The organism is Ensifer sp. R-19, assembly GCF_049905105.1.
In the GTDB taxonomy this organism is placed as follows: Bacteria; Pseudomonadota; Alphaproteobacteria; order Rhizobiales; family Rhizobiaceae; genus Ensifer.
The window spans coordinates 3,187,969-3,244,073 of sequence record NZ_CP184569.1 but is presented as its reverse complement, the minus strand read 5'-3'; the positions used below and the strand labels follow the sequence as shown (position 1 = coordinate 3,244,073).

At 63.1% G+C, this 56,105-nt stretch carries 53 protein-coding genes (2 of these 53 only partly in view); 25 read left to right on the top strand and 28 right to left on the bottom strand.

Going from position 1 to position 56,105, the window contains the following annotated elements; translation table 11 throughout:
- From ACN9MO_RS15760 to ACN9MO_RS15730, 7 genes are all read left to right on the top strand, one after another.
- Positions 1-154 carry the end of a siderophore ABC transporter substrate-binding protein gene (locus ACN9MO_RS15760; protein WP_110880657.1) on the top strand. The gene continues 776 nt to the left of window position 1, outside the view, so only the last 154 of its 930 coding nucleotides appear in the window; the start codon falls outside the window, past its left edge; it ends in the stop codon at positions 152-154.
- A gap of 1,182 nt (positions 155-1,336) precedes the next feature.
- Positions 1,337-2,137 (top strand): helix-turn-helix transcriptional regulator, encoded by an 801-nt coding sequence (locus ACN9MO_RS15755; RefSeq protein WP_057254501.1) that lies wholly within the window; start codon positions 1,337-1,339, stop codon positions 2,135-2,137.
- A 564-nt stretch (positions 2,138-2,701) separates the two neighbouring features.
- Positions 2,702-3,742 (top strand): UDP-glucuronic acid decarboxylase family protein, encoded by a 1,041-nt coding sequence (locus ACN9MO_RS15750; protein WP_082641249.1) that lies wholly within the window; start codon positions 2,702-2,704, stop codon positions 3,740-3,742.
- A gap of 1 nt (position 3,743) precedes the next feature.
- Entirely contained in the window at positions 3,744-4,727 is a 984-nt protein-coding gene (galE, locus tag ACN9MO_RS15745; protein WP_112995965.1) for a UDP-glucose 4-epimerase GalE, read from the top strand.
- On the top strand, positions 4,724-6,718 hold the full coding sequence (locus ACN9MO_RS15740) for a glycosyltransferase (RefSeq protein WP_112995963.1): 1,995 nt from the start codon (positions 4,724-4,726) through the stop codon (positions 6,716-6,718). Before galE ends, ACN9MO_RS15740 begins: the two co-directional genes overlap by 4 nt.
- Before the next feature lie 48 nt (positions 6,719-6,766).
- The gene (locus ACN9MO_RS15735) at positions 6,767-7,282 is read left to right on the top strand and encodes a DUF995 domain-containing protein (RefSeq protein ID WP_057254503.1); all 516 of its coding nucleotides are present in this window, start codon (positions 6,767-6,769) and stop codon (positions 7,280-7,282) included.
- A gap of 18 nt (positions 7,283-7,300) precedes the next feature.
- Positions 7,301-8,260: a glycoside hydrolase family 26 protein gene (locus ACN9MO_RS15730; RefSeq protein ID WP_057254504.1), complete on the top strand. Its 960-nt coding sequence runs from the start codon at positions 7,301-7,303 to the stop codon at positions 8,258-8,260.
- Between the two features lie 141 nt (positions 8,261-8,401).
- Here ACN9MO_RS15730 and hppD read toward each other — a convergent pair whose 3' ends face one another.
- Positions 8,402-9,514 carry a 4-hydroxyphenylpyruvate dioxygenase gene (gene hppD / locus ACN9MO_RS15725; RefSeq protein WP_057254505.1) on the bottom strand — a complete coding sequence of 371 codons (1,113 nt, stop codon included), beginning with the start codon at positions 9,512-9,514 and terminating at the stop codon, positions 8,402-8,404.
- Between the two features lie 131 nt (positions 9,515-9,645).
- Here hppD and ACN9MO_RS15720 point away from each other — a divergent pair, with 131 nt between their 5' ends.
- Positions 9,646-10,125, top strand: a complete 480-nt coding sequence (locus tag ACN9MO_RS15720) for an Lrp/AsnC family transcriptional regulator (protein WP_057254506.1) — start codon at positions 9,646-9,648, stop codon at positions 10,123-10,125.
- 4 nt (positions 10,126-10,129) lie between these two features.
- Here the strand turns inward: ACN9MO_RS15720 and ACN9MO_RS15715 are convergent, their stop codons facing one another.
- A complete protein-coding gene (locus tag ACN9MO_RS15715; protein WP_112995962.1) occupies positions 10,130-10,600 on the bottom strand; it encodes a MarR family winged helix-turn-helix transcriptional regulator in 471 nt (156 codons plus the stop codon).
- A 166-nt stretch (positions 10,601-10,766) separates the two neighbouring features.
- Between ACN9MO_RS15715 and hmgA the strand changes: the two genes are divergently transcribed.
- The 5 genes from hmgA (at position 10,767) to purU (ending at position 15,833) form a co-directional block, all read left to right on the top strand.
- Positions 10,767-12,134: a homogentisate 1,2-dioxygenase gene (hmgA, locus tag ACN9MO_RS15710; RefSeq protein ID WP_058325309.1), complete on the top strand. Its 1,368-nt coding sequence runs from the start codon at positions 10,767-10,769 to the stop codon at positions 12,132-12,134.
- On the top strand, positions 12,131-13,000 hold the full coding sequence (locus tag ACN9MO_RS15705; protein WP_112995961.1) for an MBL fold metallo-hydrolase: 870 nt from the start codon (positions 12,131-12,133) through the stop codon (positions 12,998-13,000). The genes hmgA and ACN9MO_RS15705 overlap by 4 nt, the downstream gene beginning before the upstream one ends.
- A 69-nt stretch (positions 13,001-13,069) precedes the next feature.
- Positions 13,070-14,086 carry a fumarylacetoacetate hydrolase family protein gene (locus ACN9MO_RS15700; RefSeq protein WP_057254510.1) on the top strand — a complete coding sequence of 339 codons (1,017 nt, stop codon included), beginning with the start codon at positions 13,070-13,072 and terminating at the stop codon, positions 14,084-14,086.
- A gap of 29 nt (positions 14,087-14,115) precedes the next feature.
- Positions 14,116-14,754: a maleylacetoacetate isomerase gene (gene maiA / locus ACN9MO_RS15695; RefSeq protein ID WP_058325307.1), complete on the top strand. Its 639-nt coding sequence runs from the start codon at positions 14,116-14,118 to the stop codon at positions 14,752-14,754.
- Between the two features lie 194 nt (positions 14,755-14,948).
- Complete coding sequence (gene purU / locus ACN9MO_RS15690; RefSeq protein ID WP_057254512.1) at positions 14,949-15,833, top strand: formyltetrahydrofolate deformylase; 885 nt, start codon at positions 14,949-14,951, stop codon at positions 15,831-15,833.
- Positions 15,834-15,942: 109 nt separating this feature from the next.
- Here purU and ACN9MO_RS15685 read toward each other — a convergent pair whose 3' ends face one another.
- From ACN9MO_RS15685 to ACN9MO_RS15660, 6 genes are all read right to left on the bottom strand, one after another.
- Complete coding sequence (locus tag ACN9MO_RS15685; RefSeq protein WP_113132240.1) at positions 15,943-17,124, bottom strand: acetyl-CoA C-acyltransferase; 1,182 nt, start codon at positions 17,122-17,124, stop codon at positions 15,943-15,945.
- Positions 17,125-17,169: 45 nt separating this feature from the next.
- The gene (gene lpdA, locus ACN9MO_RS15680) at positions 17,170-18,564 is read right to left on the bottom strand and encodes a dihydrolipoyl dehydrogenase (protein ID WP_112995958.1); all 1,395 of its coding nucleotides are present in this window, start codon (positions 18,562-18,564) and stop codon (positions 17,170-17,172) included.
- Positions 18,565-18,571: 7 nt separating this feature from the next.
- Positions 18,572-19,855: a dihydrolipoamide acetyltransferase family protein gene (locus ACN9MO_RS15675; RefSeq protein WP_113132241.1), complete on the bottom strand. Its 1,284-nt coding sequence runs from the start codon at positions 19,853-19,855 to the stop codon at positions 18,572-18,574.
- A gap of 1 nt (position 19,856) precedes the next feature.
- Positions 19,857-20,870, bottom strand: coding sequence for an alpha-ketoacid dehydrogenase subunit beta (locus tag ACN9MO_RS15670; RefSeq protein WP_112995957.1), 1,014 nt, complete (start codon positions 20,868-20,870; stop codon positions 19,857-19,859).
- A gap of 1 nt (position 20,871) precedes the next feature.
- Positions 20,872-22,104, bottom strand: a complete 1,233-nt coding sequence (locus ACN9MO_RS15665; protein ID WP_425985535.1) for a 3-methyl-2-oxobutanoate dehydrogenase (2-methylpropanoyl-transferring) subunit alpha — start codon at positions 22,102-22,104, stop codon at positions 20,872-20,874.
- Between the two features lie 419 nt (positions 22,105-22,523).
- Entirely contained in the window at positions 22,524-23,855 is a 1,332-nt protein-coding gene (locus ACN9MO_RS15660; protein WP_112995956.1) for an NAD(P)/FAD-dependent oxidoreductase, read from the bottom strand.
- 186 nt (positions 23,856-24,041) lie between these two features.
- Between ACN9MO_RS15660 and ACN9MO_RS15655 the strand changes: the two genes are divergently transcribed.
- Positions 24,042-24,437: a winged helix-turn-helix domain-containing protein gene (locus tag ACN9MO_RS15655; protein ID WP_113132264.1), complete on the top strand. Its 396-nt coding sequence runs from the start codon at positions 24,042-24,044 to the stop codon at positions 24,435-24,437.
- On the opposite strand, the gene modC is transcribed toward ACN9MO_RS15655, so the two are convergent.
- The 3 genes from modC to modA all read right to left on the bottom strand — a co-directional run bounded on the left by modC (position 24,434) and on the right by modA (position 27,165).
- The gene (gene modC, locus ACN9MO_RS15650) at positions 24,434-25,507 is read right to left on the bottom strand and encodes a molybdenum ABC transporter ATP-binding protein (RefSeq protein WP_113132242.1); all 1,074 of its coding nucleotides are present in this window, start codon (positions 25,505-25,507) and stop codon (positions 24,434-24,436) included. The two genes, ACN9MO_RS15655 and modC, sit on opposite strands and share 4 nt — an antisense overlap.
- Positions 25,504-26,205, bottom strand: a complete 702-nt coding sequence (gene modB, locus ACN9MO_RS15645) for a molybdate ABC transporter permease subunit (protein WP_058325301.1) — start codon at positions 26,203-26,205, stop codon at positions 25,504-25,506. The genes modC and modB overlap by 4 nt, the downstream gene beginning before the upstream one ends.
- A 168-nt stretch (positions 26,206-26,373) precedes the next feature.
- Positions 26,374-27,165, bottom strand: coding sequence for a molybdate ABC transporter substrate-binding protein (gene modA / locus ACN9MO_RS15640; protein ID WP_112995954.1), 792 nt, complete (start codon positions 27,163-27,165; stop codon positions 26,374-26,376).
- Between the two features lie 225 nt (positions 27,166-27,390).
- Here modA and ung point away from each other — a divergent pair, with 225 nt between their 5' ends.
- The 6 genes from ung to ACN9MO_RS15610 all read left to right on the top strand — a co-directional run bounded on the left by ung (position 27,391) and on the right by ACN9MO_RS15610 (position 32,572).
- Positions 27,391-28,098, top strand: coding sequence for a uracil-DNA glycosylase (gene ung / locus ACN9MO_RS15635; RefSeq protein ID WP_057254522.1), 708 nt, complete (start codon positions 27,391-27,393; stop codon positions 28,096-28,098).
- Positions 28,099-28,193: 95 nt separating this feature from the next.
- A complete protein-coding gene (cobF, locus tag ACN9MO_RS15630; RefSeq protein WP_112995953.1) occupies positions 28,194-28,964 on the top strand; it encodes a precorrin-6A synthase (deacetylating) in 771 nt (256 codons plus the stop codon).
- A 110-nt stretch (positions 28,965-29,074) separates the two neighbouring features.
- Positions 29,075-30,442 carry a precorrin-3B synthase gene (gene cobG / locus ACN9MO_RS15625; RefSeq protein ID WP_162733579.1) on the top strand — a complete coding sequence of 456 codons (1,368 nt, stop codon included), beginning with the start codon at positions 29,075-29,077 and terminating at the stop codon, positions 30,440-30,442.
- Positions 30,443-30,444: 2 nt separating this feature from the next.
- Entirely contained in the window at positions 30,445-31,077 is a 633-nt protein-coding gene (locus ACN9MO_RS15620) for a precorrin-8X methylmutase (RefSeq protein ID WP_058325298.1), read from the top strand.
- Positions 31,074-31,811, top strand: coding sequence for a precorrin-2 C(20)-methyltransferase (locus tag ACN9MO_RS15615; RefSeq protein ID WP_112995951.1), 738 nt, complete (start codon positions 31,074-31,076; stop codon positions 31,809-31,811). The genes ACN9MO_RS15620 and ACN9MO_RS15615 overlap by 4 nt, the downstream gene beginning before the upstream one ends.
- Positions 31,808-32,572: a precorrin-3B C(17)-methyltransferase gene (locus ACN9MO_RS15610; protein ID WP_113132243.1), complete on the top strand. Its 765-nt coding sequence runs from the start codon at positions 31,808-31,810 to the stop codon at positions 32,570-32,572. The genes ACN9MO_RS15615 and ACN9MO_RS15610 overlap by 4 nt, the downstream gene beginning before the upstream one ends.
- On the opposite strand, the gene ACN9MO_RS15605 is transcribed toward ACN9MO_RS15610, so the two are convergent.
- Entirely contained in the window at positions 32,551-33,336 is a 786-nt protein-coding gene (locus ACN9MO_RS15605; RefSeq protein ID WP_093233582.1) for a cobalt-precorrin-6A reductase, read from the bottom strand. The genes ACN9MO_RS15610 and ACN9MO_RS15605 overlap by 22 nt on opposite strands.
- Here ACN9MO_RS15605 and cbiE point away from each other — a divergent pair.
- Positions 33,305-34,546, top strand: a complete 1,242-nt coding sequence (gene cbiE / locus ACN9MO_RS15600; protein WP_112995949.1) for a precorrin-6y C5,15-methyltransferase (decarboxylating) subunit CbiE — start codon at positions 33,305-33,307, stop codon at positions 34,544-34,546. The two genes, ACN9MO_RS15605 and cbiE, sit on opposite strands and share 32 nt — an antisense overlap.
- A 122-nt stretch (positions 34,547-34,668) precedes the next feature.
- Positions 34,669-35,430, top strand: coding sequence for a precorrin-4 C(11)-methyltransferase (gene cobM, locus ACN9MO_RS15595; RefSeq protein ID WP_058326882.1), 762 nt, complete (start codon positions 34,669-34,671; stop codon positions 35,428-35,430).
- A gap of 57 nt (positions 35,431-35,487) precedes the next feature.
- Here the strand turns inward: cobM and mnhG are convergent, their stop codons facing one another.
- The 11 genes from mnhG to ACN9MO_RS15540 all read right to left on the bottom strand — a co-directional run bounded on the left by mnhG (position 35,488) and on the right by ACN9MO_RS15540 (position 48,535).
- Complete coding sequence (mnhG, locus tag ACN9MO_RS15590; RefSeq protein WP_058326881.1) at positions 35,488-35,859, bottom strand: monovalent cation/H(+) antiporter subunit G; 372 nt, start codon at positions 35,857-35,859, stop codon at positions 35,488-35,490.
- Positions 35,856-36,137 (bottom strand): K+/H+ antiporter subunit F, encoded by a 282-nt coding sequence (locus ACN9MO_RS15585; protein WP_057254530.1) that lies wholly within the window; start codon positions 36,135-36,137, stop codon positions 35,856-35,858. Before ACN9MO_RS15585 ends, mnhG begins: the two co-directional genes overlap by 4 nt.
- Positions 36,134-36,619: a Na+/H+ antiporter subunit E gene (locus ACN9MO_RS15580; RefSeq protein ID WP_057254531.1), complete on the bottom strand. Its 486-nt coding sequence runs from the start codon at positions 36,617-36,619 to the stop codon at positions 36,134-36,136. The genes ACN9MO_RS15585 and ACN9MO_RS15580 overlap by 4 nt, the downstream gene beginning before the upstream one ends.
- Positions 36,620-36,622: 3 nt before the next feature.
- Complete coding sequence (locus ACN9MO_RS15575; protein WP_112995948.1) at positions 36,623-38,239, bottom strand: monovalent cation/H+ antiporter subunit D; 1,617 nt, start codon at positions 38,237-38,239, stop codon at positions 36,623-36,625.
- On the bottom strand, positions 38,232-38,579 hold the full coding sequence (locus ACN9MO_RS15570; RefSeq protein ID WP_057254533.1) for a Na+/H+ antiporter subunit C: 348 nt from the start codon (positions 38,577-38,579) through the stop codon (positions 38,232-38,234). Before ACN9MO_RS15570 ends, ACN9MO_RS15575 begins: the two co-directional genes overlap by 8 nt.
- Positions 38,579-41,485: a monovalent cation/H+ antiporter subunit A gene (locus ACN9MO_RS15565; RefSeq protein WP_162728101.1), complete on the bottom strand. Its 2,907-nt coding sequence runs from the start codon at positions 41,483-41,485 to the stop codon at positions 38,579-38,581. The genes ACN9MO_RS15570 and ACN9MO_RS15565 overlap by 1 nt, the downstream gene beginning before the upstream one ends.
- A gap of 330 nt (positions 41,486-41,815) precedes the next feature.
- Positions 41,816-44,455 (bottom strand): bifunctional diguanylate cyclase/phosphodiesterase, encoded by a 2,640-nt coding sequence (locus ACN9MO_RS15560; RefSeq protein WP_112995947.1) that lies wholly within the window; start codon positions 44,453-44,455, stop codon positions 41,816-41,818.
- Between the two features lie 135 nt (positions 44,456-44,590).
- Positions 44,591-44,776, bottom strand: a complete 186-nt coding sequence (locus ACN9MO_RS15555) for a DUF3008 family protein (RefSeq protein ID WP_112995946.1) — start codon at positions 44,774-44,776, stop codon at positions 44,591-44,593.
- 83 nt (positions 44,777-44,859) lie between these two features.
- Positions 44,860-46,479 carry a cisplatin damage response ATP-dependent DNA ligase gene (locus ACN9MO_RS15550; RefSeq protein ID WP_112995945.1) on the bottom strand — a complete coding sequence of 540 codons (1,620 nt, stop codon included), beginning with the start codon at positions 46,477-46,479 and terminating at the stop codon, positions 44,860-44,862.
- Positions 46,480-46,482: 3 nt separating this feature from the next.
- A complete protein-coding gene (locus tag ACN9MO_RS15545) occupies positions 46,483-47,493 on the bottom strand; it encodes a ligase-associated DNA damage response exonuclease (RefSeq protein WP_112995983.1) in 1,011 nt (336 codons plus the stop codon).
- Between the two features lie 88 nt (positions 47,494-47,581).
- Positions 47,582-48,535, bottom strand: coding sequence for a nucleoside hydrolase (locus tag ACN9MO_RS15540; RefSeq protein ID WP_112995944.1), 954 nt, complete (start codon positions 48,533-48,535; stop codon positions 47,582-47,584).
- 262 nt (positions 48,536-48,797) lie between these two features.
- On the opposite strand from ACN9MO_RS15540, the gene ACN9MO_RS15535 reads away from it, so the two are divergent.
- Positions 48,798-49,457 (top strand): hypothetical protein, encoded by a 660-nt coding sequence (locus ACN9MO_RS15535; RefSeq protein ID WP_112995981.1) that lies wholly within the window; start codon positions 48,798-48,800, stop codon positions 49,455-49,457.
- Positions 49,458-49,554: 97 nt separating this feature from the next.
- On the opposite strand, the gene lysS is transcribed toward ACN9MO_RS15535, so the two are convergent.
- Positions 49,555-51,051, bottom strand: coding sequence for a lysine--tRNA ligase (lysS, locus tag ACN9MO_RS15530; RefSeq protein ID WP_110880641.1), 1,497 nt, complete (start codon positions 51,049-51,051; stop codon positions 49,555-49,557).
- 10 nt (positions 51,052-51,061) lie between these two features.
- Positions 51,062-52,519, bottom strand: a complete 1,458-nt coding sequence (gene gltX / locus ACN9MO_RS15525; protein ID WP_065375436.1) for a glutamate--tRNA ligase — start codon at positions 52,517-52,519, stop codon at positions 51,062-51,064.
- A 259-nt stretch (positions 52,520-52,778) separates the two neighbouring features.
- On the opposite strand from gltX, the gene ACN9MO_RS15520 reads away from it, so the two are divergent.
- The gene (locus tag ACN9MO_RS15520; RefSeq protein ID WP_057254541.1) at positions 52,779-53,126 is read left to right on the top strand and encodes an ArsR/SmtB family transcription factor; all 348 of its coding nucleotides are present in this window, start codon (positions 52,779-52,781) and stop codon (positions 53,124-53,126) included.
- A 224-nt stretch (positions 53,127-53,350) separates the two neighbouring features.
- Entirely contained in the window at positions 53,351-53,731 is a 381-nt protein-coding gene (locus ACN9MO_RS15515) for a VOC family protein (protein ID WP_112995943.1), read from the top strand.
- Positions 53,732-53,969: 238 nt separating this feature from the next.
- Here ACN9MO_RS15515 and ACN9MO_RS15510 read toward each other — a convergent pair whose 3' ends face one another.
- The 3 genes from ACN9MO_RS15510 to ACN9MO_RS15500 all read right to left on the bottom strand — a co-directional run.
- The gene (locus ACN9MO_RS15510) at positions 53,970-54,719 is read right to left on the bottom strand and encodes a TerC family protein (protein WP_110880638.1); all 750 of its coding nucleotides are present in this window, start codon (positions 54,717-54,719) and stop codon (positions 53,970-53,972) included.
- 112 nt (positions 54,720-54,831) lie between these two features.
- Positions 54,832-55,671 (bottom strand): AraC family transcriptional regulator, encoded by an 840-nt coding sequence (locus ACN9MO_RS15505; protein WP_058325329.1) that lies wholly within the window; start codon positions 55,669-55,671, stop codon positions 54,832-54,834.
- A gap of 111 nt (positions 55,672-55,782) precedes the next feature.
- On the bottom strand, positions 55,783-56,105 hold the final stretch of the coding sequence (locus ACN9MO_RS15500; RefSeq protein ID WP_373419944.1) for a TetR/AcrR family transcriptional regulator. It continues 346 nt past the right edge of the window; 323 of the gene's 669 nt are visible here — the last part of the coding sequence; its start codon lies beyond the right edge, outside the window; its stop codon occupies positions 55,783-55,785.

The window sequence follows — 56,105 nt, the reverse complement described above, 5'->3', positions numbered from 1 at the left end:
ATTGCTCGACAACGAACTGGTGCGCCAGACGAAGGCCTGGAAGGACGGCCACGTCGTCTACCTCGACTCCGCCAAGCTCTATCTGACGGCCTCCGGCCTGAAGTCGCAGCAGGATATCGTCGACCAGCTCACGCAGGCACTCGAGAAGAAGTAGGGCTCGGGCGGCAGCGCTCGCTGAGTGCGATGTGATCGGACGGCCGCGAACATATCTCTCGCGGCCGTTTCATTGTTCAGGGAGACCCGACAGGAGGAGCAGATCATGCTGAAAGCGTCCAGCGGCTTCCTTTCGGGAAGAGCTGAAGGCACTCGACTGGAGTGAGAGCGAGAAGAGGGCTTGACGGGCGAGGAGCCGTTTCAAGGACGCTGAGACGGCGTTTTTGGGGTAAAAGTTAAAAGGGGAGCCAACACCAAATACCTTTAGATCTTACGGTATTTTTCTGGGTTGGCTCCGTTTTTGAGGAATAAACAATATTGTAACTTGATTTATATCGCTTTCATTAAAATACATTTCGAATTTTATGCTTTTTTTAAATGACAAAGCGGAACGAAATCCGCAATCAATCAATGTATTCTTTACGCTTACTCTGGTTTACGCTTACGCCACGCGCTGGGTTGAAGGGCATTAGCGGATTAAGATCCTCCGAAACCCAGGCTGTTTTCGTTCATACTCAGGAACGAAACGCCAATGTGACTCCAAACGCGGGCGCGCGGAAGCTACCAATTCTGGTTAGTGGTTTGTAATTATTGGCTGTTTGTGGCGTAATCCGCAGTCCCAAGCCGTTGTTATGGCGTTAAGATTCGCGCCTGCCAGCGCGACTGTGGGCACCAAACATGCGGTTGTGTGCCCCGCTTCCTCGCGCGAACGGTTGACCCGCTTCGCCCGAAGCGCAAATTTACTAGCTCTAACGAAGTATTATTAGGTATATCGACCTCGCGAAATGAGTAGGCGATACCGGGAATACCTCGGCAGCTAATCCGTTTTCTCGTCTCGGAAGGGTTGCGCCTCGCGGAAATGGATGGCCCGTCGTGTGCGGCGGAACGGCGATCGCTGCCATCTTGATAACGTTTTTCACGCCCCCAATAAGGGGGTCGATCGCAGTGTAACCCAAAGATGGTTCGATTTATAACGATTTAAGAACGCTTATGAAGCGCCTCTAATCCTTTTGGGTTGTTTCGTAATGAAGATCTTTACGTTACATTAGCTATCGCGAATTTTCCCGGGGCGGGAAGATATCGTGATGCATAGTGGTTCCGAATAAATTTTCTGAAAGTGTGGTGCACAGCGGGAAAAACGCAGCACCCATAAAAACAAATGGAAAAATCCTAGGAGGGCGTAATGTATCCGGGAAGCTCCAGCGTTGGTGATTTTGAAGAAAACAACAAGGCTTTATCGCAGAAAAAAAAGATTGTCATGCTTGCCAAGATCGATCTGTTTGCCGAGTGCCTGATGCAGGCGGTCGGCTCGCGGTTTCAGGGGCACGACATCGTCTGCTTTTCCGATCCGGACAATCTGTTGGACGGCAGTCTCGTCGACGTGACGTTGATCATGCTCTACCGGATGCCGGCCAAGTCCTTTCCAGCAATCTTGCGGACGATCCACGAGTTCCACCCCAAGACCTCGATCGGTCTGGTGGTGGAGAATGCCGACGAGCTCGATCCGTCGATTGCCGGTTTCGTTGAAGAGCGGTTGATCCATGGCGTTCTGCCGTTGAACCTCAACCTGGACGTCTGCCTTGCGGCCATCGATCTACTGATGAAGGGAGGCGAGCACTTCCCAGCCGCCTTACTGCGACGGCTTTCGCCCGAGCCCTTCGCTGCGAGCAGTCTCTATGGCCGGCGGGCAGAGCTGTCCGGATCCGGTCCGGCCGCAGGCGCAGGTCGGCGCAAGCGCGATGCCGGACCTGACGGACTGACGACCCGCGAAGTTCAGATCCTCGATCTGATCTGCAAGGGAACGCAAAACAAGATCATCGCGGATCGTCTTGGATTGTCGGAAAATACCGTCAAGGTTCATGTCCGCAACATCTACAAGAAGATGAACGTCCGCAACCGCACGGAGGCGGCGTCGCGTTACTTCACCAACGATGCGGCGGCCGAACGGGGTGGCGACACGCTTTCGTCGCGCTGGAAGAACTAGGCTCGAAGAACTAGGCTCGGCAGCGTCGGCCAAACACTTCATTTCTGTGCCTCGACGTGGTCGAGAGCGCAGATGTTGGTGTTTGGATATCGTCTGTGAGGCCCCGTTTGCCGCGTTCCCGTGATCTGGTCTGTGGCGAAGCGTGGTCGCCACGGCGGAACACGCGACCGGCATCCGCATGACGGTCTACTCCCCTGAGAATGGCAATGTTTCTTGAGCGATCCGATAGCCCGCTGTGACTTCAAGATGGTTAACAAGGTATTAGATGATTATGTTGATTGGATTATAATGTAACTATTCGTGATTATGTTTCCGATTATTTTATTCCTATTTCAGATTACATTATATCAATCCTTATTGTTTTAGTTGACGCGCTAATGGTTATTTGATAATTAACTAATATTGAAATTGAAGATAAGTAGATTTTCGGATGAATTGTAGAATTATAGTTCTGTCGGGTTGTGCGTGAATTTGTAATAAAGAACAAAATCCTTATTATATTTCCATTGGCAGCCCGTCTCCAATCACCATGAGAAATGGTGTGTACAATAATTGGAGGTGTGTATGCGAAAGGTCGTTCCGGGGCCGTTGTCTGTCGTCGGGCAACGGGAATTTCTAAAGAAGATTTCAGGAATACCAAGGAGAATTCTAGTAACAGGTGGAGGCGGGTTTCTTGGCTCTCATATTTGCGAAAGACTTCTTTCTCTAGGTCATACGGTTATTTGTCTCGACAATTTTTCAACCGGACGGCGTGAAAACCTCTCTCATTTGGTGCAGAACCCGCATTTCCACATCATCGATCATGACGTTCGCAAACCCTATCTGATTGACGCCGACGTCATCTTCAACTTTGCCTCTCCCGCATCGCCGCCCGACTATCAGGCCGATCCGGTTGGCACTCTCATGACGAACGTCCTTGGCGCGCTGCATGCACTCGAAAATGCGCGCGCCACCGGCGCCACGGTCATCCAGTCCTCGACTTCGGAAGTCTACGGCGATCCGCTCCTCAGCCCGCAACGCGAGGTCTATTTCGGCAATGTCAATCCGATCGGCCCGCGTGCCTGCTACGATGAAGGAAAACGGTCGGCCGAAACCCTGTTCTTCGACTACCACCGATCCCATCGGGTCAAGATCAAGGTCGCGCGCATCTTCAATACCTACGGTCCGCGCATGCGTCCGGACGATGGCCGGGTGATCTCCAATTTCGTCGTTCAGGCCCTGCTCGGCAAGGACCTGACCATCTATGGCGACGGGCAGCAGACCCGGTCCTTCTGCTATGTCAACGACCTGATCGACGGCTTTCTCCGGCTTTCGGTCTCGGCGGATGACTGCATCGGCCCGATCAACCTTGGCAATCCTGGGGAGTTCACCGTTCTCGAACTTGCGCAGATGGTGCGGTCTCTGACCGGGTCGCGCTCGCGCATCGTTCACCAGGCGGCGGCCGTCGACGATCCTCGCCAGCGCCGTCCCGATATCTCGCAGGCGCTGACCGAACTCGCCTGGGAGCCGAAGGTCATCCTGCGCGACGGGCTTGAGCGCACTATCGCCTACTTCGAGGAGCGCCTCAGCGCGGCCGATCGCGCAACGGCGGGACAGGCGGTATGAGATGTCCCGCGTCGTACTCGTCACCGGCGGTGCCGGCTTCATAGGAAGCCACACCTGCAAACGCCTTGCCCAGCAGGGTTTCGTCCCCGTCGTCTATGACAACCTGTCGACGGGACATAGGGCCAACGTACGCTGGGGTCCCCTCGTTGAAGGCGATCTCGAGGATACGGAACGGCTGGCAACGGCCGTCCGGACGTTCCTGCCTGAATGCGTGATCCACTTTGCGGCTTCCGCCTATGTCGGGGAATCCGTCGAAGACCCGGGAAAATACTACCGCAACAACGTCGCAGGCAGCATCGCGCTGCTCGAAGCCTGCCGCGCGACCGGGCTGGCACGCATCGTGTTTTCCAGTTCCTGCGCCACCTATGGCGTGCCGCAGCGGCTTCCGATCACCGAGGATACGGAACAGTTTCCGATCAACCCCTATGGGCGCACGAAGCTGATGATCGAGCTGATGCTTGGCGACTATGCGCGCGCCTATGATTTCCGCTCCGTCGCGCTGCGCTACTTCAACGCCGCAGGCGCCGATCCGGAAGGACAGCTCACGGAACGGCACGATCCCGAGACGCATCTCATACCGCGTGCCCTGATGGCGGCGGCCGGCGGGATCGAACGGCTCGACATCTTCGGCGACGACTATGCGACGCCGGATGGAACCTGCATTCGCGACTACATTCACGTGACCGACCTTGCCGACGCCCATGTCGCGGCCGTCAACTATCTGAATGACGGCGGCGAGGTACTGCGCGCCAATCTCGGCTCCGGACATGGAACCTCGATCCGGGAGGTTCTCGAAGCGATCGATCGCGTTACCGGGCGGCAGGTTCCCGTGCAGATGTTGCCGCGTCGCCCGGGCGATCCGCCCGTGCTCTATGCCGACACCAGCCGGGCGCGGCAGCAACTGGGCTTCCGGCCGGCCTTCTCGGATATCGAAACCATCATCCGCACGGCGGCGCCGGGTTTCGGGCTGGAGGTGTGGCGATGAGCTGGGCAGCCACAGTCGATGGATTTCGGCGCTATGCCGATCTCGCGCGTGCGGGGCCTGTCAGGCCGCGTCTGACGACGCTGTTTTCCGGGCGCTTGCAGATACTGAACATGTTGGGGGTTACCGCGTGGTTCGCGGCCTTCACGTATTTCTGGTGGTGGTGGCTCGATCCGGCCCATGTTCTGGACTGGCCGTCCTACGTCCTTATCACCGTCGTCGTCGGGTGGATCACCCTGCTGCCGGTCTACTTCATCACGATCTTTTCCGGCGCGAAGGTGGCCACGGTGAGCACGGGGCCGGTGCCCCAGGGGCGGATCGCGATGGTCGTCACCAAGGCGCCGTCCGAGCCGTTTGCCGTTGTACGCAAGACGTTGCAGGCGATGCTGGACCAGACTGGCTGCGACTTCGATGTGTGGCTGGCAGACGAAGACCCGTCGCCGGAAACGGTTTCCTGGTGTGCGGCCCACGGGGTTTTCATCTCCACGCGAAAGGGTTTCGCCGAATATCATCGCGCCGCCTGGCCGCGCCGCACGCGCTGCAAGGAAGGAAACCTTGCCTATTTCTACGATCACCACGGCTATGACCGCTACGATTTCGTGGCGCAATTCGACGCCGATCACGTGCCCGAAGCCACCTATCTCGTGGAGGTGCTGCATCCCTTCAACGACCCGTCGGTCGGCTATGTCTCGGCGCCGAGCATATGCGACGCGAATGCCGCGGCAAGCTGGTCGGCTCGCGGGCGGCTTTACGCGGAGGCGAGCCTGCATGGCTCCCTTCAGGTCGGCTACAACAATGGCTGGGCGCCCCTATGCATCGGTTCCCACTACGCCGTGCGGACAAAGGCCCTGAAGCAGATCGGCGGATTGGGGCCGGAACTCGCCGAAGATCATTCGACCACGCTGATGATGAATGCCCATGGCTGGCGCGGCGTGCATGCCCTCAACGCCATAGCCCATGGCGACGGGCCGGCGAACTTTGCCGATCTCGTGGTTCAGGAGTTCCAGTGGTCTCGCAGCCTCGTCGCGATCCTGCTGAAATATTCGCCTTTGTATGTGCCGAAGCTGCGGCCGCGGCTGCAGTTCCAGTTCCTGTTTTCGCAACTCTGGTACCCGCTGTTTTCGTGCTTCATGGCGCTGATGTTCCTGATGCCGATCGTGGCGCTGTTGATGGGGCGGGCCTTCGTTGACGTCGACTATCCCGATTTTCTGCTGCATTTCGTGCCTTTGTCAGTGGTTCTGGTCGTGCTCGCCTATTTCTGGCGTTCGACCGGTACGTTCCGGCCGCACGACGCGCGGGTGCTGAGTTGGGAGACGGTCCTGTTCCTGTTCGCGCGGTGGCCCTGGTCGCTGCTCGGCTGTCTGGCGGCGGTGCGCGATCACCTGACCGGCTCGTTCGTCGATTTTCGCATCACGCCGAAAGGCGGCGGTGCCGCGGCTCCCCTGCCGCTTCGGATATTGATGCCCTATTTCGTGCTTTCCCTGATGTCGGCGCTCGCCGTCTGGCTGATTTCCGATGCCGGAACGGCACGCGGCTTCTACGTCTTCGCCGAGATCAACGCCCTCGTCTATGCCGGGCTCGTGGTGGTGATCCACGTTCGACACGCCCGCGAGAACGGGCTGCCGCTTATGCCGCGTTCGACGATGACCGCAATGACGGCCGGCTCTCTGGTGCTGGTTTCGGTGCTGTCGGCCCAATCGGCGGTGCGTCACGGCGCCGAGGCAACGGAGGCCCTGTCGCATGGCTTGGGTTTCGTGACCTTCACCGAGGCGAAATACACGGTCGCCGGCGCCGGACACGGTACGAAACTCAGGATCGTTCGCTTCCATTTGCAATGGAAAGGCTTTTCTCAGCCGCCCGAGAGCGGGGCGCGGATCGAACCTGCCGTATCACGGGCCACCTCTAACAATGCCGGAAGAAGGAGTGTCAGTGAAACGAAGTACCGGGAAACCAGGACGACAAAGAAGGTCGGCCGATACTACGTGCCGTCATGACGGCGGCGAACAGTCGAGTGTGTAATCTCCAATGTGAGGAGAAAGTGGATGAAAGGGTCGATAAAAGTCATGGTTCTGCCGCTGTTGCTGCCGGTTGCAGCCGCTGCGGTCTACTTGGGCGCCCAGCCGGTCAAGGCGAAGATGGAAGTCAAGCCGACGCCGCTCAGCGCTTACGAAGTCTATTCCCTCTACCGCAACAAGACCTGGCAATGGTCCACCGGCGGTGCACGCTTCACCGCGCATGACCGCAAACTCGTGGCCTTTGTCGACAAGGGCAACGGCAACCGATCCTTTGCCGAAGGCAATTGGTACGTCAGCGATCTCGGCATGATGTGCATGCAGGCCATCTGGACGACCGCGGCCGAGGCCGGCGATGCGCGGACCTGCTTCGGCCATGCCAAGATCGGCGACACGATCTATCAGCGGAAGGTGCCAAACGGCGAATGGTATGTCTTCAAGCATGCAAAACCCAAGCCCAATGACGCCTACTACAGCCTCGTCGCCCAGGACGACATCACAGCAAAGGCGTTGCGTCTCAAGGAACAGTTCCTGGCCAAAAAATAGACGCAGCAGGAGGATGAAATGAAACGCAAATTGGCATTCGCCCTATGCACTGCCCTGGCCCTGCAACTGGACTTCGGCAGCTTGGTATCCGCGTTGGCGCAGGAGCAAGCCAATCCTGCGGGCAATGCCGGTCAGACCCAGACCATGATCGACAAACGTCCCGTCATGCACCCTGGCGGAACGAGATTCGGCGCCTATGACCCGCATGGCGATTTCGGCGCCCAAAGCGATGTGACGACCGAAGCTCTGTTCCTGCCCTGGGAGGACGTCGATCTCGCATCCTTGCGCACCGCTGACGAGTATGCCCTTCAGCGGGGACGCAATCTGCTGATCACCATCGAGCCCTGGTCCTGGTCGCTCGACTGGAAATTGACGCCGGCGCAGCTCCGCGACCGGATGCTCAGGGGTGAATACGACGTCAACATGGAGGCGATCGCCGACATGATCGCCGAGCTGAAGAGCCCGGTCATCGTGCGCTGGGGCCAGGAGATGGAAGACACGTCCGGACGGTTCTCCTGGGCTGGCTGGGCGCCACAGGACTGGATCAAGGCCTACAAGCATGCGATGGACATCGTGCGCAAGAAGGCGCCGAAGGCGCAGATCATGTGGTCGCCAAAGGGTTTGCCGAACCTCGATGCCTATTATCCGGGTGACGATTACGTCGATCTCGTCGGGCTGTCGGTCTTCGGGCTCGAACCATTCGATCAGATCGAATATGGGACGCCAAGGACGTTCGCGCAGGCGCTCAAGCCCGGCTACGACCTGGTGGCCAAGTACAACAAGCCGATCTGGGTCGCCGAGCTCGGATGGGAAGGCAGCCCGGCCTATATGCAGCCCTGGATGAACACCGCGACACAACCGGACCCGCAGTTCCCCAACCTGGCCGAAGTCGTCTACTTCAACGACCGTGACGTCATCGAATGGCCGCACAATCTCGGCCGGCCGAACTGGCGCGTGGTCAACCAGACCACGAACTGACATTGCCGGCAGTAGCGCGCTCTGAACGGGCGCGCGAGAAAGTTCAAGCATCTCGTTTGGCTGGATGCCCTTACTTGCAGAAAAGCCCCTCGCTTGAGGCGAGAGGCTCGAGTTAGAAGTGCCGGCGTTGTCGGCTGCGATTTACTCGGCCGCCTGCGGCCCCAGTTCGCCGCGACGGATCTGGTCGGCTTCGATCGATTCGAACAGGGCGCGGAAGTTGCCCTCGCCAAAGCCTTCGTCGCCCTTGCGCTGGATGAACTCGAAGAAGATCGGGCCGATCACTGTCTTCGAGAAGATCTGCAGCAGGATCTTCGTCATGCCGCCGTTCACCACACCTTCGCCGTCGATGAGGATGCCGTGCTTCTTCATCCGGTCGATCGGTTCGTCATGGCCGTGAACACGGTCATGCGACATGTCGTAATAGGTCTCCGGCGGGCCTGGCATGAATTTCAGGCCATTGTCCGCCAGCTTGTCAGTGGCGTCGTAGATGCCTTCGGTGCCGACGGCGATGTGCTGGATGCCTTCGCCCTTGTATTTGCGCAGATACTCCTCGATCTGGCTCGTATCGTCCTTGGACTCGTTCAAGGGAATGCGGATCTTGCCGCAGGGCGAGGTGATCGCCCGGCTGACGAGGCCGGTGATGCGGCCGTCGATGTCGAAGAAGTGGATCTGGGTGAAATTGAACAGCTCGCGGTAGAAGGCCCACCACTTGTCCATATTGCCGCGATAGACGTTGTGCGTCAGGTGGTCGAGATAATAGAATCCGACGCCCTCGGGCCTCGGATTGCGCTCGCCGGTCCACTCGAATTCGGTCTCATAGGCAGAGCCCTTGGCGCCGTAGGTCTCGACGAAATAGAGCAGCGAACCGCCGATGCCGACAATCGCCGGAACATCGAGGCACTTGTCCTTGCCTTCATAGGGGATCGCGCCCTTCGAAACCGCATGGTCGAAGGCGTGCTTTGCGTCGACGACGCGCCAGGCCATGGACGGGGCGCAGGGGCCGTGCTCATCGACGAAGCGCATGGCATGCGAGCCGGGTTCGGCGTTCAGAATGTAGTTGATGTCGCCCTGCCGCCAGACCGTGATGTTCTTGGTCTTGTGCTTGGCAACCGGGCTGTAACCCATGCGAGCAAAAAGCTCGGCGAGCTTCTCCGGTTCCGGATGGGCGAATTCGACGAATTCGAAGCCGTCGGTGCCAGCGGGGTTTTCAGCGGTAATCGTTGCCGGCGGGGCGTCATGCGGGAAGGGGCCCATCGGAAGTCTCCTCTTGTTCTTCCAAACTTTGCTGGAGTATGACGCAATTCCCATGCATGATGCTTGTATTCTTGCGCGGTTTAGACAGGATGGCGCACGGAACATGCATAATAGTGAATTAGGATGCAGGAATGGAGCAGCTTGACGGGTTCGATCTCAAGATCCTCAGCGAATTGCAGCGCGACGGACATCTGACCAATAATGAGCTGTCGGAGCGCATCGCACTTTCGCCGTCACAATGCTCACGGCGGCGTAGCCGGCTCGAAGCCGAAGGCTACATCACCGGCTATCAGGCACAGATCGACCGGCAGAAGCTCGGCCTCGATCTGATGGTGGTGATCTCGGTGACGCTCGCCACCCACAACCGCGACAATGCCAAGCGCTTCGGCAAGCTCATTTCGAGTTTGCCCGAGGTGTTGGAGGCCTATGCGCTGACCGGTGAGATGGACTATCACCTGCGGGTGGTGACGCCTGACCTCGCGGGGCTGTCGCGCTTCGTCAACGACGTGCTTTTGCCGCATGACAGCGTGCAGCACGTGAAGACGTCGATCGTGCTCGAAACGCTGAAGAGTTTTGAAGGTGTGCCGATTCCGGAGCGGATGAAGGGCTGACGTTTCACCCCTCGCGGCGAGGACGTTTCTCCACTTTGCCGATGGCGCGTTCAATCGCCTCGAGACCAGCCGTCAGCGCCTGCATTCCGGCGGCTCCAACCAAAGCGTCGAGTTCAGCCTGGTAGCTGGCCGCAAGCGCCGTCAGTTCGACATAGGCACGCAGGCCCGCCTTCGTCAGCTGGAGATGTTCGAGGCGGCGATCGCCTTCGTTTTCATTGCGCGTCAGCCAGCGCCGCTCTTCGAGTGCTGCGACCGCACGGCTCACCTTGGTCTTGTGCATGGCGGAATGCGCGCCCACTTCCGTTGCCGTCATTGGACGACGGGTGCTGCCGAGGGGTGCCAGCGTTCGCCATTCCGGGCGAGTGAGCTGGTAGCGCGCCTTGTATTGTGCGGCAAAGCGCAGGGCGACGAATTCGGCCGCGCGGTTCAGCCGGTAGGGCAGGAAGGCATTGAGCTCGAAGCCGTCGGCGGTCATCGGTGTTTCCTTGATAGTTACAAAATCGATAGTTACGATTGCAACTAATATGCCGAAGGCGAGGCTCGCGTCCACCATGGATGGGGCCGTTGCGGGCGGTGTTTGGGATTGCGCTGGCCCCGCTGCGAGAGCTGGAGCCGGATGCTCAAGGGAGGAGGATAGAACCATGCTCGACAAGGCAGGAAAACAGGCCGAGGCACGGACTGACGCAGCCGAGGCGCTCAACTACATGCCGGGTTTCGGCAATGATTTCGAGACCGAAAGCCTGCCGGGAGCTCTACCGCAGGGCCAGAACAGTCCACAGAAATGCGCCTACGGGCTCTATGCCGAGCAGCTCTCCGGCTCGCCCTTTACCGCGCCGCGCGGCACCAACGAGCGCTCCTGGCTCTACCGCATCCGCCCGAGCGTCCGCCACACCGGGCGGTTTTCCAAGATCGACTATCCGCACTGGAAGACGGCGCCGCATGTGGCCGAGCATTCCCTGGCGCTCGGCCAGTTGCGCTGGAACCCGTTGCCGGCGCCCTCGGAAAAACTGAACTTCCTTGAGGGCATCCGCACCATGACGACGGCGGGCGATGCGCCGACGCAGACCGGAATGGCGGCCCATGCCTATGCCTTCAACGCCGACATGGTGGACGACTATTTCTTCAATGCCGACGGCGAACTCTTGATCGTTCCGGAAGCGGGCGCGATCCAGGTCTTCACGGAACTCGGCAAGATGGATGTGGAGCCCTCGGAAATCTGCATCGTGCCGCGCGGCACCATGTTCAAGGTGACGCGGCTTGGTGAAGAGAAGGTCTGGCGCGGCTATATCTGCGAGAACTATGGCGCCAAGTTCACATTGCCGGATCGCGGCCCGATCGGCGCCAACTGCCTTGCCAATCCGCGCGACTTCAAGACGCCGGTCGCCGCCTTCGAGGAGAAGGAGACGCCTTGCCGCGTGCATGTGAAGTGGTGCGGCGGCTTCCATGTGACCGAGATCGGCCATTCACCGCTCGACGTCGTCGCCTGGCACGGCAACTACGCGCCCTACAAATACGACCTCAAGACCTACTCGCCGGTTGGCGCCATCCTCTTCGATCATCCGGACCCGTCGATCTTCACGGTGCTGACGGCACCCTCGGGCGAAGAGGGTACGGCGAACATCGATTTCGTCATCTTCCCGCCGCGTTGGCTGGTGGCCGAGCACACCTTCCGGCCGCCCTGGTACCACCGCAACATCATGAGCGAGTTCATGGGGCTGATCTACGGCCGCTATGACGCCAAGGAAGAGGGCTTCGTGCCCGGCGGCATGAGCCTGCACAACATGATGCTGGCACATGGGCCGGATGCGTCGGGCTACGACAAGGCGACAAACAGTGAGTTGAAACCGGTGAAGCTCGACCATACGATGGCCTTCATGTTCGAGACCCGCTTCCCACAGCAGCTGACCCGCTTCGCCGCCGAACTGGAGACGTTGCAGGACAACTACATCGACTGCTGGACGGATCTCAAGAAGCGCTTCAACGGGACGCCGGAAGGCGATTGGTCTTGAGTTCACGCCTCGTTTTGCTTGGCAGCAAGGGTGGTCCGGCGATCCGGCCGGGCGGCCCGTGGCCGACCTCGTCATTGCTTCAAATCGGCGGCCGTTCGATCGTGGTCGATTGCGGCCTTGGCGTTACCCGCGGAGTAACGGATGCCGGCGTGCCGCTGAAGGCGCTGGACCTGATCGTCATCACCCACCTGCATTCGGATCATGTGCTTGAGCTTGGTCCGTTGATCCACACGGCCTGGACCGCGGGGCTCGCGCATCCAGTGCGCGTCTTCGGCCCCGCCGGGACACGTGCCTATTGGCAGGGCTTCCTTCAGGCGATGGCCTTCGACATCGACATTCGCATCGTCGACGAAGGCCGGCCGGACCTGTGCGCTCTTGTCGACGTCATCGAGTTTTCCGAGGGCGCGGTCTTTTCGGAGAACGGCCTGACCGTGTCGGCGCTACGCGTCGATCATCCGCCAGTCACCGACTGTTTCGCGCTGCGGTTCGATCATGCGGAGGGCTCGGTCGTCTTTTCCGCTGATACGGCCTATTTTCCGCCGCTCGCCGATTTCGCCCGAGGGGCTGACATTCTCGTGCACGAAGCGATGCTCGCCGAAGGCGTCGACCGGCTGGTGGCGCGCACCGGCAACGGCGCGCGATTGAAGGAGCACCTGCTTGCGAGCCACACATTCGCCGAACAGGCGGCCGCGATCGCAACGTCCGCCGGCGTCGGTCGGCTGGTGCTGCACCACCTCATTCCGGCCGATGATCCCGAGATAACGCAAGGCCATTGGATTGCGGCGACCCGCAAAAGCTGGGCAGGCGCCTTGACGATCGCCGCCGACGGCCTTGTTGTGAGACTTGCGGACGATTCGCCCGCTTAAAACAACTCCGCGAAGGCCGCGCAGCGGCTTTCGGTCCGGAACAATGAGAAGATTGAGAGGGAGGACTGCATGAAACTGGCGACACTCAAGGACAGTACGCGCGACGGAAAGCTCGTGGTCGTCTCTCGCGATCTCACCCGCTGCTCCGAGGTCGGGCATATCGCCCGTACGCTGCAGGCAGCGCTCGACGACTGGGAACACGCAGGCCCGCGGCTTGCCCGCGTGGCCGAGGGGATCGAGACCGGCTCGCAGCCGACGATCCGGTTCCATGAACACGACGCCCTGTCGCCGTTGCCGCGCGCTTACCAATGGGCCGACGGCTCGGCCTACGTCAATCACGTCGAGCTCGTCCGCAAGGCCCGCAATGCCGAAATGCCGGCAAGCTTCTGGACCGACCCGCTGATGTATCAAGGCGGCTCCGACAGCTTCATCGCGCCGCGCGATCCGATCCCGCTTGCCGACGAAAGCTGGGGCGTCGACATGGAGGGCGAGGTCGCCGTCATCGTCGACGACGTGCCGATGGGCGCTACCAATGACGAGGCGCGCGCTGCGATCCGCCTGGTGATGCTGGTCAACGACGTATCGTTGCGTGGCCTCATCCCGGCCGAGCTTGCCAAGGGTTTCGGCTTCTTCCAGTCAAAGCCGTCTTCTGCCTTTTCGCCGGTCGCCGTTTCCCCGGATGAATTGGGTGAGGCCTGGGACGGCGGCAAGCTGCATCTGCCGCTCTGCGTCGACATCAACGGCAAGCCCTTCGGCCGAGCCAATGCCGGCATCGACATGACCTTCGATTTCGCCCAACTGGTCGCGCATGCGGCCAAGACCCGGCCGCTTTCTGCCGGCACGATTATCGGTTCGGGCACGGTCTCCAACAAGCTTGACGGCGGACCGGGCAAGCCGGTCGCAGAGGGCGGTGCCGGTTATTCCTGCATCGCGGAGCTGCGCATGATCGAAACCATCGTCGGTGGTGCGGCGAAGACGCATTTCCTGAGGGTCGGTGACGTCGTGCGCATCGAGATGAAGGACAAGACCGGCCATTCGATCTTCGGCGCTATCGAACAGACCGTCGAAGCCTACAACAAGGCCTAAACGGCTGAACGACAAGAACGGGCAAAGGCATGAGCGAGACCGTCCTTTACGACTACTGGCGTTCGTCGGCGAGCTATCGGGTGCGTATCGCGCTCAACAGCCTCGGCGAAAGCTATCGTTCGGTGCCGGTCGATCTGCTCGCCAAGGCGCACAAGGCGCCGGAGCATCTGGCGCGCAATCCGCAGGGGCTCGTGCCCGTTCTCGACATCGATGGCGAGCGGTTCACGCAATCGCTCGCCACCATCGAATATCTCGCCGAGACACGCAGCAATGCCGGTTTCCTGCCTGACGATGCCGTCGGGCGCCAGCGGGTGCGCATGCTCTCCTACGCGATCGCGATGGACATCCATCCCGTCTGCAATCTCGGCGTGATCTCCTATGTCATGGCCAATGCCGAGGACGGTGAGGCGGCGCGGCGCAACTGGATGCGCAAGTTCATCGGCGAGGGACTTGCCGCCTTCGAACAGCTGCTCGACCATCCCGCAACCGGGCGGTTCTGCCATGGCGACAGCCCGTCGATGGCGGATTTCTGCCTCGTGCCGCAGGTCTACAATGCCCGCCGCTGGGAGGTGGATCTCAGCGCTTGCCCACGGCTTGTCGCGATCGATCAGAATTGTTCGGAGATCGAGGCATTCGCCCGCGCTCACCCGGATCGCACGCCGCGCTGACCGGTGCGGTTGTCCGTTCTGTTCCTTCAGACATCATCTGACTGAAGCTGCCTTGTGCTGACCGGCCTCATCTGGCCGGTTCCGTCAAACGGATGTCGCGAATGGATCGACGGCCGGGCCAAGGCCGCGCTAGTTTTTGTGTGACTGGCCGTATAAGGGGGGCCGGAAAAACCTCTGGAGCGAGAGATCTACCGATGAAAAGCTATGTGCTGAACGTCAGCTGCAAGACCACCCGTGGCATCGTTGCCGCCATCACCGGCTATCTCGCCGAAAAGGGCTGTTACATTTCGGACAGTTCGCAGTTCGACGATCTCGAAACCGGGCTGTTCTTCATGCGCCTCACCTTCATCAGCCAGGAGGGCGCCACGCTCGACGAGCTGAAAGCGGGCTTCGAGCCGGTGGTCAAGCGCTTCGACATGAATGCGGAGATCCGCGACAGCGAAGAGCGCATGAAGGTGCTGCTGATGGTGTCGCGTTTCGGCCATTGCCTCAACGACCTGCTCTATCGCTGGAAGATCGGCGCGCTGCCAATCGATATCGTCGGTGTCGTCTCCAACCACTTCGACTATCAGAAGGTGGTGGTCAACCACGACATTCCCTTCCACTACATCAAGGTGACGAAGGAGAACAAGCCGAAGGCGGAAGCCCAGCTCCTAGAGCTCGTCGAACAGACCGGCGCCGACCTGATCGTGCTCGCCCGCTATATGCAGGTCCTGTCGGATGCGCTCTGCAAGAAGATGTCGGGCCGCATCATCAACATCCACCACTCGTTCCTGCCGTCGTTCAAGGGCGCCAATCCCTACAAGCAGGCCTATGAGCGCGGCGTGAAGCTGATCGGCGCGACGGCGCACTATGTCACCGCCGATCTCGACGAGGGCCCGATCATCGAGCAGGATATCGCCCGCATCACCCATGCCCAAAGTGCCGAAGACTACGTCTCGATCGGTCGCGACGTCGAAAGCCAGGTGCTGGCCCGTGCGGTACACGCCCATATCCACAACCGCTGCTTCATCAACGGCAACCGCGTCGTCGTCTTCCCGCCGAGCCCGGGTTCCTACGCTTCCGAGCGCATGGGCTGAGGTATGGGAAATCCGGCCCTCTCGCCGCCAAGCGGGTGACAGGCTCGGGGGACAAATCGTCCGCTGATAATGAGAAGCGCCGCCCGTTTCGACCGGCGGCGCTCAAAACCTACTGCAACAGCTCCAGCCCGACCGCCGTCGCCTCGCCGCCACCGATGCAGAGCGAGGCAATGCCGCGTTTGACCTGCTTGGCGCGCATGGCGTGCAGGAGCGTCACGATGATGCGGGCGCCCGAGGCGCCGATCGGGTGGCCGAGCGCGCATGCGCCCCCGTTAATGTTGACGATATCGTCGGAAAGGCCGAGATCGCGGATCGCGGCCATCGCCACCACGGCGAAGGCCTCGTTGATTTCGTAGAGGCCGACGCTGCCCTTCTCCCAGGCGAGCTTGGCCATCAGCTTGTCGATCGCACCGATCGGAGCGGTGGTAAACCAGGCCGGTTCCTGCGCATGGCCGGCATGGCCAGCGACGATGGCGAGGGGCGTGAGCCCGCGCTTTTCCGCCTCGCTTGCACGCATCAAAATCAGCGCCGCCGCACCGTCGGAGATCGACGACGAATTGGCCGCCGTCACGCTGCCGCCGTCGCGGAAGGCGGCTTTCAGATTCGGGATCTTTGCCGGATCCGATTTGGTCGGCTGCTCGTCGCGATCAAGGTTGGCGGTCTGGCGTTTGCCGGCGCCGCTGACCGCCACTATTTCCACGGCAAAGGAACCATCCTCAGCCGCCCGGTTGGCGCGCTCCAGCGAGCGAAGCGCGAAGGCGTCCTGATCGGTGCGCGAGAACTGGTAGTGTTCGGCCGTATCCTCGGCATAGGTGCCCATCAGCCGACCGGAGTAGGCGTCTTCGAGGCCGTCGAGGAACATATGGTCCTTGACCTCACCATGCCCCAGGCGGAAACCGCCGCGCGCCTTCGGCAGCAGATACGGGGCGTTGGTCATCGACTCCATGCCGCCGACGGCAAGCACCGACGCGCTGCCCGAAAGGAGCGCGTCGTGGCCGAGCATCAGCGCTTTCATGCCGGAACCGCAGACCTTGGAGATGGTCGTCGACGGCGTTTCCTTGCCGAGGCCTGCGCCAAGAGCGGCCTGGCGCGCCGGGTTCTGGCCAATGCCGGCCGGTAGCACATTGCCCATCAGCACCTCGTCGACAGCTTCAAGGCCGGCGCGACCAAGTGCTGCCTTCAGCGCGATGGCGCCGATTTCCGGCGCGGTCAAATCCTTGAGGCTGCCCTGAAAGGCGCCCATTGGGGTGCGGGCCGCCGAAACGATGACGATAGGGTCAATTCTGCTCATGTCTTTCTCCCATACGGCAATGGTTGGCGCTAGTGGGTGCCACCGTCAGATATGCAGCGCGTGCCCGAGCGCCTTCAACGCGGACTCCTGAAAGGCCTCCGATTGTGTCGGGTGGGCATGGATCGTGCCGGCGATGTCTTCGAGCCGCGCGCCCATCTCAATCGCCAGGCTGAAGCTTGCCGAGAGTTCCGAGACGCCGTGGCCGACGGCCTGGATGCCGAGCACCAGGTGGTTGTCGGCGCGGGCAACGATGCGGACGAAACCGTCTTCGGCAAGCGTCGTCATGGCCCGGCCGTTCGCCTGGAAGGGGAACTGGCCGATCTTGATCTCGATGCCGCTCGCGCGCGCCTCGTCGGGCGAGAGCCCAGCGGTGACAATCTCCGGATCGGTGAAGCAGACCGCCGGGATGCAGCGCTTGTCCCAGCTTCGTTTATGCCCGGCGACGATCTCCGCCACCATCTCGCCTTGCGCCATGGCGCGATGCGCCAGCATCGGCTCGCCGGTGACGTCGCCGATCGCGTAGATGCCGCGCATGGAGGTGCGGCACTGGTCGTCGATGCGGATGAAGCGGCCGGTGCGGTCGAGGTCGATCTCCTCCAGGCCGAAGCCTTCGGTCACCGGCTTGCGGCCGATGGTGACGAGCACCTTTTCGGCGGCGACATCGATGGCGCGACCGTTGTGCTCGGCATGCAGGCTGCCGGTCTCGGCGGAGTAGCTCTTGGCAACCGTCTGGGTGAAGACTTCGATGCCGAGCTCGCCTAGGCGCTTGCCGATCGGCTTCGTCAGATCCGCGTCGTACTGCGGCAGGATGCGCGTCAGCGCCTCGACGATGGTGACATGGCTGCCGAGCTTGGCGAAGGCGGTGCCGAGTTCCAGACCGATATAGCCGCCGCCGATGACGGCGAGGCTCTTCGGCACGCTCTTCAGCGACAAGGCTTCCGTCGAGGAAATGATCGGCCCGCCGAAGGGCAGGTCCGGCAGTTCGACCGGCGCCGAGCCGGTGGCAATGACGATCGCTTCGGCGCGGATGCGCTGCAGCCCGATTTCGGTCTCGACATCGACGGTCTTGCCATCGACGAAGCGGGCGGCGCCGATCACGGCCTTGACGCCGGCCTTTTTCAGAAGCCCGGTGACGCCGCCGTTCAGCCGGCCGACGATGCCGTCCTTCCAGGCGACGGTATGGGCGAGGTCGATCGACGGATTGGCCAGAGAGAGGCCGAGCGGGTTGCGGCCGGAGGCGGCCGCGCGCAGCTTGTGAAACTCTTCGGCCGCGTGGATCAGGGCCTTGGAGGGAATGCAACCGACATTGAGGCAGGTGCCGCCGGCCTTGGCCTTTTCGACGATGACCGTGTCGATGCCGAGCTGGCCGGCGCGGATGGCTGCGATGTAGCCGCCGGGGCCGGCGCCGATCACGAGCAGCTTGCAGGAAATTTCCTTCATGATCGCCTCAGGCCTCCACGAATATAAGCGCCGGCGTTTCGAGCAGGGTCTTCAGCCGCTGCACGAAGACGGCCGCATCCCAGCCGTCGATGACGCGGTGATCGAAGCTCGAGGACAGGTTCATGATCTTGCGCGGCACGAACTGCGTGCCGTCCCAGACGGGCCGGATCGCAAGCTTGTTGACGCCGACGATCGCCACTTCCGGATGGTTGATGACCGGGGTGGTGACGATGCCGCCGAGCGCGCCGAGCGACGAGATGGTGATCGTCGATCCGGTCAACTCGTCGCGGGTGGCCGTGCCGGTGCGGGCCGCTTCCGCCAGACGGTTGAGTTCGGTGGCGCAATCCCAGATGCCGCGTGCTTCGGCATGGCGCACGACCGGGACGGTGAGGCCGGCGGGTGTCTGGGTGGCGATGCCGATATGGACGGCGTGATGGCGGTGGATGATGCCGGGACCGTCGTCGAAGATCGCGTTGACGGCGGGCTGATCGGCAATGGTGCGGACCAGCGCGCGCATCAGATAGGGCAGGATCGTCAGCTTCGGTTGATCCGGCTTGCGGTCGCGGTTCATCGTCGTCCGCAGGTCCTCGAGCGCTGTCATATCCACTTCTTCCACATAGGTGATGTGGGGAATGCGCGAGGTCGAAAGCGACATCTTCTCGGCGATGCGGCGGCGAAGGCCGGTCACCTTGATCTCGTCGACCGCGGTCTTGCGCTGCAGGCCGGCGGGCGCCGGCGCCGGCTGGGCGCCGCGGGCGATGAACTGGTCGAGATCATCATGAGTGATGCGGCCGGCCGCACCGGTGCCGGCCACCTGGCGCAGGTCGACGCCGCTTTCCTTGGCGCGCAGGCGCACGGCCGGCGAGGCCAGTGCTTTTTCCAGCCGCTCGCCGGTCGCGTGGCCATTCGCGATCGGTGCCTTCGCCTCGACTTTGACGGGTTGCGTAGGCTTGGCGACTGGGGCGGGTGCCTCGACCTTTACGGCGGGCTGTTCTTCCGCCTTTGCTGCCAGCTTGTTGTCAACAGCCGGTGCGGCTGTTTCCCCCTCACCGGCGATTTCGATGCGCACCAGCGGCGCCTTCACCGCGACGGTGTCACCCACTTCGGCACCGAGCCAGAGCACGGTGCCGGTGACGGGCGAGGGGATTTCGACGGTCGCCTTGTCGGTCATGACGGCGGCGAGCACCATGTCCTCGCGAACGGGATCGCCAGGCTTCACGTGCCATTCCACGAGTTCGGCCTCAGCCACGCCTTCGCCGACATCGGGCATCTTGATTACGAATTCGCCCATCTCAGGCCTCCATCACTTCGACGAGCGCGCGTCCGACGCGCGCGGGGCCGGGGAAATAGTCCCATTCCTGGGCGTGCGGGTAGGGCGTGTCCCAGCCCGCAACGCGCACGACGGGCGCTTCGAGATGGTAGAAGCAATGCTCCTGAACGAGCGAGGCCACTTCGCCGCCGAAGCCTGACGTGAGCGTGGCCTCATGCACGACGACGCAGCGACCAGTCTTTTCCACCGACTTGACGATCGTATCGAGATCGAGTGGCAGCAGGCTGCGCAGGTCGATCACCTCGGCGTCGATACCGGTTTCCTCGGCCGCTGCAAGCGCCACGTGCACCATGGTGCCATAGGCGACGACGGTGACGGCGGAGCCCTGACGGCGGATCTCCGCCTTGCCGATCGGGATGGTGTAGTGGCCTTCGGGTACCTCGCCGAGGTCATGCTTCGACCACGGGATGACCGGCCGGTCGTGATGGCCGTCGAAGGGACCGTTGTAGAGCCGCTTCGGCTCGAGGAACATCACCGGATCGGGATCTTCGATCGAAGCGATCAGCAGGCCCTTGGCGTCATAGGGATTGGAGGGCACCACGACCTTGAGGCCGCAGACATGGGTGAACAGCGCTTCCGGGCTCTGGCTGTGGGTCTGGCCGCCGAAGATGCCGCCGCCGGTCGGCATGCGCAGCACGATCGGGCAGGTGAAATCGCCGTTGGAGCGGTAGCGGATGCGGGCCGCTTCCTGGGTGATCTGGTCGTAGGCCGGGTACATGTAGTCGGCGAACTGAATCTCGACGCAGGGCTTCAGCCCATAGGCCGCCATGCCGATCGCCGTGCCGACGATGCCGCTTTCGCTGATCGGTGCATCGAAACAGCGGGTCTTGCCGTATTTCGCCTGTAGCCCTTGCGTGCAGCGGAAGACGCCGCCGAAATAGCCGACGTCCTCGCCGAAGACGACGACGTTGTCGTCGCGCTGCATGGAGACGTCCATGGCGCTACGCACGGCTTCGATCATTGTCATTCTGGCCATGTCAGTATCCTGCCTTCTGCCGCTGGCGGCGAATGTGCGGCGGCATCTCGGCATAGACACCCTCGAAGATGTCGCGCACCGACGGCTTGCCGCCGGCATGCAAGGTGCCGTGGCCTTCGGCCTGTTTCTGTGCCTGGATTACCGCATCGACGATTTCGGCTTCCGCCTGGGTGTGGCGCTCTTCGGACCAGGCGCCGCGCAGGATCAGGTGCTTTTTCAGCCGGAGGACGGGATCGCCGAGCGGCCAGGCCTCCGATTCCGTCTTCGGTCGGTAGGCGCTCGGGTCGTCGGAGGTCGAATGCGCGCCGACGCGATAGGTGACGTATTCGATCAGCGTCGGGCCGAGATTGCGCCTTGCGCGCTCGGCCGCCCATTTGGCGACGGCGTAGACGGCGAGATAGTCGTTGCCGTCGACGCGCAGCGCCGGAATGCCGAAGCCGAGGCCGCGGGCGGCAAAGGTGCCGGAGCCGCCGCGCGCGATGCCCTGGAAGGTGGAGATCGCCCACTGATTGTTGACGATGTTGAGGATGACAGGCGCCTTGTAGGTGGAGGCAAAGACCAGCGCCGAGTGGAAGTCCGATTCCGCCGTCGAGCCGTCACCGATCCAGGCCGCGGCGATCTTGGTGTCGCGCTTGATCGCCGACGCCATCGCCCAGCCGACAGCCTGCACATATTGGGTTGCGAGGTTGCCGGAGATGGTGAAGAAGCCATGCTCCTTGGAGGAATACATGATCGGCAGCTGCCGGCCGCGCAAGGGATCGCTCTCGTTCGAGAAGATCTGGTTCATCATCTCGACCATGGGATAGCCGTCGGCGATCAGAAGACCGGCCTGGCGATAGGTCGGGAAGTTCATGTCACCCTTCACCAACGCCTTGCGGAAGGCGCAGCTAACGGCCTCTTCGCCCAGGTGCTGCATGTAGAACGAGGTCTTGCCCTGACGCTGCGCCATCACCATGCGCGCGTCGAAGGCGCGCAGCGTCATCATGTGCTTGAGACCAGCCAGAAGCTCGTCGTCGGACAGCAGAACGGCCCAGGGGCCGACCGCTTCGCCGTCACGGTTCAAGACGCGAATGATCGAATAGGCGAGATCGCGCATCTCTTCCGGCGCGACGTCCACCTCCGGGCGCGGAACGGAGCCGGCCTTCGGGATCTTGACGTTGGAGAAATCCGGCTGGCCACCGGGCCGAACGGCGGGTTCGGGGACATGCAGGCTAAGTCGATCGAGATCGCTCATGCAGTTTCCGGCCTCCTCCGGAGTGCGCAGCGCACCAAATCAAAGATCGGTTCCAATTGAACCGCTCTTCATCTCTGTTTTCACGCATTTCCGGACGCAAAACCGCTACGCAGTTTTGCTGGAAATGCTCTAAATCGGGAAAACGATCGGACTGACATATGCGAAGACGTACGTTCCGACCTCACACGGCTCCTCTGCCTGAGGTCTGCGTACACTCCTCCTAAGCCCCGCTCTCCCGACGGGAATGCTCACAGACTGCCACGAGTTCCGGGGCTTATGAAGGTCTTTCCGTGTTGCGGGGCAGGGGCAGACGAAGAAAGATAGAATCCTGCCGGGAGTGCGCTCACGCGTTGTGTTGCGCATGGCCTTGCCGGTCGCTGCTTGTAATTTTCTTTCGCGGGCGTTTCGCCGTACGGCGATCAAACCGGCGGGGCGATCGTAATCGGCGTCGCGTCGAGGAAGCGCGAGAGCCGGAATGGGGTGGGGTCGACGACCGGTTTATCTCCGGTCACGAGATCCGCAACGAGATGCCCGGCGCCCGGCCCGATGCCGAAACCGTGGCCCGAAAATCCGGTCGCGATGATCAGTCCCGGAACGCCTTCTGCCGCTGAAATCACCGGAACGGCATCCGGCGTCACGTCGATCAGGCCGGCCCAGATCTGCTGCACCTTGGCCTCACGCAGAAACGGGAAGGCTTTTGCGGCGGCGTCGAGAGCATGAAGTGCGCGGCGGGAATCCGGGTTGGGATCAAGCACGCGGTGGCGCTCGAAGGCGCCCGGGCGATCGAGCGGGACGGCGCCGATTTCGAACAGCTCGTTCCAGCTCTGGGCGCTGAGGCCGACCTGCACGGCCTCGCCTTCCGCCTTTCGCGCCGGCTGGAAATCGCGGAAGAACGCGAAGCTGTCGGGCACGATCGCGTGCAGATTGGCCGCGCCGTCGGCAATCGTGTAGCCGCCGTCGAGCCGCTTGCGGTAGGCGTAAGTTGCGGTTGCGCCGGCGCCTTCCGGTCCCCCGGAAGCCGGGCCGGTTCTCACGACCGTGTTGCGCACTTTCAGTTGCGGCAGGCGGATGCCAAGGCTCTTGAGGAACAGTCGCGACCAGGCACCGCCGGCGACGACGACCGTCGAAGTTTCGATGCGACCCTTCTCGGTCACAACCGCGGAGATCCGCCCGGCCGCCCGCTCGACGCCACGCACGGCGCAGCCGGTCAAGATGCGCGCTCCGGCGCGGCGGGCGCCGGCAACGATCGCAGGCACGGCCTTTTGCGGTTCTGCCCGGCCGTCGCTTGGGGTGAAGAGCGCACCTTCATAGCGAAGGGCGGCGCTCGGCATCGCCGCCGCGGTCGCATCAGCGCCAAGCTGCCGACTGTCGACGCCATAGGGTTTGGCCATCGCGAGCCAGGCATCGCGGTTGGCGACATCACGTTCATTCTCGGAGATGTAGAGAATGCCGCTGCGGCGAAAGCCGGTCTCGCCGCCGACACGGGCGTCGAGCGTGTCCCAGATCCTCAGCGCCTCGATCGCCAGTGGGATCTCGCGCTCGTCGCGGCCCATGACCCGCACCCAGCCCCAGTTGCGGCTCGACTGCTCCGCTCCGGGCATGCCTTTCTCGCAAAGCACGACATCGATGCCGCGTTCGGCGAGGAAGAGGGCTGTGCTGACGCCGATGATACCACCACCGACGATGACGACGTCGGCCTTGGCGGGCAGGGCGGTATCGGTGGCGATGGGATCAAGCGCGGGACCGGGCATGGGGAGGTACTTTCGGGCAGGACGTGTCACGGTCATCGGTGCATGCCGCCGCCGCGAGATCAAGACCTGCTATCTGGCCATTGCTCGAAAGCTTGGGTTTGCCGGCTCACTTTGTTTGGGAAAGCTGGTCCGCCTCGCCATCGGGCGGACTTCCGGTTTGCCCGGGGAGCTTCTATGCTCGCCCGCATGAGTGAGAGCCGCCCCGATCTTCGCCCCGTCCTGCGCATCGATTTTCCGCCCGCCGACCGGCTCGGCCGCGGCAAGATCATGCTGCTTGAACTGATCCGCGAGACCGGGTCGATCTCCGCTGCCGGGCGGGCGATGGACATGTCCTATCGGCGCGCCTGGCTACTGGTCGATGCCTTGAACCGGATGTTCAGCGAGCCTTCGGTTGAATCGCAGCGCGGCGGCAAACAGGGTGGCGGGGCGCTAGTGACAGCTTTCGGCGAAGAGCTGATCCGGCGCTACCGCGAGATGGAGGAAAAAACGCGAGCCGCGATTGCCGAGGATCTTGCCTGGCTCGAAAGCGTTCGCGGCAACACTGCACCGTCGGGTACGGACGCGGTTGCAAACGACATTTAGTGGTCGATCGCCACGGACTTGATCACGGCATAGACGGTCCTGCCAGGAACAAGCTGCAGCGCGTCGCGCGAAAAGCGGGTGATGCGGGCGGAAATCGTCGCATCGCCGCAAGTCACCCTGACATCGACGCTGCCGTCTTCCTCCGTCGCGATCGCAAGGATGCGCCCTTCCAGCACGTTGAGCGCGCTGATCTCCACAGGTCTTGATGTCGCCAGCATGACGTCGCGCGCGGCGACGTGCAGGCGAAGCCTGCTGCCGGGTGTCGCGCTGACACCCGCAATGCGCAGTCGTTCCCGCCCGACCCGGACCGTCGTCAGTTCGTGGGACGGATCGGTTCCCTCGACCTCGCCTTCCAGCAGGACGCCGGCCTCGCGCCTGCCGGTGGCGAGCATGGCGGCCGGCGCGCTCAAAACCTCGGCGGCGGCACCCGATGCCGTTACCCGGCCATCCTCCAGAATGACGACGCGCCGCGCCAACCGGGCGACTTCGCCGACGGAATGGCTGACATAGACGATCGGGATGCCAGCATCGTCACGCAGCCGTTCGAGATAGGGCAGGATCTCGGCCTTGCGGGCCTCGTCGAGCGCCGCGAGCGGTTCATCCATCAGGAGCAGGCGGGGTGCTGCCAGCAGCGCACGGCCGATCGCGATGCGCTGCCTTTCGCCGCCGGAAAGGGCTGAAGGGTTGCGTTCCAGCAGATGGCCGATGCCGAGCATCTCGACAATGCGCGCAAAGTCGCCACCGGCGCCGCTCTTGCCGGCGAACCAGCGGCCATAGGCAAGATTACGGCGCACGCTCAAATGCGGAAAGAGGCGCGCTTCCTGAAAGACGTAGCCGAAGCGGCGGCGATGCACGGGCGTGAAGACCCGACGCTCGCTGTCGGCAATGACGTCGCCATCGAGCACAACGCGACCGCTTTGCGGTTTCAACAACCCGGCGATGATATTGATCAGCGAGGTCTTGCCGGAGCCGGAGCGACCGAACAGCGCCGTAACGCCGCCGTCCGAGGTGAAAGCGGCATCGAGCGAGAAGTTGCCGAACTGGTGGCGGGCTTCGACGGTGAGGCTCATTGGGCCGCCACCCGACGGGCGGCGAAGGTCGCCAGCAGTTCGGAGAAAATGAGCGCGGCCATGGAAATGACGATCGAAATGATCGTCAACCGCATGGCACCGGCGTCGCCGCCCGGCACCTGGGTGAAGGTGTAGATGGCGGAGGAAAGCGTCTGCGTTTCCCCGGGAATATTGGAGACGAAGGTGATCGTCGCGCCGAACTCGCCCATCGCCTTGGCAAAGGCGATGATCATGCCGGCGATGATGCCGGGGATGATCAGCGGCAAGGTGACGGTGGCAAACACCCAGAGCGGGCTGGCACCGAGCGTGGTCGCTGCGTCTTCCAGCTTGCGGTCGACTGCTTCGATCGACAGGCGGATGCTGCGCACCATCAGCGGAAAGGCCATGACCGCTGAGGCAAGCGCCGCGCCGGTCCAGCGGAAGGAGAAGACCAGGCCGAAGTAGTCGGCAAAAAAGGCGCCGAGCGGTCCGCGCCTGCCGAAGAGCAGGAGCAGCAGGAAACCGGTAACGACCGGCGGCAGGATCAGAGGCAGGTGAACGAGACCATTCAGCAGCGTCTTGCCCCAGAAACGGCCGCGGGCGAGCATCATGGCGATGGCGAGCGCGAAGGGCAGGCTGCAGATCATCGCGACGGTTGCGACGCGCAGGCTCAAAAGGATCGCCGTCCATTCCGCATCGCTTACTGCAAGCCAGTCCAACAGATGTCGCTCCCCGATACGAGGCCGGTGGGATGTGGCTGTCCGCCTGCGTCCGCCCCCCGCCTCTGACAAATGATCGCGTCGCCCGCGTTTGGGCGCGGGCGACACGTGACGATAGATGCTTCGCCTGCCTCTGGACAGCCGAGATCCACCGCCTTTTCAGGCCGATTACTTAAGGACGGTGAAGCCCTGCTTTTCGAAGAGGGCGGCTCCCTTCGCCGACTTGACGAAGTCGACATAGGCGGCGGCATCCGGGCTCTTGCTCTCGGCGGTGATCGCGATCGGATAGATGATCGGCGGATGGCTGTCTTCCGGGAAGGTACCGACGACCTTCACGCCCGGGTCGGCGGCCGCGTCGGTCTGGTAGACGATGCCATAGGGTGCTTCGCCGCGCGAGACGAGGAGGAGTGCCGCGCGCACGCTTTCGGCGCCGGCGACCTTGGGCTCTACGGCCTTCCAGGCGCCGAGCTTTTCGAGCGCCGCCTTGCCGTATTTGCCGGCCGGAACGGAATCGACGGCACCCATGGCGAGGCGACCGTCGCCGAGCATGGCTGCCAGGTCGAAGCCCTGCTTGATATCGACGGCTGCTGCGTCGGCCTTGCCGGAAACGAGTACGATGCGGTTGCCGAGCAGGTTGGAGCGGGTGTCGTCCTTGATCAACTTCTTGTCCGTGAGATAGTCCATCCAGGCGAGGTCGGCGGAGATGAAGACATCGGCCGGTGCACCCTGCTCGACCTGCTTGGCGAGCGCCGAGCTTGCCGCGTAGGAAACGGTCGTTTCCTTGCCGCTTTCCTTCCGCCACTCGGCATTGATCGCATCGAGCGCGTTCTTGAGGCTAGCGGCCGCAAAGACCGTTACCTTCTCTTCGGCCTGCGCCGATGCCGGCATGACGGTGGTACCGGCCCAGGCGAGGCAGAGTGTCAACACCAGGCCCTTCAGCCAGTCTCTTCTCTTGATCATCGATTTCCTCCAACGAAGCGTGATATCTCTTAGGATACAACGATATCGCTTCCTGATTAGCGTTGTATCCATTGAAATACAATGCTCTTGTAGACGGCCAGCGCGGCGTCCGGCGCGCCCATCCGCTCCAGGCAAAAGCCGTGCAACATCCGCGATGGGGCTTGCGATGGCGGTCGGGCGGCCTAAATTGCTGGCCTCAAAGCCAATTGATGGACCGGAGGTGCGATGGAAACGGCGGTGAAGCTCGAAGAGAGCTGGAAGGCAGCGCTGGCGCCGGAATTTTCCAGCGCCTATATGGCCGAGCTCAAGCAGTTCCTGCTCGCCCAAAGGAACGAAGGCAGACAGATTTTTCCGCGGGGACCTGAATACTTCCGCGCGCTCGACCTGACGCCGCTCGACAAAGTGCGCGTCGTCATCCTCGGCCAGGACCCCTATCACGGCGACGGCCAGGCGCACGGGCTCTGCTTCAGCGTGCGCCCCGGTATCCGAACACCGCCCTCGCTCGTCAACATCTATAAGGAACTGAATACAGATCTCGGCATTCCGCCGGCGCGACACGGCTTCCTCGAAAGCTGGGCGAAGCAAGGTGTGCTGCTCTTAAACAGCGTGCTGACGGTGGAGCGCGGCAATGCGGCGTCACACCAGGGGCGCGGTTGGGAGAAGTTCACGGACGCAATCATCCGCGCGGTCAACGAGGCGGATCATCCCGTCGTCTTCATGCTCTGGGGTTCCTACGCGCAGAAGAAGGCGGCCTTCGTCGACCGGTCGCGCCATCTGGTGCTGCGCGCGCCGCATCCTTCGCCCTTGTCGGCCCATTCCGGTTTTCTCGGCTGCCGGCATTTCTCCCAGGCCAATGCCTTCCTGGAATCCAAGGGTTTTGATCCGATCGACTGGCGGCTGCCCGAAGATCCGGCTGTCGCCGAAATGAACTGAGGTCGGCGTTGACGTTTCCGCTGTCGCGGTAAGGTCTTGCGCCGGAGACGGCGATCCGCCAAACACGCCGAGAGAAGGCAGGCGGAGGCGAGGACATGCGCAAAATTCTGATCATCGGCATCGGTTCGGGCAATCCGGAGCATATGACGGTACAGGCGATCAATGCGCTGAACCGCGCCGACGTGCTGTTCATCCCGACCAAGGGGGCGAAGAAGACCGAGCTGGCCGAAGTGCGCCGCGACATCTGCGCCCGTTATGTGACGCGCGGCGACAGCCGCACGGTCGAATTCGCGGTGCCGGTGCGCCGCACCGAGGGCGTCAGCTACGACGGCAGCGTCGACGACTGGCACGCCCAGATCGCCGCGATCTACGAAGGGTTGCTGGCGAAGGAATTGGGTGATCAGGGGATCGGCGCATTCCTCGTCTGGGGCGATCCGATGCTCTATGACAGCACCATCCGTATCGTCGAGCGGGTCAAGGCGCGAGGGCAGGTTGCCTTCGACTACGACGTCGTTCCGGGGATCACCAGCCTGCAGGCGCTCTGCGCCAGCCACCGCATTCCGCTGAACCTCGTCGGCAAGCCGGTGGAGATCACCACCGGGCGCCGGTTGCACGAGAGCTTTCCGGAAAAGAGCCAGACTTCCGTCGTGATGCTCGACGGTGAGCAGGCGTTTCAGCGGATCGACGATCCCGATGCCGAGATCTACTGGGGCGCCTATCTCGGTACGCCGGATGAGATCGTCCTTTCCGGCCGTCTCGCCGAGGTGAGGGACCGGATCCTCGAAACAAGGGCGTCGGCGCGTGAGAGAATGGGCTGGATCATGGACATCTACCTGCTTCGCAAAGGTGTCGACTTCGAGGAGTGAGGACGCCGGACAGACCGCGTCGTGTTTGATCTCACTCAAGGTTTGCGGCTGTGTTATAGCGTCTTTGGAGGCTTCTTCAGGGAGGAGAGCCTCAAGCGATGACGGATTTGATGAGTACCTGCGCCCTTCCATCGACCGGAGAACCCGGTGCCAGCGCCTCGATGCGGCGCGGCGCCTGTCCGTCGCTCGCCGCACCGATGCAGACCGGCGACGGGCTGCTCGTGCGGCTCAGGCCCGATGACGGCAGCCTGACCATTCCCAAGGTCATCGCGCTTGCAGCCGCCGCCAAGACCTTCGGCAACGGCATCATCGAGATCACCGCGCGCGGAAACCTGCAGTTGCGCGGCCTGAGCGCGGCGACGGTACCTGGGCTGGCGCAGGCGATCGGGGACGCCGAGATCATGATCGCCGAGGGCCTTGCTATTGAGGTGCCGCCGCTTGCCGGTATCGATCCCGCTGAGACCGCGGATCCCCGGCCGATCGCGGCAGGGCTTCGAGAAGCCTTGCAGGCGCGCCGGCCGATGCTGAGGCTTGCGCCCAAACTGTCGGTCGTCATCGACGGTGGCGGACGCTTTGGTCTTAATGCTGTGGTTGCCGACATTCGCCTTCGGGCGCTTTCGACGCCCGACGGCTCTGGATGGCTGCTGTCGCTGGGCGGGACGGCAGCGAAGGGATCGATCATCGGGACGTTTGTCGGCAACGCGGTCGTGCCGGCCTTGATCACCATTCTCGAAAAACTGGCGAGCCTCGGCACGACGGCACGTGGGCGCGATCTGGACCCGGCGGAAATCCGCGCCCTTTGTCGGTGCGAGGCATTGTCCGAACGTCCGGCAGTTCTGAGTTCGGCCTCGATACCCGGCAGTCATGACCTCGGTGACGCTGGGGTTATTCTCGGCCTCGGCCTCGCCTTCGCGCAGGTGGAGGCGTCCGTGCTGGAGGCCTTCCTCCATCAGGCCCAGGAGCTTGGCGCCACCGCAATCCGGCTTGCGCCGGGGCATGCCTTCTTCGTGCTTGGCCTCGGCCACGAGACCGCGGCTGTCGCCCAGAGCCTGGCGGCGGCGCATGGTTTTCGCATCGTCGAAGACGACCCGCGCAACGCGATTGCCACCTGCGCCGGCAGCAAGGGCTGCGCCTCCGCGTGGATGGAGACCAAGGGCATGGCACAAAGCCTTGTCGAGATGGCGCCCGAGCTGCTCGACGGCTCGCTTACCGTGCATCTTTCCGGCTGCGCGAAGGGCTGTGCCCGACCGAGGCCATCGGAGCTGACGTTGGTCGGTGCGTCATCAGGATACGGCCTTGTCGTAAATGGGGCTGCCGACGGCTTGCCAAGCGCCTACACCGATGAGAATGGAGTGAAATCCGCGCTTGCCCGCCTCGGCCGGCTGGTGCGGCAAAACAAAGACGCTGGCGAATCGGCGCAGTCCTGTCTTACACGGCTCGGAGCTGCGCGCGTCTCGGCAGCGTTCGAACAGGAATAGACATGCCTGAGTATGATTACATCCGCGATGGCAACGCCATCTACGAGCGTTCCTTCGCGATCATCCGCGCCGAGGCCGACCTTTCCGGATTCTCCGAGGAGGAAGCGGATCTGGCGGTGCGCATGGTGCATGCCTGCGGCTCCGTCGAAGCGACCAAGCAGTTCGTCTTCTCTCCCGATTTCGTGACCTCGGCCCGCGCGGCGCTCAAGGCCGGCGCGCCGATCCTTTGCGATGCCGAGATGGTCGCGCACGGTATCACCCGCGCGCGGCTGCCGGCCGGCAACGAGGTGATCTGCACGCTGCGCGATCCGCGCACGCCTGAGATTGCCGCCGCGATCGGCAACACCCGCTCTGCCGCCGCGCTCAGGCTCTGGAGCGAGCGCCTGGCCGGGTCGGTCGTGGCGATCGGCAACGCGCCGACGGCCTTGTTTTTCCTGCTCGAAATGCTGCGTGACGGCGCGCCGAAGCCGGCGGCGATCCTCGGCATGCCCGTCGGTTTCGTCGGCGCGGCGGAATCGAAGGATGCGCTGGCCGAGAATTCCTATGGCGTTCCCTTCGCCATCGTGCGCGGTCGCCTCGGCGGTAGCGCCATGACGGCTGCGGCGCTGAATTCGCTCGCGAGGCCGGGCCTGTGAGCGGCGCCGGCGTGGGGCGCCTGATCGGCGTTGGAACCGGCCCGGGGGATCCGGAGCTCTTGACGGTCAAGGCGGTGAAGGCGCTGGGCGAAGCCGACGTGCTTGCCTATTTCGCCAAGGCCGGGCGCAGCGGCAACGGCCGCGCGGTCGTCGAAGGCCTGCTGAAGCCCGATCTCCTGGAGCTGCCGCTCTACTATCCGGTGACGACCGAGATCGACAAGGACGACGGCGCCTACAAGAGCCAGATCACCGATTTCTACAATGCATCCGCCGAAGCCGTGGCGGCGCATCTTCTCGCCGGGCGCACGGTCGCGGTGCTCAGCGAAGGCGATCCGCTGTTCTATGGCTCCTACATGCACCTGCATGTGCGGCTCGCCAACCGCTTCCCGGTCGAGGTGATCCCTGGCATTACCGCCATGTCCGGCTGCTGGTCGCTTGCCGGCCTGCCGCTGGTGCAGGGCGATGATGTGCTCTCCGTGCTTCCGGGCACGATGGCCGAGGCCGAGCTTGGCCGGCGGCTTGGGGATACCGAAGCGGCCGTGATCATGAAGGTCGGACGCAATCTGCCGAAGATCCGACGGGCGCTTGCCGCCTCCGGTCGCCTCAATCAGGCGGTCTATGTCGAGCGCGGCACGATGAAGAACGCGGCGATGACGGCGCTGGCCGAGAAGGCCGACGACGAGGCGCCCTATTTCTCGCTGGTGCTCGTGCCCGGCTGGAAGGACAGGCCATGACCGGTACGCTCTATGTGGTCGGCACCGGCCCGGGCAGCCCGAAGCAGATGACGCCGGAGACGGCGGAAGCTGTTGCGGCGGCGGAAGAGTTTTACGGCTATTTTCCCTATCTCGATCGGCTGAACCTGCGTCCCGACCAGCTGCGCGTCGCCTCCGACAATCGCGAGGAGCTCGACCGGGCACAGGTGGCGCTGACGCGGGCTGCTGCCGGCGTGAAGGTCTGCATGGTCTCCGGCGGCGATCCCGGTGTCTTTGCGATGGCGGCTGCCGTCTGCGAGGCGATCGACAAGGGGCCCAAGGAATGGAAATCGGTCGAACTGGTGGTCACGCCCGGCGTGACGGCCATGCTCGCCGTTGCCGCCCGCATCGGCGCACCGCTCGGTCATGATTTCTGCGCGATGTCTCTCTCCGACAACCTGAAGCCCTGGGAGGTCATCACCCGGCGGCTGAGGCTGGCGGCGGAAGCGGGCCTCGTCATTGCACTCTACAATCCGATCAGCAAGGCGCGACCGTGGCAGCTCGGCGAAGCCTTCGAGATCCTGCGCGGTGTGCTGCCGGCAACGGTGCCGGTCATCTTCGGCCGCGCGGCCGGACGGCCGGACGAGCGCATCGCGGTGATGCCGCTCGGCGAGGCCGATGCCAACCGCGCCGACATGGCGACCTGCGTCATCATCGGCTCGCCGGAAACGCGCATCGTCGAGCGTGAAGGGCAACCCGATCTCGTCTACACGCCGCGCTTCTATGCGGGAGCGAGCCAGTGAGCGATGCGGTCGAGTGCCTCGTCGCAACTGCCAACGGCGGGCACATCCGTCGGTTTGCGCCGCTCGACCATGATCACCTCGATGCCGAGCCGGCGCGCTGCGGCGATTTTGCCATAGGTGGCGCTGCCGCCGCTGTTCTTGGCAACGATCACGTCGATCTTCCGGGTCTCCAGCAGCGCGGCTTCATCGGCTTCCTTGAAGGGGCCGGTCGCCAGGATCGCCTCCTGGTCGGGCAGGTTAAGCGGCGGAGTGACCGGATCGACGCTGCGGATGACGTAGCTGTGCTGCGGTGCGACCTCGAAGTGGAACGCCTCCTGCCGGCCGATGGCGAGGAAGACGCGCCGGCGGCGATCGCCAAGCGCGCTCACCGCTTCGACAACGCTGTCGACGGTGGTCCAGCGATCGCCGGGCAGGGGCAGCCATTCCGGTCGGCGAAGCGCAAGCAGCGGAATTCCGGTTCGTTGCGCCGCTTCCGCGGCGTTGTGCGATATGCGCGCGGCAAAGGGATGCGTGGCGTCGACCAGCAGGGCGATGTTTTCGTCGCGCAGGAAGTGCGCCAGCCCATCGGCGCCGCCGAAACCGCCAATGCGGGTCTTGACCGGTTGCGGCCGCGGGTCGGCGGTACGACCGGCAAGCGAGATTGCGGTGTCGTAGCGGGCGTCTTCGGCCAATCGGCTCGCGAGTTCGCGCGCCTCGGTGGTGCCGCCCAATATCAGAATGCGAGGTTTTTCCATGGCTGACGTGCCGAACAGCGAACCCGCCATCGTCTCCCCCTGGCTGACCGTCATCGGTATCGGTGAAGATGGTGTAGCGGGTCTCGGCGACGAGGCCAAGCGGTTGATCGCCGAGGCACCCGTCGTCTATGGCGGTCATCGCCACCTGGAGCTCGCCGCTCCCCTTATCACAGGCGAGGCTCATCACTGGCAGAGCCCGCTCGAGCGCTCGGTGGTGGAAATCGTCGGTCGCCGTGGCAGCCCCGTGGTGGTGCTTGCCTCGGGCGACCCATTCTTCTTCGGCGTCGGCGTGACGCTGGCGCGCCGGATCGCGTCTGCCGAAATCCGCACGCTCCCCGCACCGTCCTCGATCAGCCTTGCCGCCTCACGGCTAGGCTGGGCCTTGCAGGATGCGACGCTCGTCTCAGTGCATGGACGTCCGCTCGATCTGGTGCGGCCGCACCTGCATCCGGGCGCGCGCGTGCTGACGCTGACATCGGACGGGGCCGGCCCGCGGGACCTGGCCGAGCTGCTGGTCGCCAGCGGCTTCGGTCAGTCCCGGCTGACGGTTCTGGAGGCGCTCGGCGGCGCCGGCGAACGGGTGACGACGCAGATCGCCTCGCGTTTCATGCTCGGCCTCGTGCACCCCTTGAATGTCTGCGCCATCGAGGTCACGGCCGACGAGGGCGCGCGCATCCTGCCGCTTGCGGCCGGCCGCGACGACGCGCTGTTCGAGCATGACGGCCAGATCACCAAGCGCGAGGTGCGGGCTTTGACGCTGTCAGCACTGGCGCCGCGCAAGGGCGAACTGCTCTGGGATATCGGCGGCGGCTCCGGCTCGATCGGTATCGAATGGATGCTGGCCGACCCGACCATGCGCGCGATCTCCATCGAAGTGTCGCCGGAGCGTGCGGTCCGCATCGGCCGCAACGCGACGATGTTCGGTGTGCCGGGGTTGACAGTGGTCGAAGGTGAAGCACCGGCCGCCCTTGCCGGCCTGCCGCAGCCCGATGCGATCTTCATCGGCGGCGGCGGCAGCGAAGCCGGCGTGATGGAGGCCGCGATCGCGGCGCTCGGGCCTGGTGGACGTCTGGTCGCCAACGCGGTGACAACGGATATGGAAGCGGTGCTGCTTGATCATCACGTGCGGCTCGGTGGCACGCTGATCCGAATCGATATCGCACGAGCCGGTCCCGTTGGCGCGATGACCGGATGGCGGCCTGCCATGCCGGTGACGCAGTGGTCCTGGGCGAAGAGCTAGAACAATACCAGCAGTGCGAAGCGGTTTTGCGTCCGGAAATGCGGAAGAAAAGTGAGCAAAACCAGCAGGAGCGTGAAGCGGTTTTGCGTCCGCAACTGCGTGAAACAAAGAGAGAGCTAGATATGACGGTACATTTCATCGGCGCCGGCCCGGGGGCTGCGGATCTGATCACGGTGCGCGGCCGCGACCTGATCGGACGTTGCCCGGTCTGCCTCTATGCCGGCTCGATCGTTTCGCCGGACCTCCTGCAGTATTGCCCGCCGGGTGCGCGCATCGTCGATACCGCGCCGATGTCGCTGGACGAAATCGAGGCGGAATACTTGAAGGCGGCTGCCGACGGTCTCGACGTGGCGCGGCTTCATTCTGGCGACCTCTCGGTCTGGAGTGCGGTGGCCGAGCAGATCCGCCGGCTGGAGAAGCACGGCATCGCCTACACGATGACGCCGGGCGTGCCATCTTTTGCGGCGGCGGCCGCAGCGCTTGGGCGCGAATTGACCATTCCGGCGGTGGCTCAAAGCTTGGTGCTGACCCGCGTCTCCGGTCGCGCCTCGCCGATGCCGAACAGTGAGACGCTCGCCGCCTTCGGCGCCACCGGCGCGACGCTGGCGATCCATCTCGCCATCCACGCGCTCCAGCAGGTGGTCGAGGAACTGACGCCGCTTTATGGCGCCGATTGCCCTGTTGCCATCGTCGTTAAAGCCTCCTGGCCGGACGAGCGGGTGGTGCGTGGCACGCTCGGGGACATCGCCGCCAAGGTGGCGGAAGAGCCGATCGAGCGCACCGCGCTGATCTTCGTCGGCCCGGGGCTCGAAGCCTCCGATTTCCGCGAGAGTTCGCTCTACGATCCCGCCTATCAGCGACGGTTCAGGGGCCGCGGCGAATAGGCCGGGTCGCTTCAGGTCCCTGTCGCCGGCTTTCCCTGTCGTTGCGCAGGCTGAAACCTACTCTGCCGGTTCTTCGCGCGGCGGACGCTGCTTGAGCGGCACGCCGTGTTTTTCTTCCACGCGGTCGCGATAGAGTGCGGCCTGCCCGAGCAGCATCAGCGTCATCGGTGTGGTGACGAGAACGAAGACGATGATCAGGATTTCGTGGAACACCCAGCGGCTCTGCAGCACGGCGAAGCAGATGATCGAGGCTGTGCAGATCAGCAGCACGCCGCCGCTGGTTGCCAGCGTCGGCGCATGCAGCCGCTCGTAAAAGCTGGTAAACCGCAGCAGGCCGACCGAGCCGATCAGCGCTATGGCAGCGCCCAGAACCGTGAGCCCGCAGACCAGAATGGCCGCCCAGACGGGAAGGTCGGTGACATGGCTCATTCGATAATCTCCCCGCGCATCAGGAACTTGCCGAAGGCGATCGACGAAACGAAACCGATCAGTGCGACGATCAACGCCGATTCGAAATAGATCGAGTTTGCCGTGCGGATGCCGAAGGTGAGCAGCATCAGCATGGCGTTGATGTAGAGCGTGTCGAGGCCGAGGATGCGATCCTGCGCGCGTGGTCCCCTGACCATGCGGTAGAAGGCGAACGCCATCGCCAGGCCGAGCATGATCTGGGCAATCAGGATCGACCAGATGATCGTGAGTTCCATCATCCGAATATCTCCTTCAAGGCGGCCTCGTAGCGCTTGACCGTATCGATCCAAACGCGCTCGTTCTCCATGTCGAGCACATGGAAGAGCAGGGATTTGCGCAGGCGATCGTATTCGAGCCAGGCCGTTCCCGGCGTCGCCGTCATGACGCAGGCGAGCAGCGCCAGGGCATTTTCGTCATCGAGATCGATATCGACGGTCAGGAAGCCGGAATTCGGCGGTCTGCGTCGGCCCCTTAGAATGACGGCAGCGACGGCCAGGTTGGATCGGATGATGTCGAGCGCAATGGTAAAGCCGAAACGCAGCATCAGCAGGACCCGCCGCGGGTGCGAACGGGCGAGGCCGAGCTTGAGCGTCACCCAGCCGAGACCGGTGGCAAGCACGGAACCCATGAGGATCGTGCCGGGGGCGACCGACTGATTGAGCAGCAGCCAGATGGCGAGCAAACCGGCCGAAAGAAGCGGGTAGGGAAACCAGGTGCGCATCGGCTATTGCCCTTCCGCCCGAGGTGCGGTGAGTACGCGTTCTGCATAGCCTGCCGGGTTCAGAAGCGAGTCCGCCGTCGCCTGCATGTAGCGCATCGTCGGGCCGGCCTGCACGCTGAGGTATATGCAGGTGGCGAGCAACACGACGACGGGTGTGATCTCGATGACGACCACCCGCGGCACGGTGTTTTCAATCGACGCCCAGAAGGTGCGGATGCCGACGCGGTTCATGGCGATCATCGCCGCGAGACCGGAGACGATCAAGAGGGTGACATAGGTCCAGTCGGCTGCGGAAATCGCCGGAGCGGCTTCGGCTCCCGACAGGCCGAAAAGACCGCCGAGGATCGCGAATTTGGCGACGAAGCCGGAAAGCGGCGGCAGGCCGGCAAGCAGCAGGGCGCAAAGGCAGAAGCAGAGGCCGAGGATCGCCATGGTGCCGGGGATCGCGGCGCCGACCACTTCTTCCTCCTCGTCCTCGTCGGCATCGCCGTAGGCTTCCATCGTCACCGCCAGAACGTCGGCGCCGGCGTCGCGGCCACGCTCGACCAGTTCGATCAAGAGGAAGAAGGCGGAGATCGTCAGTGTCGAACTGACGAGATAGAACAGCGCGCCGGCAATCATGCTCGGATGGCCGAGGCCGATTGCCGCGAGCAGGGTGCCGGAAGAAACCAGCACCGAATAGGCGGCCAGACGGCCCATGGCCTGGGAGGCCAGCACGCCGATCGCGCCGAAGGCGATTGTCAGCAGGCCACCCAGAAGCAGGATCGGTTGGCCGAAGCCCGCCGAGGCGCCGGCGCTGGCGCCGAAGACCAACAGCGAAAGCCTGAGGATGACATAAATGCCGACCTTGGTCAGGATCGCGAAGACGGCGGCGACCGGCGGTGTCGCGGCCGAATAGGCTGTCGGCAGCCAGAAGCTCAACGGCCACATGCCGGCCTTCACCAGGAAGGCGACACCGAGCACGCCCGCTCCGACCTCAACCATCTGGCGGTCATCCGGCGAGAGCGTCGCCAGTTTCATCGAGAGATCGGCCATGTTGAGCGTGCCGGTCGCGCCATAGATCAGGCTGACGCCGATCAGGAAGAGCGATGAGGCAGCGAGGTTGATAGCAACGTAATGCAGGCCCGCCTTGACGCGGAGCGGCCCGGAGCCGTGCAGCAGCAGGCCGTAGGATGCCGCCAGCATCATCTCGAAGAAGACGAAGAGGTTGAAGAGGTCGCCGGTCAGGAACGAGCCGTTGAGACCGGCGATCAGCAGCTGGACCAGCGAATGGAAGTGGTGGCCGGCCGTGTGCCAGCGCGCGATCGAATAGGCCTGGGCGGCAAGCGCCAGTCCGCTCGTCAGGCACAGCATCAGCGCCGACAGGCGGTCGAGCACCAGCACGATCCCGAAGGGCGCCGGCCAGTTGCCGAGTTGATAGACGCCGCTGCCGGCGGGGGCGCCGTCTATCGAGGCGATGCGCATCAGCACCATCGAGAGGATGAAAAGCGCGAGCGTCGAGACGAAGCCCATCACGCCCTTCACCATACGGTTGCGCTCGTCGATCGGGATCATCGCGGCACCGACCATCAGCGGCAGCAGGATCGGCAGAATCAGCAGGTGGTGCACCCAGTTAGTCATGGCGCTGCTCCCGGCCGTCGACGTGGTCGGTGCCCGTGAAGCCGCGCGAGGCGAGCAGCACGACGAGGAAGAGCGCGGTCATCGCGAAGCCGATGACGATCGCGGTCAGCACGAGCGCCTGCGGCACCGGATCGGTATAGCGGCTGAGGTCGCCGACGCCGCCGGGTTCCAGCACCGGCGGCGCGTTCACGCGAAGGCGCCCCATGCCGAAGATGAAGAGGTTGACCGCATAGGAAAGCAGCGAGAGGCCGATGATCACCTGATAGGTCCGCGGACGCAGCAGCAGGTAGACGCCCGATGCGGTCAGCACACCGATCGCGACAGAGAGGATGATCTCCATTAGCGGGCCTCCTTTCCGGTCCGCGTGGCGCGGGCATGGGCACGCGGCGCACGGATCGACTGGTGGGCAAGGGCGATGAGGATCAGTACCGTTGCGCCGAGCACCAGCGAGAAGACGCCGAGATCGAAGAACAGCGCGCTGGCGAGCGGGAACTTCCCGACGATCGGCAGCGTGACGTATTGCGCATGCGAGGTGAGGAACGGATAACCGAAGAGCCAGGAGCCGATGCCGGTGGTCGCGGCGACCAGCAGACCGATGCTCATCCAGCGCAGCGGATGGATGCGCAGCCGTTCCTCGACCCAGCGGGTGCCGCCGGACATGTATTGCAGGATAAAGCCGATGGACATGGCGATGCCGGCCGCAAAGCCACCGCCCGGCAGGTCATGGCCGCGCAGGAACAGATAGGCGGCGAGCATGCCGATGACCGGGAACATCCAGCGCATGATCACAGAAGGCACGAACAGATACTCGGCGACGCTGTCGCCCTTGTTGCGATCCGGGTGGTCGTCGTCGAAGGCGTTCTGGACGCGCTGCTGTTCCGGTGCCTCCAGGCTGTCGGCCTGCGGGCGGAAGCGCAGGAGCAGAGCGAAGACCGTGAGCGCCACGATCGCCAGAACGGCGATTTCGCCGAGCGTGTCGAAGCCGCGGAAGTCGACGAGGATGACGTTGACGACGTTGGTGCCGCCGCCCTCCTTGTAGGCGCGCTCAAGGAAGTAGCTGGCGATCGTCTCGGGCATGGGCCGGGTCATCATCGTATAGGCGATGAGCGCCACGCCGCCGCCGGCGGCGATCGCCAGCAGGAAGTCGCGCAGACGGCGGAAGCGGACCCGCAATGACAGCAGCTCCGATTCCTGCGTATCCTCGATACGCTTCGGCAGCCAGCGAAGACCGAGCAGGATGAGGACCGTCGTGACGATCTCGACGAGCAGCTGAGTCACGGCAAGGTCCGGCGCCGAAAGCCAGACGAAGGTCAGGCAGGTGGTGAGACCGGCGCCGCCAAGCAGCACGAGTGCGGCGAGCCGGTGGAATTTTGCCAGCAGCGCCGCGCCGATCGCGCAGGCGATGCCGACCGCCCAAAGCAGCGCGAAGGCCGGATCGATGCTGCGAACGAGAAGCGGCGGCAGCTCGTATTTGCTTAGAAGCAGCGGCAGCGCACCGGCGGCGACGGCGATGAAGACGAGGAAGCGCATCTGCGGCTGCAGCCGCCGGGTGCCGAGCCGTTGTTCGAGCGAACGTGCCCATTTCCAGGAGAGCGTCACGAGCACGCGCTCGAAGATGCGCTGGCCGTGCAGCAGGCGGAAGATCGGCGGCCCCTCGATGCTGGTCGCAAGATAATTGCGCATCAGGAAATAGAGGCCGACGCCGCCCGCCAGCGCCACGAAGCTCATGATTAGCGGCAGGTTCCAGCCATGCCAGACGGAGAGGCTGTAGTATGGCGTGCTGGCGCCCAGGATCGATACGACCGCCGTGTGCAGGAACGGACCGATGGTGATCGCCGGAATGATGCCGACGACCAGGCAGGCGAGCACCAGGAATTCGATCGGCACGCGCATCCAGCGCGGCGGCTCGTGCGGCACCTTTGGCAGATCCTCCGGCGTCTTGCCGAAGAAGACGCTATGGATGAAACGCAGCGAATAGGTGACCGCGAACATGCCGGCGAGCGTCGCGATATAGGGCGTCATCGTGTCGAGGATGTTGGCCTGGTGTGTCTCGATCGCCTCGGCGAAGAACATTTCCTTCGAGATGAAACCGTTCAGAAGCGGAACACCAGCCATGGCAGCGCTCGCGACCATGGCGAGCACCGCCGTTCCCGGCATGTAGCGGATCAGCCCGCCGAGCTTGCGCATGTCGCGCGTTCCGGTCTCGTGGTCGATGATGCCAGCCGCCATGAACAGCGACGCCTTGAAGGTGGCGTGGTTGACGATGTGGAAGACCGCGGCGACCGCTGCAAGCGGGCTGCCGAGGCTCAACAGCACCGTGATCAGGCCGAGATGGCTGATGGTGGAATAGGCCAGCAGGCCTTTGAGGTCCTGCTGGAAGATGGCGAAATAGGCGCCGAGCAGCAGGGTGGAGAGCCCGGCAAGGCCGACGATCCAGAACCAGGCCTCGGTACCGGCCATCACCGGCCACAGACGCACGAGCAGGAAGACGCCTGCCTTCACCATGGTTGCGGAGTGCAGGTAGGCGGAGACCGGGGTCGGTGCCGACATCGCGTGCGGCAGCCAGAAGTGGAACGGGAACTGCGCGCTTTTCGTCAATGCGCCGAGCAGGACCAGGATCAGGACAGGCATATAGAGCGGCGAGTTGCGGATCAGATCGCCCGACGCCAGCACGACGTCGAGGTCGTAGCTGCCGACGATGCGGCCCATCAGCAGGAGGCCGACGAGCATGCAGAGGCCGCCCGTGCCGGTCACGGTCAACGCCATGCGGGCGCCGTCGCGGGCATGGGCATTGTGGTGCCAGTAGCCGATCAGGAGGAACGAAACGATGCTCGTCAGTTCCCAGAAGACCGCAAGCAGGATGAGATTGCCTGAAAGCACGACGCCGAGCATCGAGCCCATGAAGGCAAGAAACAGCGCCAGGAAGCGCGGCACCGGGTCTTCCGCGGCCATGTAGTAGCGGGCGTAAAGCACGACGAGCACGCCGATCGCCGTCACCAGCACCGTAAAGAGCCAGGCGAAGCCGTCCATCCGGAGCGTGAAATTGAGGCCGAGTTCAGGGAGCCAAGCGATGTCGTAGCGCAGCACGCCGCCCGAGGTGACGAAGGGATAGAGGCTGGCGGCGACGAGGAAACACAGGAGCGCGATCGTTCCTGCGAACCAGGCTGTCGCACCGCGTTGATCGGGCGGAAAGAAGATTGCAAGGAGGCTTCCCGCAAATGGGGCGAGAATGAAGACAGAAAGCAATTTTCCCGCGTATTCGATCGTACCGTTCCCTTCGTTCGGGTTTCATGGAGAGCGGGCACCAGAGCGCCGTGCTTTCAAAAGAATGCACAGGGGACGCACCAGGATGTTGAATCTAGAGCATCTTTTCCGCTTCAGTGGGTTGCCCTTGAAGCGGGACGCCCTAGAGGCCCGAAAGGGCGGTCGCATCAGCGACTGCCGCAGGTGATGCCGCCGATCCCAAGATCGTGGAGGCAGGCAATTGTTTTTATGGCGATTCGCGGCAAAGCTGCCAAGCCTTACCGGTGCGAAAAATGCACGCACCGTGTTTTTTGCAGCAGGCCGGCGTGCTTCTCAGGCCGCAAGCCAGCGGCGCTCGAAGGCGAAGGTCGCGAGGTCGTTGGCGTTCATCGGCCGCGCGAAGGCATAACCCTGCAGCCCGTGGCAGCCGAGTTCCTTCAGGATATGGGCGTGTTCCAGCGTCTCGACGCCTTCGGCGATTACTTCGATGCCGAGCGACGTGCCGATATCGATGATCGATTCGACGAGGCGCTTTTCGGCGGGCGAGTCGAGGATCGGCAGGACGAGCTGGCGGTCGATCTTCAGCCGCCGCGGGGTCAGCTTCAGAAGGCTCAGGATCGAGGCATAGCCGGTGCCGAAATCGTCGATCTCGATGTCGATGCCGAGTTCCTTGATTCGGCGGATGTTGGAAAGCACGGTCACGTCGCTCTCGTCAAAGGAGATCGATTCCAGGAGTTCGAAGGACAGGCGGCCCGCCGGAATTTGCAATTGTTCGAGGCGATCGATCAGGTTTTCGTCGTGAAGACGTGCATAGGACAGATTGACCGAGACCTTGGGAATATGGATGCCGCCCGCCTCCCAGCGGTAGATCTGGAATAGCGCCTGTTCCAGGATTGCCTGGTCGATCGACGCGACCACGTTAATGTCTTCCGCCGTCTTCAGGAAGGTATGCGGGCCGAGCAGTCCCTTGGACGGGTGATCCCAGCGCGCCAGTGCCTCGACACCTGTTATGTCGAGGGATCGCGGGCAGAACTGCGGCTGGAAATGGGCGATGAACTCGTTGTGCTCCAGCCCGCGAAGGATCTCGTCGGCCGTCTGCTTGGTCTTGAAAACGGCCGTCTTCAGCTCACCGGTAAAGGTCTCGTGCCGGTTGCGGCCGCGGCGCTTGGCTTCGTAGAGCGCAATATCGGCATTGACCAGCACGTGCGACAGATCATCCGTTGCCTTGGCCTGAGCAGCAATGCCGATGCTGACGCCGATGCGGCACTCCTGGTCCTTGTAGCGGACGGGCACGCTCATCGCCTCGATGATGCGGGATGCGAGTGCGGCGTCCGGTTCCATCCCGCCATCCTGGCGAACGATGACGAACTCATCGCCGCCGATGCGAGCGACGAAGTCCCTGGCATCCGCATTGCCCCGGAGCAGCTCGGCGGCATGGCGCAGGATCTCGTCGCCGGCGGCGTGGCCGAGCGTATCGTTGATCTGCTTGAACCGGTCGAGGTCCATGTGGAATATGCTGAGCCGGGCCTCCGGTGCGAAATGCCTGTTGCGCTCGGCCAGGACCTGATCGAGGAACCGGCGGTTCGGCAGGCCGGTCAGCGGATCGTGCAGCGCATTGAATTCCATGCGATGGCGCGCCGCCTCGAGCTCGACGCTGTGTGCCTCGGCCATGCGCTTGGCTTCGAACAGGGTTTCGCGGGTCTCGAAGTCGGCGGTGACGTCCCAGTTAACCCCGACGACCTTCCGCATGCCATCGGCGCCGATATAGGCGGAGCCGATCGCGCGAATGTGACGCAAACTGCCGTCTGGGAGGCAGATGCGGAAGTCCGAGTTGTAGGCGTCGCCCGTCTCGAGCGCTTCTACGAACTCGGCCTCGGCGCGCTGGAGATCGTCGGAATAAAGGGCGCTCCTCCAGTCCTCATAGGTCTCGCGGGTAGAGCCGGCGCGACCGTAGAGTTCGCGCATCCGGTCGTCCCAAAGCAGCTTGCCGCTCGCAATATCCAGCTCCCAAATGCCGATCTGCGACGAGTCCAGCGCGATCTTGAGGCGATGGGAGAGTTCCTGCAGCTGCGCCTTGCTGTGCCTCAGCGCGCGGATGTTCATCTGCCGCTCGCTCATCAGGCGACCGGTCAGCACCATCGGCAGGATGATCATCAGGCCGCCGAGAACGATCAATCCGCGGATGAACCAGGCATTGCCGGCCGTCGTCGGCCAGCCGCCCCTGGGAACGGCTGCAATGCGCCAGGAGCCGCCGGGCAACAGCACGGTCATCCCGACCGGCGAATGCTTGAAGATCGCGGGGTCGCCAAAGAAGACCTGCCCGTCCGCGCCGGTGCCGTCGCGCCCGGCTATTGCGATATCTATGCCGGGCTGTTCGGAAAGGAGGCCGCTGTCACGATAGAGGCGGTCGATGTCGATGATGGCGGAGACGATGCCCCAGAAGCGATTGCTGCCGCCGCCGGCGTCGATCATTACCGGGAAGCGGCCGATCAGCCCACGTCCGCCCTGGACGAGATCCACCGGGCCGGCAAGCACCATCTGCCTGGTGTCCTTGACACGCATGACGGCAGCGCGCTGCAACTCGTTCTTGCGGTAATCGAGCCCCAGCGCCTTCTCATTTCCTTTGAGCGGGTAGACGAGCGAGACGACGAGGTTCGGCGCGGCAGCGATGCTGCGCAGTTGCGAGCGTTCGGTAAAGATGCTGCGCGAAAGGGCGGCGAAGCGCTTCTGATCCATGCCCGGCTCGGTGACGAGCGTGCCGATCAAGCCGCGCACGAGCTGGATATTGCCGTTGACGTTGGCTTCGAGCTTGGAGCGGATGGGATTGAGCTCTTCGGCTACCCGTGCGCGCAACCGCGCCTCGGCTACCACCTGGTTCTGATTGTCCGCCAGGATGCCGGCCACCAGGACCACGAAAGCCGCGATGACCGCCGGAAGGTAGCTTGGCGTTAAAACCCTGGAGAGCCTCTTCATTCCGAGGTTGAAAGCATGTCTGGCAGGCACAAATCACCCCGGCGGCACGCGAATGGCTGTGTATCGACCCGGATAATCCCAAAAGGGTCTTAATAATTCTTGTTTTAGCCAGCTCTTTTATTCGAGGTTTCGCACTCAACCGCCCTTGCGCTCGGGTAGCTTCTTGCGCTTGGTCTCGGCGAGTTCCTTGAGCTCGCCTTCCGTCATGGATTTTTCCATCTCGCGGGACGCGCCCTTGAGGCTGGACTTCTTGGTCTCTCCGCGTTTCGCGACCAGGGCCGCACCGGCTGCCTTCTGCTGAGCCTTCGATTTGGCTGGCATGGAACACCGCCTTTCGGTTGATAGCCCCTCCCAACGCTCAGCTGTCGCCGGTGTTCCGAGATTTTCGGATGAATAGCGCGATGCTACGCGCCTTCCCGGGCCTCGATCATGGCTTGCAGCGTCTCCAGGCGATCGGCATCGCGTGGCAGCTTGTCCTGTCTCAGGCGGGCAATGCGGGGGAAGCGCATGGCCACGCCGGATTTGTGCCGGGTCGAGCGGTTGATGCCTTCGAAGGCCACCTCGACGACGAAACCGAAATCGGGTTCGGCCCTGACGGCACGGACGGGCCCGAAACGGTCGGTCGTGTTGTCCCTGACGAACCGGTCGAGAAGCTCCAGCTCGGCGTCGGTGAAGCCGAAATAGGCCTTGCCGACCGGTACGAGCGTTTCCTTCCCGTCGATGACAGTCCAGACGCCGAAGGTGTAATCGGAATAGTAGCTCGAGCGCTTGCCGTGGCCGCGCTGTGCATACATCAGCACCGCATCGATATTGAAGGGCGCACGCTTCCACTTGAACCAGGGACCTTTGACACGGCCGGGCGTATAGGGCGAATCGAGCCGTTTCAACATGATGCCTTCGATGACTGGATCGGGCGGGTCGGCGCGCAGCCGGTCGAGCTCGTCCCAGGAGGAGAACGGCACCAGCGGCGAGAGGTCGAAGTGTTGTGGCGCAGCACTTTCCACAAGATCGGCAAGCATTGCCCGTCGTGTGACGAAGCCTTGCGGGCGAACGTCCTCCTCGCCTGAAAAGAGAATGTCATAGGCGCGGATGAAGGCCGGGTAGGCCTCGATGAGCTTGTGGCTGACAGTCTTGCGGTTCAGGCGCTGTTGCAGGTCGGCGAAGCTTCGGGTTGCGCGATTGGTGCGCGCCGTGCCGCCGACGAGCAGTTCGCCGTCGATGACGCCGGTGAAGTCCGCGGCCTCCAGCACATCGGGAAAGGCGCCGGAAATTTCGTCGCCGCTGCGGGAGTAAAGACGTTTGACGCCGCCGATATTGGCAAGCTGTACGCGGATCCCATCCCACTTCCATTCGGCCGCGAAATCCCTGGGGTCGAGCGCGTCGAGATCGCCCTCAGCGACGGGATTGGCGAGCATGACCGAGTGGAAGACCGCCGGCGTCGAAAGCTCGGGCTTATCCGCCTCGCCCAAGAGCCAGCGGAAGAGCGGCAGATAGGGCGGCGACAGGCCGTGCCAGAGCGTTTCAATCTCGGCGACATCCTTGCCGCCCATGTCGGCAAGCGCCTGCTTGGCGAGCTTCGCCGATACACCGATGCGCAGACCTCCGGTCACCAGTTTGAGGAAGGCGAAGCGCGCCGAGGTGTCCAGGTGGTCGAGCATGTCGCGCACGACGCTGCGCACGTCGGCGCGCCCGGTCATCTGCAGGCGCTCGATGGCGGCACCCAGCGGGATGTCCGATTGAACCGTACCAACCGGGGGTTCCCAGACGAGCGACACCGTTTCGGCGAGGTCGCCGACATAGTCGTAGGAGTACTGGAAGAGCACCGCGTCCATGCGTTCGAGGAGCAGGTCCCGGATCATCGCCGGCTTGACCGTGTTCAGCGACAGCGTACCGGCGATCGCCGCGAGCGCGTAGCCGCGGCTCGGATCCGGCGCGGTCCGGAAGTAATCGGCAAGCAGGCGGATCTTGGCGTTGCGCTGCGGGCTCAGAACGAGACGGTCGAGCAGCTCGGCAAAGGCGTGCATCCGTCACTCTCCCTCGTCGTCGTAGCCGACGAGATGCAGCGGGCGGGCGGCGATGCCTTGCAGCTCGCACCAGCGCACCAGTGCTTCTTCGCGGCCGTGCGTGACCCAGACTTCGCCGGGAGCGATCTCGGTGATCGTCTGCGTGAGCTCGGCCCAATCGCAATGGTCGGAGATGACGAGCGGCAGTTCGACGCCGCGCTGTTTCGCTCTTTGGCGGATCAGCATCCAGCCGGAGGCGAAGATGGCGATCGGGTCGGCAAAGCGCCGCGACCAGCGGTCGGCGAAGGCGGCGGGCGGACCGATCACGATGGTCCCTCTGAAATCCTGCTTTTCGTCGGCGGAAAGTGTTGCCGGACGGAGTTCGCCGAGATCGATGCCCTGGCTCTGGTAGTAGTCGCACAGCCGTTGCAGGGCGCCGTGAATGAAAATCGGCTGGTGATAGCCCTGTTCGCGCAGGAGCGCGAGGACGCGCTGAGCCTTGCCGAGCGCATAGGCGCCGACCACGTGGGTCCGTTCGGGAAACTGGGTAAGCGAGGTGAGCAGCTTGCGCGTCTCGGCCCGGTCGTCCGGGTGGTGGAAGACCGGCAGACCGAAGGTGGCCTCGGTGATGAACACGTCGCAGGCAACCGGTTCGAAACCCGTGCAGGTCGGATCCCGCCGCCGTTTGTAGTCGCCGGAGACGACGATGCGGATACCGTTGGCACGCACCGAGATCTGCGCCGAGCCGAGCACGTGGCCGGCGGGATGGAAGCCCACCTCGACACCGTTCAGCGTCAGCCTTTCCCCGAGTTCGACCGCCTGGCTCGTGCCGCAGAAGCCGTCGCCGTAGCGAATGCGCATGATGTCGAGGGTCTCGCGGGTGGCGAGCACCTGGCCGTGGCCGGCGCGGGCATGGTCGGAATGGCCATGGGTAATGAGCGCCCTTTCGACCGGCTGCACCGGGTCGATGTAGAAATCGCCAATCTGGCAGTAGAGACCCTTGGGGGCGGGATAGAGCAGGGCGTCCGGTTTCATGGACATAAAGATAGCCGGCGAACGCGCGTCCGCCAGCCATCTTGTTCAAGTTTTTCAAGGCACAACATCGGTCGCGCCTCGATCGGGTTCAGCCGTTCAAGACAAGCGTGTCGCTGATCAGCTTCAGCGTGCGGGCCGCATCGATGTCGATGCAGGCCTTCTGGCTTGGCAGATTGTCCCACGGGCTCGGCGGGAAGAGCCTGTTGTCGGGGCTCTGGATCGTCTGGCCGTCGGCAATGCCGCCGCAGACGACACGGATCGATCCGCTTCTGACGGTGAAGAGATCGGGCGCCACGACATAGGCGCAGGCGCAGCTGTCATGCACGACCATGCCATCGGGAACATGCTGCTCGTAGAAGGTGACGTAGAACTTCGAGATGTCAGCAAGCAGCTTGCCGGCCTCGCCGCCGCGCTCGGCTATGTCGGCGATCATCGCCTTGGTCATCACGGTCTGGGTGGTGACGTCGAGGCCGACGACGGTGACCGGCCACGCGGCCGTCATCACCACGTCAGCGGCTTCCGGGTCGCCGTGGATATTGGCTTCGGCAGCGGGTGTGATGTTGCCGTTGACGTCGAAGGCGCCGCCCATGATGACGACTTCGCGCACGAGTGCGGCAAAATCCGGATCCTCGCGCAGCGCCAGCGCCAGATTGGTCATGCGGCCGACGGCGATCAGCGTCACTTCGCCCGGATGGGCGCGGACCGTATCGATGATGAAGCGGTGCGCCGGGCGCGGGTCGATCGGCAGATCGACAGTCTCCGGGACATCGATGTTGCCGAGGCCGTCGTCGCCGTGGATGAAGGTCGGCCAGCCGACATGCGGACGGTCGGGGTTGAAGGTCTTGTCGAGGCCCTTGGCAACCGGTGCATCGATGCCCCATTGCTGCTTCAGGAACAGCGCATTGCGGGTGGTGGTTTCGACCGAGGCATTGCCGAAGACAGTGGTGATGCCGATCAGGTCGATGGCCGGATGACGATGCAGGAAAAGCAGCGCCATCGCATCGTCGATGCCCGGGTCCGTATCAAAGATGACTTTGTGCATTGCATTCTTCTTTTCTTGTTCTTGTGTTTGACGGCCCGCAATGGAGGCAAGATGGCTGTGAAAGTCAATCTCCCTCGCGGGCGCCTGGGCCGAGACTGAGCGCCTTCCTGGCCGGTTTCCGGGGGGAACATCGCTGCACCGGCAGGCATGGCAGTCTCCTTCGCAGCAGCTTAAACTTTCCGAAAGGGTGGCGCGCCTAATGTTGAGGCGCGCCCTTTCGGGCTTTTCTGCAATTCCTGGATATGACGGCGGAGTCACCCTCGTGAAGGCTATCCTCGGCAAGTTTCGGCCATCGAAGAGACTGCTCGTCATCCTCGTGGCCGCCTTCGGCGTTTCGGCCGCATCCGGCGGGGCCGCCGTCTATGTCAGCCGGGACGCACTGATGGCGGGGCTTTCCAAGCCGAATACCTCGGGTCTCGAATGCACGATGCTGCGGACCCTCAAGCTCAGTCATAACGGCCAGCGCTGGATCCGCATGCACGTCAAGACCGATCGCGCCGATGGCGAAACGCGCATGCGCACGGCCCTGCGTGTGGTCGGCGCGCTGGCGAAGGCTGAAAGTGCCGATCTCTATCAGGTCGTCGTGCTCGACGCGGCCGGCCCGGAGGATCGGGCGCAGGTTCGCGGAGCCGCAATCGGGGCGGAAGTGCTTTTCGCTCCCGGCCCGCAGAGCGTGCCTGGAATGAGCGAAACGTTCCGCGCTTCCTATAATGCCGGCACGGCGAATTCTGCCGGCGTCTTTCATGGCAAGACGGTCGATCTGTCGATGGATGATATCCGCACGATGATGGCAGCGATGGACGACCACTCGTCGTGCATCGATCCGTCCGCGGATCCGGCCGAAGCCAAGACCGCCGACGCGGGCGGTGCCGAACACGAGGCCAAGCCGGAGGAGACGGCCGAGGCGCCGGCCGGTCACTGAGACCACGCTGCGTCCGAGACGTCGGATCATCATCAGAAAATAAAAAGGCCCGACGCGGGTGCGGCGGGCCTTCGTGTTCATGGCAATGCGACCTTGATCAATCAGCCTTCTGGCGGCGTGCCGGGAAGAGGATGACGTCGCGGATCGACGGCGCATTGGTCAGAAGCATGATCAGGCGGTCGACGCCGATGCCGAGGCCACCGGCCGGCGGCATGCCCTGGTCGATGGCATCGAGGAACTCGTCGTCGAGCTGCTTGGCCTTTTCGCCGCGAGCATGCGCCTGTTCGAGCTGCTCGACCATGCGGGCGCGCTGCTCTTCCGGGTCGTTGAGTTCCGAGAAGGCGTTGCCGAGTTCCCAGGCGTTGCAATAGGTCTCGAAACGTTCGACGAGGCGCGGCTCGCCCGGCACTTCCTTGGCAAACGGCGAGATGTCCTTCGGGAAATGCGTGACGTGGGCCGGCTGGATCAGCGTTCCTTCAACCTTTTCTTCGAAGATGAAGGCGAGGCACTCGCCCCAGGTCCAGTCCTTCTCGACTTCGAAGCCGGCAGCCTTGGCAGCAGTGCGGGCTTCTTCGTCGGTCTTCATCGCTAGGAAGTCGATGCCTGTCGCTTCCTTGACGGCGTCCGGCATCGGCACGCGGCGGAACGGACCCTTGAAGGAGATTTCCTTGTCGCCATAGGCAAATTCGGTCGAGCCGTGGATCGCCATCGCCAGCTCGGCGAACAGCCGCTCGACGAGGTCCATGATGTCCTCGTAGTCGGCATAGGCCCAGTAGCACTCCATCATGGTGAATTCCGGATTGTGCCGGGTGGAGACGCCTTCGTTGCGGAAGTTGCGGTTGATCTCGAAGACCTTGTCGGTGAGGCCCGAAACCAGCGTGCGCTTGAGGTACAGTTCCGGCGCGATGCGCAGGAACATGTCGAGCTTCAGCGTGTTGTGATGCGTCTTGAACGGCTCGGCGGTGGCGCCGCCGTAGACCGAATGCAGCATCGGCGTTTCGACTTCCATGAAGCCGTCGTTTTCCATGAAGCGGCGGATGCCGGAAACGATGCGGCTGCGTTGCTGGAAGCGCAGCTTCGATTCCTCGTTGGTCATGATGTCGAGGTGACGCTTGCGGTAGCGAATTTCGATGTCGGAGAGGCCGTGCCACTTCTCGGGCATCGGCAGCAGCGACTTCGTCAGCATGGTGATCGCCTGGGCGTTGATCGTCAGCTCGCCGCGCTTGGTACGGCGCACGACGCCGGTGACGCCGATGATGTCGCCGATGTCGATCATCGGCAGCAGGCCACGGGCCTCTTCGCTCGTCACGTCCTTGTGGCTGAAGATCTGGATCTTGCCGGAGGCGTCATGGATGTCCATGAACATGCCCGAGTTGCGCGAGGAATAGACGCGGCCGGCAACGGTGACGACGTCCTGCGTCTCGGTGTCCGGTTCCAGGCCTTCGTATTTCGCGGTGAGTTCGGCATTGCTCATCGTCCGGTGGAAATGCGCCGGATAGACGTCGCCGATCTGTTCGCGCAGCAGCTTCAGCTTCTGTGCGCGGACTTCAGTTGCGTCGGAGGAGAGGCCAGTGGTCTCGGTCTTGTCGTTCATCGTGCTCTCCTTACTTTCCGCTGCCGACCATGGAGGCGACCACCTGGGCGGCAACCTTCAGGCGCTGGCGTACCACGGCGCGGCCCAGGATTTCCATGCTGTCGAACAGCGGCAACGAGCGCTGAGAGCCGGAAACCGCCACAAAGAGCGGCGCCACGATGACCTTCAGCTTCTTGCCCATGCGCTCGGCGACCGCACGCAGTTCCGCTTCGATCGACTCCTTGTTCCATTCGAGGATCTTTTCGAGATCCGGCTGAACGGTGTTGAGGACCTCGAGCAGTTCTTCGGGCGTCGACTTGACGCCGGCGAAGGCGGCCGGCTGCAAGCCGAGATCGGACTTGAACAGGAAGCTTGCGAGATCCGGCAGTTCGCCGAGCTTCGAGATGCGCGACTGGCTGAGCTTCAGGCCCTGCTTCAGGCGGTCGTTTTCCATCGCCCAGGCAAGCACACGGGCAGCGAACTCGTCTTCCGAGAGCTTCTCGCGGATCCAGCGCGCGTTCAGCCAGTCGAGCTTCTGGATGTCGAAGATCGCGCCGGCCTTGGACAGGTTTTCCGGATCGAACTTTGCCGCGAGCTCATCGATCGTCAGCAGTTCCTCACCTTCGGCGATCTGGATGAAGAACAGGCCGAGGAAGTTCATCAGCGCTTCCGGCAGATAGCCGAGGGCTGTGTAGTAGGAGATCGACGTCGGGTTCTTGCGCTTCGACAGCTTCGACTTGTCGGCATTGCGCATCAGCGACAGGTGCATGAACTTCGGCGGCTCGAGGCCGAGATACTGGTAGATCAGGATGTGCTTCGGCACGGAAGCCAGCCACTCCTCGCCGCGGGCGACGTGGGTGATCTTCATCAGATGGTCGTCGACGACGTTTGCCATGTGGTAGGTCGGCATGCCGTCGGCCTTCAAGAGCACCTGCATGTCAACGGCATCCCACGGGATTTCGACATCGCCATAGACGCCGTCGTTAAACTTGCACGAGCCCTCGGTCGGGATCTTCATGCGCACGACATGCGGCTCGCCGGCGGCAACGCGCGACGTCACTTCTTCGGCCGTAAGGTTGAGGCAAAGGCCGTCATACTTCGACGGCTTGCCGGCGGCGCGCTGGCTCTCGCGCATCTGCTCGAGCCGCTCGGGCGTGCAGAAGCAGCGGAAGCCGTGACCGTTCTCGACGATCTTCTCGACGTAAGGGCGATACATGTCCTTGCGGTCGCTCTGGCGATAGGGGCCATAGGGACCACCGACATCAGGACCTTCAGACCATTCGAGCCCGCACCATTTCAGCGCGTCCAGCACCTTCTGTTCGAACTCCGGCGTCGAGCGGGTCGCATCGGTGTCTTCGATGCGCAGGATGAACTCGCCGCCGTGCTTCTTCGCAAAGAGGTAGTTGAACAGAGCGATATAGGCCGTGCCGACATGCGGCTCGCCGGTGGGGGAGGGTGCGATGCGTACCCGGACTGCTGAATTTGCCATGGTCTTTTTGCCCGTCTGACGTGCTTTTCGCCCCTTGCCGGAAAAGAAATCCGACCGCCGGGGCGCGCATTTTATGGGAAGGAAAGGCCCGCAAGGGTGCCGCAACAGCGGTATCGGCAGGCTATTCCAGTCGGCTCGCGTGAGACCATAGAACACCGATCATGTCAACGGAAAGTGGACCACGTCGGTTTTTGTTGACACTGCCGGCCCTGGACGATAATGAACCGAAAGGTTATTTAACTGAAAGGTTTTTTAGAAAATGCCGGAAGATCGCTTGTCGACGACGCTCTCCGCCCTGGCCGACCCAACGCGAAGGGCGATCCTTGCCCGTCTCGCCCTCGGAGAGGCCTCGGTCGGCGAACTGGCGGAGCCCTTCGCAATGAGCCTGCCGGCAGTGTCCAAGCATCTCAAGGTTCTCGAGCGCGCCGGGCTGATCAGCCGCGGCCGCGAAGCGCAATGGCGCCCGTGCCGGCTCGAGGCCGCGCCGCTGAAGGACGTCAACAGCTGGCTCGACAGTTACCGCCGCTTCTGGGAGCAGAAGTTCGATCGTCTCGACACCTATTTGCAGGAACTCCAGCACATCGATCCGGACGCCGGAAAGAACTGATCGTCATTCCATCTTCCGTGTCCGGCCGTTCTGCTGTAAGCAGGACGCGTCGAAAAAGGCAGGACCGGATATGGTAAGCCCGGTCCCTTCGGTTTTCTAACGAAGCTCTGCTCGAACGTCCCGTTCGAACCCACGACGTGGTTCCGATGCAATCGCATCGGTCCGCGGCGGGGTATGCATATCGACGCAGTCCGCCGCGTTTCTCGAACACGGAGACTGTGAACATGCGACTGAATCATATCGACCTCTATAGCCCCGTCGTTGCCGAAACGGCTTCCTTCCTCATCGACCATTTCGGCCTGACGCTGGTCGAAAAGCGCGGCAAGGACGCGTTCTATCGCTTGACGGATAGTTTCGGCCTCGTGCTCGTCGTCAGCCCGCCGATCACGGCGCTTGGCGGCGGCGACCAGGTGAACCTCGGTGCCCAGACCTACCACATCGGCTTCCTGCTGCCGGCGCGGGCCGAGGTCGACGACGCCTACCGGCGGGTGCGTGGATCCGGCGTCGAGGTGATCGCACCGGAGGACCGGCACGGCGCCTACGTCTTCTATGTGGTCATTCCCGGCAACATTCTGGTCGAAGTCGGTCATCGCGCAGACGTCTGAACCGGACCGGAGGTCAGCGGAACGTTTCCTCGGGAGAGGCGTTGTCCAACCAGAAGGCGTGGAGCCGGGCTACCGGCATGGCTCAGCGAAAGAGGAGGAGCGTTCCTGCTTTTCGCTGAAGGCTCGCGGTTGACGGCCGGTCGGTTCGGCTTCGCGCCTTCGTGAACTCCCGCAAACAAGAAGGCCCGCATCGGCGATGCGGGCCTTTTCGTGATGAGGCCGTCGTGGGGGCAGCTCGTCAGTTGAGTTTGCCAGCCTTCCGGAGCCGCGCATTGCGCGCGACCATGTTGAGGATTTCGACAAGGGCCGAGAAAGCCATGGCGGCGTAGATGTAACCCTTCGGCACATGCAGGCCCATGCCTTCGGCAATCAGCGTCGTGCCGATCATCAAGAGGAAGGCGAGCGCCAGCATGACGATCGTCGGGTTCTTCTCGATGAAGTTGGCGAGCGGATTGGCGGCGACGAGCATAACGGTCACGGCGGCAATCACGGCGATGACCATGATCGGCAGGTGCGGCGTCATGCCAACGGCGGTGATGATGCTGTCGACGGAGAAGACAAGGTCGAGCAACAGGATCTGAGCGATCGCAGCGCCGAAGCTGTTGATCGCCGAAGACGCGATGAAGTCCTCGCCATGATCGGCCGGATCGACATTGTGGTGGATTTCCTTGGTCGCCTTCCAGACGAGGAACAGGCCACCGGCAATCAGGATCATGTCCTTCCAGGAGAAGCCGTGGCCGAAGGCCTCGAACACCGGCGTCGTCAGCTTGACGATCCAGGCAACGGTGCCGAGCAGGGCAAGGCGCATGACGAGGGCGAGGCCGATGCCGATGCGGCGGGCCCTTTCGCGATGCTCCAGTGGTAGCTTGTTGGTGAGGATCGAGATGAAGATCAGGTTGTCGATGCCGAGAACCACCTCCATGACCACAAGCGTGACGAGGGCGACCCAGGCGGCGGGGTCTTGGGCAAGCAACAGGATATCCTGCATCGGCGATCTTCCTTTGTGGGTGGCGCGTCGTCGCGCAAGAATCGCCGAAAGTATTTAAGAAACATCGCGAAGGTGACAAGCGCCGCCGCTATTTGCGGCGGCGCTTTACCGTTTACGATCTGATCGGAATCCACAGTTCGACGACGCCCATGCCCGAATGTGGGTCGAAGCGCTCGTCGTAGCGTTCGATGAGATCAGGCGTTTCGCCGTGCTGAAGTCCGGACTCGGGCAACCAGGTGCCGAAGACATGGTCCGCGGTCTTGGCGATCGCGGAGATGTGGCCGCGGTGCAGGAAGACGGCATAACGCTGCTTCGGCAGCTTCAGCGTCGAAAAGCCCTCCGGCAGGTCGTCGGTTTCGCTGACTTCTGCGGCTGCCATGTAGCGGAAGGTTCCGGCCTCGCCATTGCTTTGGGTGCAGACGCCGTAGGCGATGTCGCCCTTCTGGCCGGCTATGTTGCCGAAGTGGCGGTTGAACCGCTGCCAGAGCGAAGGGATGCCCTCGGTGCGGCTGTAGGCATAGGTTTCCGCTAGGCCCGCCAGAAGCAGGGGCGGGCTGTCTTCGAAGCGCGGCGGGTCGATCTTGAGAAGGCGGGTATCGTCCATTCTTAAAGGCTCCATCAGTTCGATGTTTCGAACGTGCCTTTGCTTGCGCACCGTCTCGGGCGTCACGCCGAACTGGTCGCGAAAGGCGCGGGTGAAAGCCTCGTGCGAGTTGTAGCCCGCTTCGAGGGCTACCGAAAGAATGCTGAGGGAACCATCGGCCAGGGCGTAAGCGGCATCGCTGAGGCGCCGGCCGCGAATATAGGCGCTGATCGAACGGCCCGTGACCAGCCCGAAAACGCGCGAGAGATGGAAGCGCGAGAGGCCAGCGGCCCCGGCGATCTCATCCAGCGATATGTCCCTTGCGAAATGGCTCTCGATGAACCAGACCGCGCGTCCGATGGCACTCATCATCACTCCTTTGGCAGCGCCCTGGTGATAGGGTCTTGCCGGAAGGCGCGCTTGATCGCAATTGCTGGATTGTAACGCCGGAGGGGTCGGAAGAGTTCGGCGCCAGCCGTCCTATTTCTTCGGTCCGTAGGCGGACATGAAGACGCGGACGGCGGCGGTCACCGTCGCCTCGATCTGTTCCTTCGGCGGTGCGGTGCACATGCCGCCGAACAGGCGGTGCTTGAAGAGCCCGGCCTGCGCCATTTCGATGAACTGGCGGGCGGCCATCTCGGTGTTGTCGATATCCAGAGTACCGGCAGGAACCTGCCGGTCGAGATAGGCCTTGAGCACGGTATAACCGTTTTCCGGCGCCTCGCTGAAGAAGCGCTCGGCCAGATGCGGCATGCGATCGATCACGCCGATCACCATGCGCATGGAGCGGATCGTTTCTTCGG

Bases quoted from the DNA above. Each gene is read 5' to 3' on its own strand.
- ACN9MO_RS15740 (WP_112995963.1), top strand. From the start codon at position 4,724: ATGAGCTGGGCAGCCACAGTCGATGGATTTCGGCGCTATGCCGATCTC.
- ACN9MO_RS15520 (WP_057254541.1), top strand. From the start codon at position 52,779: ATGCCGGAAGATCGCTTGTCGACGACGCTCTCCGCCCTGGCCGACCCA.
- ACN9MO_RS15575 (WP_112995948.1), bottom strand. From the start codon at position 38,239: ATGACTAACTGGGTGCACCACCTGCTGATTCTGCCGATCCTGCTGCCG.
- ACN9MO_RS15730 (WP_057254504.1), top strand. From the start codon at position 7,301: ATGAAACGCAAATTGGCATTCGCCCTATGCACTGCCCTGGCCCTGCAA.
- gltX (WP_065375436.1), bottom strand. From the start codon at position 52,519: ATGGCAAATTCAGCAGTCCGGGTACGCATCGCACCCTCCCCCACCGGC.
- lpdA (WP_112995958.1), bottom strand. From the start codon at position 18,564: ATGAAGGAAATTTCCTGCAAGCTGCTCGTGATCGGCGCCGGCCCCGGC.
- hmgA (WP_058325309.1), top strand. From the start codon at position 10,767: ATGCTCGACAAGGCAGGAAAACAGGCCGAGGCACGGACTGACGCAGCC.
- ACN9MO_RS15510 (WP_110880638.1), bottom strand. From the start codon at position 54,719: ATGCAGGATATCCTGTTGCTTGCCCAAGACCCCGCCGCCTGGGTCGCC.
- ACN9MO_RS15570 (WP_057254533.1), bottom strand. From the start codon at position 38,579: ATGGAGATCATCCTCTCTGTCGCGATCGGTGTGCTGACCGCATCGGGC.
- ACN9MO_RS15550 (WP_112995945.1), bottom strand. From the start codon at position 46,479: ATGCACGCCTTTGCCGAGCTGCTCGACCGTCTCGTTCTGAGCCCGCAG.
- ACN9MO_RS15585 (WP_057254530.1), bottom strand. From the start codon at position 36,137: ATGATGGAACTCACGATCATCTGGTCGATCCTGATTGCCCAGATCATG.
- ACN9MO_RS15675 (WP_113132241.1), bottom strand. From the start codon at position 19,855: ATGGGCGAATTCGTAATCAAGATGCCCGATGTCGGCGAAGGCGTGGCT.
- ACN9MO_RS15560 (WP_112995947.1), bottom strand. From the start codon at position 44,455: ATGAAGAGGCTCTCCAGGGTTTTAACGCCAAGCTACCTTCCGGCGGTC.
- ACN9MO_RS15580 (WP_057254531.1), bottom strand. From the start codon at position 36,619: ATGCGCACCTGGTTTCCCTACCCGCTTCTTTCGGCCGGTTTGCTCGCC.
- ACN9MO_RS15655 (WP_113132264.1), top strand. From the start codon at position 24,042: ATGAGTGAGAGCCGCCCCGATCTTCGCCCCGTCCTGCGCATCGATTTT.
- ACN9MO_RS15700 (WP_057254510.1), top strand. From the start codon at position 13,070: ATGAAACTGGCGACACTCAAGGACAGTACGCGCGACGGAAAGCTCGTG.
- mnhG (WP_058326881.1), bottom strand. From the start codon at position 35,859: ATGAGCCATGTCACCGACCTTCCCGTCTGGGCGGCCATTCTGGTCTGC.
- ACN9MO_RS15505 (WP_058325329.1), bottom strand. From the start codon at position 55,671: ATGAGTGCCATCGGACGCGCGGTCTGGTTCATCGAGAGCCATTTCGCA.
- ung (WP_057254522.1), top strand. From the start codon at position 27,391: ATGGAAACGGCGGTGAAGCTCGAAGAGAGCTGGAAGGCAGCGCTGGCG.
- cobM (WP_058326882.1), top strand. From the start codon at position 34,669: ATGACGGTACATTTCATCGGCGCCGGCCCGGGGGCTGCGGATCTGATC.
- ACN9MO_RS15685 (WP_113132240.1), bottom strand. From the start codon at position 17,124: ATGAGCAGAATTGACCCTATCGTCATCGTTTCGGCGGCCCGCACCCCA.
- ACN9MO_RS15540 (WP_112995944.1), bottom strand. From the start codon at position 48,535: ATGCACAAAGTCATCTTTGATACGGACCCGGGCATCGACGATGCGATG.
- ACN9MO_RS15715 (WP_112995962.1), bottom strand. From the start codon at position 10,600: ATGACCGCCGACGGCTTCGAGCTCAATGCCTTCCTGCCCTACCGGCTG.
- ACN9MO_RS15610 (WP_113132243.1), top strand. From the start codon at position 31,808: ATGACCGGTACGCTCTATGTGGTCGGCACCGGCCCGGGCAGCCCGAAG.
- cbiE (WP_112995949.1), top strand. From the start codon at position 33,305: ATGGCTGACGTGCCGAACAGCGAACCCGCCATCGTCTCCCCCTGGCTG.
- ACN9MO_RS15720 (WP_057254506.1), top strand. From the start codon at position 9,646: ATGGAGCAGCTTGACGGGTTCGATCTCAAGATCCTCAGCGAATTGCAG.
- ACN9MO_RS15605 (WP_093233582.1), bottom strand. From the start codon at position 33,336: ATGGCGGGTTCGCTGTTCGGCACGTCAGCCATGGAAAAACCTCGCATT.
- ACN9MO_RS15670 (WP_112995957.1), bottom strand. From the start codon at position 20,870: ATGGCCAGAATGACAATGATCGAAGCCGTGCGTAGCGCCATGGACGTC.
- ACN9MO_RS15555 (WP_112995946.1), bottom strand. From the start codon at position 44,776: ATGCCAGCCAAATCGAAGGCTCAGCAGAAGGCAGCCGGTGCGGCCCTG.
- hppD (WP_057254505.1), bottom strand. From the start codon at position 9,514: ATGGGCCCCTTCCCGCATGACGCCCCGCCGGCAACGATTACCGCTGAA.
- ACN9MO_RS15515 (WP_112995943.1), top strand. From the start codon at position 53,351: ATGCGACTGAATCATATCGACCTCTATAGCCCCGTCGTTGCCGAAACG.
- modC (WP_113132242.1), bottom strand. From the start codon at position 25,507: ATGAGCCTCACCGTCGAAGCCCGCCACCAGTTCGGCAACTTCTCGCTC.
- ACN9MO_RS15750 (WP_082641249.1), top strand. From the start codon at position 2,702: ATGCGAAAGGTCGTTCCGGGGCCGTTGTCTGTCGTCGGGCAACGGGAA.
- ACN9MO_RS15665 (WP_425985535.1), bottom strand. From the start codon at position 22,104: ATGAGCGATCTCGATCGACTTAGCCTGCATGTCCCCGAACCCGCCGTT.
- cobG (WP_162733579.1), top strand. From the start codon at position 29,075: ATGAGTACCTGCGCCCTTCCATCGACCGGAGAACCCGGTGCCAGCGCC.
- galE (WP_112995965.1), top strand. From the start codon at position 3,744: ATGTCCCGCGTCGTACTCGTCACCGGCGGTGCCGGCTTCATAGGAAGC.
- cobF (WP_112995953.1), top strand. From the start codon at position 28,194: ATGCGCAAAATTCTGATCATCGGCATCGGTTCGGGCAATCCGGAGCAT.
- purU (WP_057254512.1), top strand. From the start codon at position 14,949: ATGAAAAGCTATGTGCTGAACGTCAGCTGCAAGACCACCCGTGGCATC.
- modA (WP_112995954.1), bottom strand. From the start codon at position 27,165: ATGATCAAGAGAAGAGACTGGCTGAAGGGCCTGGTGTTGACACTCTGC.
- ACN9MO_RS15755 (WP_057254501.1), top strand. From the start codon at position 1,337: ATGTATCCGGGAAGCTCCAGCGTTGGTGATTTTGAAGAAAACAACAAG.
- maiA (WP_058325307.1), top strand. From the start codon at position 14,116: ATGAGCGAGACCGTCCTTTACGACTACTGGCGTTCGTCGGCGAGCTAT.
- ACN9MO_RS15545 (WP_112995983.1), bottom strand. From the start codon at position 47,493: ATGAAACCGGACGCCCTGCTCTATCCCGCCCCCAAGGGTCTCTACTGC.
- ACN9MO_RS15660 (WP_112995956.1), bottom strand. From the start codon at position 23,855: ATGCCCGGTCCCGCGCTTGATCCCATCGCCACCGATACCGCCCTGCCC.
- lysS (WP_110880641.1), bottom strand. From the start codon at position 51,051: ATGAACGACAAGACCGAGACCACTGGCCTCTCCTCCGACGCAACTGAA.
- ACN9MO_RS15620 (WP_058325298.1), top strand. From the start codon at position 30,445: ATGCCTGAGTATGATTACATCCGCGATGGCAACGCCATCTACGAGCGT.
- ACN9MO_RS15735 (WP_057254503.1), top strand. From the start codon at position 6,767: ATGAAAGGGTCGATAAAAGTCATGGTTCTGCCGCTGTTGCTGCCGGTT.